This is a genomic window from Tabrizicola sp. (assembly GCF_030694085.1).
Taxonomy (GTDB): Bacteria; Pseudomonadota; Alphaproteobacteria; order Rhodobacterales; family Rhodobacteraceae; genus Tabrizicola.
The window spans coordinates 1-45,587 of record NZ_JAUXZE010000022.1; the positions used below are offsets into that span (position 1 = coordinate 1).

Below are 45,587 nucleotides of genomic sequence, written 5' to 3' on the forward strand. Positions count from 1 at the left end.
CTGCGTCGCACCCCTGACGGCACCGCAAGAAGCAGCGACGGAGCACACAACCCCTCGCCGATCATGAAACGCAAGAATGTGCGCAAGACTGTTATCGTCATGCGGACTGACGATCGGGAGCGGTCCTCGCCTTGATCCAGACCGATCGAGCGGACGGCCGTAGCGGTGATCCCCTGCGGTTCCGATCCAAGCTTCATCAACCAGCGGCCCAACTCTTGCTGATAGCGCCTGATCGTCTCGGACGTGGCGCCGCGGTCCCGGCGCAGCCAAGTGGCAAAATCGGCGACGCGTGGATCGGCCGGTAGTTCCGTGGACACGGCCACTGGGATTACCCCCTCCTCTCTGAGGAAAGACACGAAGGCGCGGGCACCACGGCGGCGATCCTTATTGCCGGTGCCCTCGACCCGCTTGCCGCGTTTGGTCTTGATCCCGCACTGGCAGTCGTGATGGGCAAACTGCTCGATCACGTCGATATCGATATGGCTGGCCGGAATACGTCGCTGCAGAGCCCATTCCGCAAAATGCCGCGCCTGACTCATGCGGGAGTTGTAGATGACCTTGCCGTAGCCTTGGCCAGCAAGCCACGCGGAAAAGCCGACCAAATGCGGGCCAAGCCGGGCAACCTCGTCTGGAATGGCCACATGGCCGGTATCCTCCAGATAACGAAGAAACCTCCGGACCTCGGTGATGTAAGCGGGGTCCCGCAACTGCGCGGCGCTATAGCGGCCACACCGGCAGCGGTGTCGCGCAAAACGACTGATGACCGCAGTATCAAGATCCCTGATCGCGATATGCTGGTCGGCGACCCACTTCAGGAAATGCCGGGCGGCGCTGAGCGCGCCAGCAGACAAGTTGGGATTATCCGCAAGATAACCGGAAACAAGTGCTTGGCCGCTGACAGCCCCGGCGGCTGCCGCGCTGCCGGGGTGAGAGTTGGAGGGGGAGGTCATGTCGGGGTGTCCTTCTGCGGTTGAGAGCAGAGGCATCATGATTATGCCGAGTGGAGATCCCAAAATGAAACATCATATCAACGACATGAAGCGCCGCGCTCTGCATAACGCGGACGCGGCATATTATGTCTTATCCGGAACTCCGGATAACGCGTATTCCCGCGGGGTGATGTCGACGCGGATGTCGTTCCACTCCTCGGTCGGGATCTCCGACAGGCGGCGTTCCATCAGCGCTTCGCCGGTCGAGACAATCTGGATGACGGACGCATGGCCTGCGGCCAGATCGGCCTCGATGCTGGCGATCAGCGTCGGGGTCTTCATCGAGGTCAGAAGGTGGCCAAAGAAACGCTGTTTGGCGGACTCGAAGGCGGATCGGGCAGCGGATTTGGCTTGCCGGTTCAGCGTGCCGCCGCTCTCGCCGGTGATGTTGGCGGCCTCCATCGCGGCGGCGAGGTTGTTGTGGATGATGGCGAAAGCCCCGGCATAAGCATCATAGATGCCGCGCTGCTCAGGGGTCAGCGCGTGTTCCAGCATCTCGTATTCGACGCCATCGTAAGAAAGCGACCGGGCAGTGTAGAGGCAGAGCGACCGCAGGTCGCGGGCCAGAACCTCCATCGCGGCGACGCCGCCTGCCTCAATGGCCTCGACGAATTCAGCGCGGGTGGCGAACGGGAAATCCTCGCCACCCCAAAGTCCGAGCCGCTGCGCATAGGCCAGGTTGTGCACCGTGGTGGCCCCCGTGGCCGAGACATAGACCACGCGGGCATTGGGCAGTTTATGCTGGAGCCGCAGGCCCGCCCTGCCCTGCTGCGAGGCCTCGGTATCACCACGCTCGCCCTTCGATCCGGCGGCATTCGCCATGGCATGGCTTTCGTCAAACAGGATCACCCCGTCGAAATCCGCCCCCAGCCAGTCGACGATTTGATCGACACGGGACTTTTTCGCGCCCCGCTCCTCGGAGCGCAGCGTGGCATAGGTGGTGAACAGAATGCCCTCGGAGAGCGGGATATCCTTGCCCTGTGCGAACCGCGACAGCGGCGTCACCAGCAGACGCTCCTGACCCAGAGCCGCCCAGTCGCGCTGCGCATCCTCGAGGAGCTTGTCGCTCTTCGAGATCCAGAGCGCCTTGCGGCGACCCCGGCACCAGTTGTCGAGCAGGATCCCGGCCGATTGGCGGCCCTTGCCCGCGCCGGTGCCGTCGCCAAGGAAGAAGCCACGACGGAAGCGGACGGCGTCAGCGGCATCCTCAGGTGCGGCAGAAACCAAATCGCCGGTCTCATCGACGATCCACGAGCCGGCGAGATGCGCGCCATGCGCCTCACCGGCGTAGATCACCGTCTCGAGTTGGGCGTCCGACAGCAGGCCGTCGCGCAGGACGGCGGCGAGGAGTTTCGGGCGATAGGTCGGTTTCGGAGGCGCAACAGAGGCCATGGCTGCCGATTGCACCAGCTTGGTTGGATGCGGCGCGGCGCCGGGGATGTCGATCGCCTGCAGACGGAAGGTCTCGTAGATCGCGTCCGACAGGCGCGCAGCGCCGAGATCGTCCGCCGCCTCGCGGAGGGTGTAGGCGAGGTCCTCGACATCCGGCGTGGTGACATGCACATCCATCTTGGCCGCTGCCGTCGACCGCGAGGGTCGAGCGGCAGGGCCGGACGCATGAGGAAGACTTCCCCGGGAAGGGGAAGCGGAGCGGAATTGGGCGACGGTGCCCGCATCCATCTCGAGGCGCGGTGGGACATCGGCCGTGATCCGGGCAAGGAGGTGGGCCACATCAGGAGACATGGGCTGCTGCAGATCAGCCGTGATGCCACCCAGTTCGCCACCCCGGCATTTGTCGAAGACCGAGATCCGCGTCTCGAAGCTGGTCCCATGCTTGACGAAGGCCGCACCCGACACAGCACCTGTAAAGACCAGATGGGCGGACTCGGTCAAACGGTCGAAAGTCTCGGCCCAGGCCAATGCATCTGGCGCGAAACCGGCGCCGGTGATGGCAACAAGCCGTCCACCGGGGGCAAGGCGCGCGAGCGCCGAGCGCAGATGGCGCGCTGTCGCCTCGGTCGTCCGGCCATCGACATTGGCCACGGCCGAGAAGGGCGGGTTCATCAGGATGACGCTCGGGCGAACGCCGGCGTCCAGATGATCGTCGATTTGCGCAGCATCGAAGGTGGTGACGGGACGGCCTGGAAAAAGAAGACGCAGAAGATCGGCGCGGATGTCGGTCAATTCGTTCAAAGCGAGACTTCCGCCCGCGATCTCGGCGAGGATCGCCAAAAGCCCGGTCCCGGCGGAAGGCTCGAGGACTAGGTCACGGGGCGTGATCTGCGCTGCAGCCAGCGCCACAAGCCCCATGGGCAGCGGCGTCGAGAATTGCTGGAACCGCTCCATCTCCTCTGACCGTCGCGTATGGGTCGGCAAGAGGGCCGAAACCTTGGCGAGGATCGGCAACAGCGCCGCAGGCGAGCCAGCCCGGGTGAGCAGCGCGCGGCCGAACTTCCGCAGGAAGAGGACGAGCGCCACCTCGCCCGCCTCATAGGCAAGCTTCCAGTCCCAGGCGCCATCGGCGTCAGAGCCGCCGAAGGCACGCTCCATCTCAAGCCGCAGACGCAACGCGTCGATCTGGAAGCCTTGGGAGAGATCGGGCTGCAGCGCTTCGGCGACAGCGAGGATCGCGGGAGTGGGATCACGAGACGGGACAGAAACGGGAGGCGCAACGGGTGCGAGATAGGTCATCGGAGAACTCCAAAATGAGGGACATGGACAGGCCCGGGCACCCTCTCTCGGGCACCCTCAGGCCTGATCTTCCCCGACCCCGCTCTTCCTCTCGAACCGGTGCGTTGCGGACGCTTGGCTTGATTTTGTTCCTGTTATGTTCTATATTGGAGGCCAAGCCAGCAAGGGAGTTTCCCGATGGACAGCACCACACACGCCCTGCCCGCGACACCCAAGCAGATCGCCTATGCGCGCTCGCTTGCCCTACGCAATCAGACCCTCCTGCCTTGGGAAGTTCAGCAGGACCGCAGGTCGCTCAGCGCCTGGATCGAGGCGCAGGCGCAGATGAAGCCGGTATCCGACATGGACCGGCTGCCAACCTCGAAGCAGGTGGCCTTCGCGGAGAAGCTCGCCCGCATCAAGCGCCGGGCCGTCCCGGATGAATGCTTCCGCGACAAGGGGCTGATGTCGAAGTGGATCGACGGGAACAGGTGATCGAGCATCTCAGACGAGCGGCAACTGTGCTCTGTTAGATGTACGTGATGTCGAGATGTGATGCCAGCAGTGGGATGCCCTTGCGTTTGGCCCGGGAGACAGGTCCTTGCAAGGAACGCCGCGCAAACCCGGAAACCACCTTTCCAAAAGTAGCACCCCTGTTGACCCGCGATTGCCTTGGCTAAAAGCAGGACATCTTCATCGAGAGAAAGGGTTGTGTGCGTGGTGCACCTATGCAGATTCAGCGTCAAATGGGGTGTTGGTCGGGTTCATCAAAGGCTGATTTTCGGCACATGCGATTGGAAGTCTACACCAACATGGCCCTTACCGGGCCTGTCGGCTTGGACCGCGTCGGCAGGTAAATCGCGGCTGATCAGATCATCCCCCTGACGCTGGACCTGTGGAAAAATCGGCCAACTTCATCTTTGCCGATGCCGACCCTGACATTGCCGCGACCGGGGCGGTGAAGAATTTCACTCTGAATGCAGGGCAGGTCTGTTAGGCGGGCACGCGGCATTTTATGCGGCGCGCAGAGTATCCGACGTTCGTGACGGCGGTAAAGCGCGTGGCCGAGGCACTTGTGCCCGGCGAAACACTTGGGGCCGACCATCACACCACAGCAGTTTGGCCGGGTGCGGGCGTTCTTCGACGTGGCGAAATTGGACGGGGCCAAGTTGATTACTGGTGGCGCAGCTGCCACGATCACAGGGCAGGACGGCGGCTTCGACATCGCCCCGGCAGTCTATGCTGATGTGATCAACGATATGCGCGTGGCCCGCGAAGAGGCATTCGGCCCAGTGGGCGTGCTCATCCCCTTTGACACCGACCATAATGCGAGCCGTATCGCCAATGGCAGCGACCATGGCCTGATTGGCGCGCTGTGAACCCGCACTATCAGTCGTGGCCTGCGCGTGGCCGTCCGGGTAAAGGCAGGGCAGTGTCTCATCAAGGTCTAGAATACGGTGTCGTTGCAAACGCCCTTTGGCGTCCACAAAAACAATGAATATGGCCGCAAAAAGGGCATCGAGGCGATCCACCACTATTCACACTTCGGGATGACAACGGTCAGAATGCAGCGCGTTGCATTGCTGCTTCACATTGATATTGTTGCTGAATATTCGCTGGTCATTATTCAATCACAGAAAAGCGCACAGTGCCTGTTCATTGCATTCGCTGATCAGGTCATACTCGTTGTGCCAAACTGCGCTAAAGGACCGGCGGAGACATCCGATTACGACCCACGGAAATCCGCCGTTATTTGATATATGAAAGGGTATCTGATGTTGTCACGTCGCTCCTTCGCCCTGATGGGCGCCGCCTTTGGCACAAGTGCCGCACTCCCCGCTTTTGCCCGCGCGCCGCTTGGTGTGACCCTGCCCAGCTTTCACCGTGTCAAAGTCGGCACTACTGAGGTGACAGCGCTTTTAGACGGCGTTCTGGCGCTGAGCCCTGATTACTTCTCGGGCGTCGATCCCGCCAATATGGCCGCTATCCTGGAGTCGGTCGGACAAGATTCCACGCTGGAAACGCCGATCAACACCTTTGTCGTGAACACCGAAAGCGGGACCTATCTGGTCGATGCAGGTCTTGGAGGCGCACAGCTTTTCGGCCCCGGCCTTGGCAATACGCTGGCCAACCTGACCGCCGTTGGCATCACGCCCGACCAGATCGACGGCGTGATCCTGACCCACGCTCACCCCGATCACGCCGAGGGGCTGGTGGACGCGGAAGGCAAAGCGGTCTTCCCGAATGCCGAGATCGTCATCCATGAAGCCGAGATGAAGTTCTGGGGCGATGACGCGATCCTGGCTCAAGCCCCCGACAGTGCCAAGGGCCTGTTCGAATCCGCCCGTCGCACGCTTGGCGCCTATGCCGACCGCACGCGGCAAGTGGCCGAAAGTGAGGTGTTCCCCGGCCTGACGCTGAAGCACGCGCCTGGCCATACGATGGGTCATTCGGTGCTGCACATTGCCAGCGGTGACCAGCAGATGATGATCATGGGCGACACGCTGCACAACATCGCCATCCACACGGCGGTGCCTGAGGCCGGTTTCGGGTTTGATACCGATGCCACCCTTGCGGCGCAGTCGCGCCGCAAACTGTTGGAAATGGCAGCCGCCGATGGCATCCTGACGGCGTTCACCCATGTCAACTTCCCCGGCTTTGGCAAATTCAAGGCCAAGGACAGCGGCTATGTCTATCTGCCGGCTGATTGGGTCTGATCCCAAACAAGACGGATGGATGGGGATATCCCATCCATCCGCCCAATCTTCCCGCGTCATGCCCCGAAAGTTCCCGACATCATGACCCAGCTTACCGTTGATGCCCGCGTTGTCGCCCGCTTGACCGGCACCTTGCCCGAAGGCGGTTTTGAAGAGGGCACGCCGATCTGGGCCTGTGACGCGCCGGGCCTGCTGGACCCAGCCCACGCACCCGAAACACGGCTTGAAGCCGTGCCATTGGGCGAAAAGCTGGCCTTTTTGATGGAAGACGTGATCACCCGCGCCGAAGCGGCGCGGTTTATCGACCTGGCCGAAAGTCTGGGCTACCGCGATGCTGCCCCCGGCATTCAGACCCCGCCGGGCATGCGCCGCAACAAGACCGTGCACTGGATTGCGCCCGAGGCGGCCATGGCAGAACTGCACCGCCGCTTGAAACCCTTGCTTCCCGCCACGCTTGAAGGGCGCGCACTGTCACCGCGTCTTAGCCAGCGGATCAACATGTACCGTTACGATATCGGGGATGAATTTAACCTGCATACCGATGGCGACTGGCCGGGATTCGGGCTTTCGACAGACGGAACGGGCATGGCGCAATGGCGCGGCACCCATTCGATGCTGACGATGCTATTGTACCTGAACGGTTCCGAGGATGGCATCATCGGCGGCGAAACGGTGCTTTACGACAAGGGCGAAGCCGGGGCCACCATCACCCCCCACACCGGGCGGGCTCTGTTCTTTCGCCACGGGCAGAACCGGGCGTCAGTGTTGCATGCAGGCGCACGGCTGGGCGCGGGTACCAGCAAATATGTGGCGCGCATCAACGTCATGTATGATCTGCAATAAGTTGCAGCCGGTCAGTTCGAAGCACCAAGGTGCTTGTAGACCGTGGTGCGCGACATGCCCAGTTCCTGCGCCGCACGGGTTACGTTGCCGTCGTGGCGGCGCACGGCCGCTCGCACGGCAAGGCACTGATCGGCCTTCCACTGCGCGCCTTTACAACTGGCACAGGCATGTTGAATAGCAGGGGTTGACCTATTGACCAGCAGGCCTGCGAAATCCGCCATCTGCACAGGCCCGCTCTGGCGCCGCCCCGCGGCTTGGGCCATCGCCGCCCGCAATTCGCGCAGGTTGCCCGGCCAATCATGTGCCGCCAGAAGGTCTGCGACCCCTCGCCCAAGCGTGGCATCAGCGCGTGCTGCCCGCGCAAAGCGCAATGCGAGCGCGGGCAGATCACTGCGGTCGTTCAACAATGGCAGGGTAATTACCGTCCCCATCGCTGCATAGCGCAGTTGTGGGACAAGGTCAGCCGCAGCCGGGGCAGTGGTCGCGCCGAGCAAGAACAGGACATCGGGCCGCACAAGCGCGCCGGTCATCGGATGGCGATATTCGCCCTGTTCCAGCAGCCGAGCGATGACCAACTGCAAGGGTCCGGCAAGGGCCGTCATGTCCCCAAGATACAGGCTGCCCCCTACCGCCTCGGCCAAAAGGCCCGTGCTTTCCGTCTGTCCCAGCAGTGTTGTGACTGCCTGCGTGGCATTCAAAGTGGCTGCATCCACCGCCACGAACGGCTTGCCCTTCCGCGCGATGGCATGGGCAATGCGGGCATAGGTTTCTTTGCCCGTACCACTTTGCCCGATCAGGCAGATTGGCTGGCCGTTGCGCGCCGCATCCGGCAGGCCGGACAGCGCGCGGCGCAGGGCGGGGTCATCCAGCACGATCTCGCGGAACGGGTCGGCTTCGCGGTCTGCGACAGCAACAGGTTTGGCGGGCATCGACACCACCGGGCTTTGCCGCCCCGCCAGCGCGAAGCTTGCGCGGTTTGCCACGCAGCGCATCGACACACCCGACCCCATTCTGTCACGCAGGCGCAGGGTTTCGCCCTGCAGCAGGCGCTGCGCAATATCCTCGAACTGCCGGTCGAACAGCCGGTCAAACCGTTCGGATAGCAGGTTTTTGAACCCGGTCAGAAACATCTCGCCCCGCCGGTTCACGGCATGGATCCGAAACTCTTCATCCAGCACCAGCATGCCCACCGACAGCGTACCCAGATATTCCGGTCTTGGGTGGAACTGCAAAACGATCATCCGGTCATGTGTGGCGCGAATTAGGCTGTTTTCTATGTTGCTCGCCGACATCTGCACCAGCGCCGCCGTATGTTGCTGCCGGATCGTGGACCCTGATGACGCATCCAGCACCCCCGCCAGACCACCTCGCCCGTCAAAGATCGGGGCCGAAATGCAACTAACATCGCCATGCGCGCGCAGGAAATGTTCGCCACCGTAAATCTGCGTCGGAGCGCGGTTGATGATGCACAGACCCAAGGCGTTCGTACCCCGTGTCGCTTCTGTCCAGACCGACCCCGCAATGACGGCTCGCCCTGCATCAGTATCGGCGAACTGACCGTCGGTCAGCGTGTCCAGCACCACCCCATCGGGCGATCCAAGCGCGATCATAAAATTTGACCCGGCGATCTGGTCGAACAGCAGTTCCAGCTCTGGCCGGGCGAAATGGATCAGGTCGGCGTGGTCCGCGCGGCTGGCGCGAAAGGCTGTGTCGGTAAGAACCAGGCCCTCGCTGCGCGCCAGCGGATCAAGGCCGAACCCAAGACTGCGCAGCCAGCTATCAGAGATATCACCCGGCAATGCGCCGCCCGGAAACCGCCCTTGCGATTCAAGCATCATGCGAGCGCGCGACAGCGCCGCGCTTTGATGTGACATTGTCGGTCCTCCTCCCCAGGCTGACCCCCCTTTTGGCTAAGTGGCCAGAGCCGTTTTGTCAACGCGCCAACCGATTCGCAGGCGACTGTCCAGATTTTGCACAGTGGCCGGATGACGGGGCCGCATGCTGGGGCCGCATGCTGTCCACATGGCTCTGAATCGCTTGGACTCTGTTCAGAAAACCCACGCTCTGGGGCTGTTTCGTCCACAGTTTGAACGCTTCCGCAGGGGGGAAGCCTTTGATTTGCCGGGCCGACGGAAGGCTGCTTTGTCGGTCATGCAACCACAATGCCCGACCGGGCGGAAAACAGGAAAGGTCACCCAATGAAGGCGCAGGTTCTTCACAAATACGACATGGCTTTGACCGCGCCAAACTGGGTGACCTTGCAAGACGTGCCGGATCCCAAGATTGCAAAATCGACAGATGTAATTGTTCGCATCGGCGGGGCCGGTGTGTGCCGCACCGATCTTCATATCGTTGAAGGCGTGTGGATGCCGATCACCGACCCCACCGGCGATAAGCTGCTGCCGCTCATTATGGGGCATGAGAACGCAGGCTGGGTCGAAGAAATCGGCCCTGAGGTTGAAGGCTTCAAGATTGGCGATCCGGTCATCGTGCACCCGAAGGTCACGGGTGGCACTTGTCTTGCCTGCCGCCGTGGCCATGACATGCACGGTGACGGCAAGTTTCCGGGGCTGGACAGCAACGGCGGCTATGCCGAGGCGCTGCTGACATCGTCGCGCAATCTTGTAGCCTTGCCCAAGACGCTGGCCCCCAAGGACGTGGCCCCTTATGCCGACGCCGGACTGACGGCCTACCGCGCAGCCAAGAAAGCCGCGCAAGTGTTGCTGCCCGACCAGACGGCGGTTGTCATCGGCGCGGGCGGTCTGGGCCACATCGGTGTGCAGGTTCTGCGCGCCATGTGTGCAGCGCGGATCATCGTCGTTGATATTTCCGATGTGTCGCTGAAGCTGGCAGGTGAAGGCGGGGCCGATCATCTGGTCAAGGCTGACGGTGACGAGGTTGACGCCGTGCTGGCGCTGACTGGCGGCAAGGGAGCCGAGGCAGTGATCGACTTCGTGGGCGAAAAAGGCACCACGAAGAAGGGGCTCGACATGACCCGAGCCAACGGCAGCTATTACATCGTGGGATACGGCGAAAACATCAATATTCCCACCGTTGACCTGATCTCTACCGAGCGAAACATTATCGGCAATCTTGTCGGCACCTGGGCCGAACTGACCGAATTGATGGCGCTGGCTGACCGCGGTTTGGTGGAACTGGCGACCAAGCACTACAAACTCAGCGAAGCAAATCAGGCACTGCAAGACCTGCACCACGGCAAGATCAAGGGACGTGCGGTTCTGGTCCCCTGACCGTCCGCTTCCCTTGCAATAAACATGATCTTTCGGGAGGAAACCATGACCAAGACAACGCTGCGCGGCGCGTTTGCCGCAACGACGGCCCTGAGCCTGATTGCCAGCACGGCAATGGCTGAGGATTACACCAAATACGGCATCAAGGCCGATGTGCCGGGCACCTGTTCCTTCGAAGCGATTGATGCCAAGGACTACACCGGGCGCACGCTGAACATCATCACCCATGCCATCCCGGTGATCGGCGAGCCGACAGCGCTGCACGCTCAGCAGTTTCAGGAACTGACCGGGGCCACCGTCAACGTGGTGCACGTGCCGTTCGGCGATCTGTTCCAGCGGATCATGATTCCGTTCCAGACACAGCAGGCGGCGTATGACGTGCTGTTCCATGCCTCGCTGTGGCTGGGGGATTTCAGTCCGTTTTTTGCCGAAGTGCCTGCGGCATATCAGGAAACATCGGGGATGAAATCTGTGACCGACACCTACCGTGGCGTGTCGCTTGTGGATGGCAAGCTGTTGCAATACCCGATGGACGGCGACCGCCATTATCTGAAGTACCGCAGCGATGTGTTCGCAAACCCGGATATGCAGGCGAAGTTCAAAGAGGCCACTGGCCGCGATCTGACCGTGCCTGCAACATGGGAGGAATATAACGAGGTCGCCGCCGTCTTCAACGATTTCGACTTTGACGGCGACGGTGCGCCGAACTTCGGCACTGCCGAAGTGACCAAGCGCGACGACCTGATGTTTTCCGCCTTCATCAGCCGTGTTGCGGCCTATGCCAAGCACCCCGACGTGAAGGGTGGTTTCTTCTTTGATCTGGAAACCATGACGCCCCTGATCAACACCCCCGGCTGGGTACGCGGGCTGGAACTGTTCGTGGCGGCACAGGCGTCGATGCCGCCCGGTGGCACGTCTTTCGGTCTGGGGGATGAGATCTTTTCGTTCGGTGGCGGGCAGACATTGATGTCCTATTCATGGGACGATGCTTTCATTCAGGCCATGCAGGCTGACAGCCCGATCCGCAACAAGGTGGCCGCAGCACCCTTGCCGGGCGCGAAAGAGGTCTGGAACCGCACCACCGGCGCGTGGGATACGTTCGAGACGCCAAATCAGGTATCCTATGTCACCTGGGGCTGGTCGTCTGCAGTGGCCGCGGCAAGCCCCAATCAGGATATGGCATTCGACTATCTGTGCTTCTTTTCCAACGAGGCGAACACCATGGCTGACCTGCAAATCGGCCGCTTTGGCGTGAACCCGTACCGGGCCGAACATTTCGACCCGGCGTTCTATCAGAACGACCTTGGCTGGGATGCTGCCGTTGCCACCACCTATGCCGACACGCTGAAGGCGGTGGACAGCGCCCCCAATCAGGTGTTCGACCTGCGCGTGCCGGGGGTGGGCGAGTTCATGTCGTCGCTGGCTGCAGGTGTGGCACGGGCGCAATCGGGCGAGGCCACGGCGCAAGAGGCGCTGGATGGTGTGGCCGCCGAATGGACCGCAATCGTGGACCGGATTGGCAAGGACAAGGTGAAAGCCGCCTATGCAAACGTGGTGGCACTGGAAGACAAGTGATCAAAGGGGGGCTGTTGCAGCCCCCCCCACCCCCATCGCCTCCCCATGGGGGAGGCCCCTGCACTGACGTGGCACGTCTTGCCGGATGCGTCGCAAGACAGCTTTGCAGATCCCGCTTCTCCCTCCCGCCTTTGGGGCGGAGGGTTGGGTGGGGCGGCTTTAGTGACGGCAACCAAGCCGATCCGAAACCAAAAAGGACCGCACGCCGATGTACCGCCAGAAATACCTGTTCCTTCTGCCCGGCCTTCTGGTGCTGGTGGCGATCATCCTTTTCCCGCTTCTGTTCACCATCCGCGTCAGCTTTTCCTCCTGGGATGTGTATAACCCCGGCTTGAACTGGATCGGCGGCGAGAACTATGGCCGCCTGTGGGAGGACGCCCGCTATTGGCAGGCTCTCGGGCGATTGACGCTGCTCTCGGTCACCACGGTGCTGATCCAGTATGTCCTTGGCTTTGCGCTGGCACTGATGGTCTGGCGCGACCTAGCCGCGCGGCGGCTGTTCCGGGTGTTGTTCCTGATCCCGATGATGACCACGCCCGTCGTCATGTCGGTGCTGTGGCGCACGATCTTTCATGAAAGCCTCGGGCCGCTGAACCCCATTCTGGAAAGTCTCGGCATCGGCGCCGCACCTTGGCTCTCCAGCGCAGGCTGGGCCTTTGCGGCGGTGGTGATTGTCGAGGTCTGGCAATGGACGCCGTTCATGTTTCTGCTGCTGCTGGCGGGGCTTTTGTCCTTGCCGAACGAGCCATATCTCGCTGCAAAGATTGATGGTGCGGGGCCTGTGCGGACGTTCTTTTCAGTAACCTTTCCGATGCTGGGCGCGATTTCGGTGGGGGCCATCCTGATCCGCCTGATCGAGGCGTCAAAGATCATGGAAACGGTCTATGTGCTGACATCTGGCGGGCCGGGCACCAGTACCGAAACATCCAGCTATTACATCTACATTCGGGGGATGCGGGATTTCCAGATCGGTTATTCGGCGGCGCTGTCGCTGACCTACCTGATCATCATGATCGTGGCGCTGACGGTGATTGCCAAGCTTCTGGTGCGCGCATTGGTAAAGGACGCGGCATGAAAACCCTGTATCTGGCGCTGAAATATCTGGCGATCGCGCTGTGGTCGGCCTTTGTCGTGTTCCCGTTCCTCTGGGCGCTGACCACCAGTTTCAAATCCGCCAATGGCGTGACCGGCGGGGCGACATGGATCCCGTGGGTGCAGTATGAACCATCCTTGCAGGGCTGGCAGTCGCTTTTCGGCGGGGTGGGCGGTATCAATGTGGTGAAGCCGTTCTACAATTCCCTCGTCGTTACCCTTTCGGCCAGCGTGATCAGCATCACGCTTGGCACACTGGCCGCCTATGCGCTGTCGCGGTTCACCTTCCGGTTTCTGTGGATGCGCAACAGCGACATTACCTTCTTCTTCATCAGCCAGCGAATCATGCCACCTATCGTGCTGGCCATTCCCTTTTTCCTGATGCTGCGCTCGCTTGGCCTGCTGGATAGTCTGCCGGGGTTGATCCTCGTTTATGTGGCGCTGCTGATGCCGATTGCCGTGTGGGTCATGGTCGATTTCTTCAACGGCGTGCCGCGTGGGCTGGATGAGATGGCGTGGATGGATGGCTGCAATCCGATCACCACCTTCTGGCGGGTGATCCTGCCCAATGCTCTGCCGGGGTTGGTGGTGGCCGGGATGTTCTGCATCATCTTTGGCTGGAATGACTTTTTCTTTGCCTTCACGCTGACCTTTACCGAGACGCAGCTTTTGCCAGTGGCCATCGTGTCGCTGAATTCATCGGTGACGCCGTGGTGGTCGCTGTCGGCGGCGGCGCTGGTATCCATCGCGCCGCTGGTTGTGCTGGCGTTTGTGGTAGAGCGGTTCCTGTCAAAGGGCGGCTTGGCCGGGGCGGTGCGCTGATGCTGAAGATCACAGATCTTGAGCTGCTGGTGGGGGGCGTGGCGCATCTAGCCGCCATTAACGCCAGCTTTCAGCCCGGCACGCTGACCACCATTCTGGGCCGCACTGGGGCGGGCAAGACCACGCTGATGCGCGCGATTGCGGGGCTGATTGCGCCGGACAGGGGCCAGATCTTGCTGGACGGCACGGGTTGGACGCGCCTGCCGCCCTGGAAGCGCCCGGTGGCGATGGTGACGCAGCAATTCATCAACTATCCACATCTGAACGTGCGCGACAATGTGGCCTTCCCCCTGGTGCGCGCGGGTGTGGCCAAGGCCGACGCCGCCGCCCGCGCCGAGGCGGCCCTAGCGCGCGTGGGTCTTGCCGCGATGGTGGACCGCCGCCCCTCGGCGCTGTCAGGTGGCCAGCAACAGCGTGTGGCGATCGCCCGCGCGCTGGTGAAAAAGGCCCCGGTCCTTCTGTTGGACGAGCCGTTTGTGAACCTTGATTACAATCTGCGCGAGGCGTTTCGCAAAGATCTGGTTGACCTCTTGGCAGTAGAGACGGGCACAGTGGTGCTTTACGCCTCGACCGATCCGCGTGAGGCCTTGCAGATGGGCGACCAGATCGTGCTGCTGGCGGACGGTCGCATCGTGCAATCGGGCAGCCCGCGTGATGTCTTTGCCAACCCGGCCAGCCTGACCGCCGCCAGGGTCGTGAACGACCCGCCGATCAACCCGATCCCATTTCACCAGAACGGCGTTGCCGATTTCGGCGCGCTTGGCCAGCAGGCAATTACTCTGCCGTCGGGTGCCTACACGCTGGGCCTGCGCGCAAGCGATATCCGCGCGGGCGGGCCGCATCAGGCGCGGGTCACGCTTACCGAAGTCACCGGGTCTGAAACGCTGACCCACCTGTCGTTGAACGGCCTTGACCTGGTGATGCAGGAAAAAAGCGTCGTGCTGCGAAGCCCCGGTGATGTGGTGGGCGTGCATCTTGATCTGCACAAAGGATTAGTCTTTGGCGCAGACGGGCAAAGGGCAGGGGTCTGACATGGCAGAAATTCGGCTGGCCAAACTGGCCCACTCCTACGGCAACGGAACAAATGCGCTGAAACCGCTGGACATGACCTGGCGCGATGGCGGCACCTATGCGCTGCTCGGGCCATCTGGTTGTGGCAAATCCACCATGCTCAATATCATCTCGGGCCTATTGAAGCCGTCCGAGGGCCGGGTCCTGTTTGACGGGCAGGATGTGACTGATAAAGACACCGGCGCGCGGAATATCGCGCAGGTGTTTCAGGTGCCGGTGATCTACCGGTCGATGACGGTGGGCGAAAATCTGGCCTTCCCGTTGGTGTGCCGCCGCGTGCCCACCCCCCGCATCAAGGCGCGGGTCGAGGCAATTGCCGAGCGGCTGGGCCTGTCGCGGCATCTGAACAGCCGCGCCGTGGCGCTTACGGCAGATCAGAAACAACTGATCTCGCTGGGCCGCGGGCTGGTGCGCGAAGATGTTTCAGCAGTGCTGCTGGACGAACCGCTGACGGTGATCGACCCGCAGATGAAGTTCGAGCTGCGCAAGATCCTGAAGGACATCAACCGCGAGTTTCGCCTGACTATGGTGCTGGTCACGCATGACCAGAACGAGGCGCTGACCTTTGCCGATACAGTTGTCGTGATGAACCACGGTGAGGTGATACAGGCGGGCACTCCGCAAGAGCTGTTTGAACGCCCTGCCACCACCCATGTTGGGACCTTTATCGGCAGCCCAGCGATGAACTTTTTGCCCGCCGTGCACGAGGGTGACCGGGTGCTTGTCCCCGGCGCCGGCCTGTCCCGCACAGCCCCCGCGGACCTGCCTACCACAGATCTGACACTGGCCTTTCGCCCGGAGCATGCGGTTGCGGGTGGGCCCCTGGCAGGCACCGTGACGCGCATTTGGTTTGAAGGTGCCGATCAGGTGCTGGCCTTGTCGGTCGGCGACGCGTCGTTGCGCATCCGTGCCGTAGCAGGGGCCGAAACGGTCGGGGCAATCGTGCGTTTTGACGTGCCGCAAGACTGCTTGCGGCTATACCACCAAGGCCGCCTTGTGGCCTGAGAAATTTGCAACCTGAGGAGATGGCAACAATGAGTGATTACTATTCACAGGAAAACCACGGTCCGTTTCATCTGCACAGCCTTGGCGATTTCACCCTGACCTCGGGGCAGGTGCTGAAGGACGCGCAAATTGCCTACGCCACCCAAGGCACGCTGAACGCGGCCAAGGACAACGCAGTGCTGGTCACCACCTGGTACACGGGCACCACCAAGATCATGGAGCAGATTTACATAGGCGCGGGCCATGCGCTGGACCCATCGAAGTATTTCATCATTCTGGCAAATCAGTTGGGATCAGGCCTGTCCACATCGCCCTCTAACTCTGCGGCGCAAGGGGGGGCGGCCTTTCCCGCAGTGTCAATGGGAGATGACGTCAACGCACAGCACCGGCTGGTGACAGAGGCGTTTGGCCTCGATCATCTGGCGCTGGTGTTCGGCGGGTCGATGGGGGCGGGGCAGGCGCTGGAATGGGCCTGCCGTTACCCCGGTTTTGCACAGCGTGTTGCGGCCTTGGCGGGGGTTGGCACCACGCGCCCCCATGCCGTGGTCATAGGCAAGATCGTGCAGGACATCCTGACCTCTGCTCCAGGCTTCAACGGCGGAGCCTATGCCGCTGCCGACATGGCAGTGCCACTGCGCCAGCACGCGCTTTACTGGACAAACCTTGCTTGGTGCCCTGATTTTCTAGACCGCAAGGGGTGGGAACCCTTGGGCCATGCGTCTCTGGATGCCTTTCTGACCGATTTCATGACCGGCTATTTCGCGCCGATGGATGCCAACAACCTGCTGGCACAGGTCAGCAAATGGCAACGCGCCGATGTGGGTGGCATTGCGGGCGGCGATGCAAAGGCCGCCTACGCGAAGGTGAAGTCGAAGGTGCTGCTGATGCCGATATCGTCAGACCAGATTTTCCCTGTGACCACCTGCATCGCAGAGGCAGCATTGATCCCCGGTGCCCGCCTGACCGTGATCGAAGGCAAGGCAGGCCATCTTGGTCTTTTCGCCATCGAGCCTGATTACATGCCGCAGATCAACGCGGCTCTCTCCGGGCTGCTAGGTGAACAGGTCTAGGCTATCTTCTTGCGGGCGATCTGATCAGTCATCTGGTGGACTTGATTGCGTCTGGAGTCTCGTCCTAAGCTCAGCTGATCCGCGCGGATTGCCGCTTTACCCATCGGATAGGTATTGAAGACTCAATCGAAGCGACTCCGCCGATCTTCGTTAGACGTCCGGTCAAAAAGTGCTCGAAGTCGTTCAGGTCGGCAACCGAAAGGCGAAGCAGATAGTCGAAGCTGCCGGTCATCAGCCAACACTCTACGACTTCGGGGCAGAGTTTGACCTCACGCTCGAACTCGACAAGTTTGCGGTCCACCTGCTGATCCAGCTTGACGGAGACGAAGACACTGAAGCCAAAGCCCATGCGTACCTCGTCCACCACGGCGCTGTAGCCGGTGATGAAGCCTTCGGCCTCTAGCCGGCGGATGCGCCGCGCGCAGGGTGAGGGCGACAGGCCGACGCGCTCGCTCAGGTCCTGATGCGAGATGCGCGCATCTGCCTGCAGTTCTTTCAGAATTCGGTGGTCGATCTGATCCAGTTTCACGTGATATACGCCGAAAACCAGCGCCTCTTGTCAACTTAACGCCGAATCTAAGTAATCGGAGTGCAAAAGGACAGGTAAAATGCCGGAATCTCGCCCAAGGACTGCGATATTCTTGCCCAAAGGAGTTGCCGATGCCTGATTTTCCCCATCTGAAAACCCTAGAACAGCGGCTGTTGTGGTTGTCGCACTGGATGATCCACCACGCAAACCACATCCGGCCCAAGGTGGACGGGATCAAGGTCGGCGGGCATCAGGCGTCCTCGGCCTCGATGGTGTCGATCCTGACCGCGCTCTATTTCCACGCACTGCGGCCGCAGGACCGAGTGGCGGTCAAACCCCATGCTTCGCCGGTCTTTCACGCCATCCAATATTTGATGGGCAACCAGACCCGCGAGAAGATGGAGAATTTCCGCGGTTTCGGTGGGGTGCAAAGCTACCCCAGCCGGACCAAGGACGTGGATGATGTCGATTTCTCCACCGGGTCGGTCGGCCTTGGCGTCGCGATCACGTCGTTTGCGTCCATCGTGCAGGACTATATCGCCGCCAAGGCTTGGGGTGGCAATCTGTCCCTGGGCCGCATGGTGGCGTTGGTCGGTGATGCCGAGTTGGACGAAGGCAACGTCTATGAGACGCTGCAAGAGGGCTGGAAGAACGATCTGCGGAACTGCTGGTGGATCATCGACTACAACCGCCAGTCGCTGGACGGGATCGTGCGTGAGGGGCTGTTTGCGCGGATCGAGCAGATCTTCGACGCCTTCGGCTGGGATGTGGTGCGGATCAAATATGGCGCCCTGCAACGCGCGGCCTTTGCCGAGCCGGGGGGTGCCGCTTTGCGCGACTGGATCGACCGCTGCCCGAACCAGCAATACGCCGCGCTGACCTTTATGGGCGGGGCCGTCTGGCGCAAGCGGCTGATGGAGGATCTGGGCGATCAGGGCGATGCGTCGGCGCTGATCGACCGGCGCGACGACGCAGGGTTGGCAGCGCTGATGGAAAACCTTGGCGGCAACTGCGTGCAGACCATGGCCGAGGCCTTCGATGCCGTCACCCACGACCGGCCGACCTGTTTCCTCGCTTACACGATCAAGGGCTGGGGCACCCCGATTGCCGGCCATAAGGACAACCACGGCGGGCTGATGAACCCGACCCAGTTTGCGGCGTGGCAAAGGCACATGGGCGTGCCGCCGGGGCAGGAATGGGACCCGATGGCCACCGTCCAAGACCCTGCCGCCCTGCGCAGTTTCCTGTCGCGCGTGCCGTTCTTTGCCAAGGGCAGCCGCCGCTATCACGACGACCGCATTGCTGTGCCAAAGATCACCGTCGATACTGGCCGCGAGATCTCGACTCAGGCCGCCTTCGGCAAGATCCTCGATGACCTTTCCAAGGGCTCCTCTGCGCTGGCCGCGCGGATCGTGACCACGTCGCCTGACGTGACAGGAACCACCAGCCTTGGCGCTTGGGTCAACCGGCGCAAGTTGTTTGCGCGCCAGCCGCAGGCCGATGCCTTCATTGAGCACCGCATCCCCTCGACCGCGAAGTGGGAGTTTGCGCCCGAAGGCCAGCATATCGAATTGGGCATCGCCGAGATGAACCTGTTCTTGCTGCTGGGGGCGGCGGGCCTGTCACACAGCCTATTCGGCAAGCGGCTGTTCCCCATCGGCACAGTCTATGACCCCTTTGTGCATCGGGGCCTCGATGCCCTGAATTATGCCTGCTATCAGGATGCCCGCTTCATCATCATCGGCACCCCGTCGGGCGTTACACTGGCGCCCGAAGGCGGCGCGCATCAGTCCATCGGCACGCCCCTGACCGGCATGTCGCAGGATGGGTTGGCGGCGTTTGAACCGGCCTTTGCCGATGAACTGGCTGTGATCATGGAATGGGCCTTCGACTATCTTCAACGCGACGGCAATGGCGACCCGGACGAACGCACCTGGCTGCGCGACAAAACAGGCGGGTCGGTTTATCTGCGGTTGACGACAAACCCGCTGGAACAGCCGGGCAAGCGCCACGACAACGCCTTCCTGCAAGGGGCCATCGACGGAGCTTACTGGCTGCGAAAGCCCGGACCAAATTGCCAGTCAGTGATCGCCTATCAGGGGGCTGTAGCGCCTGAGGCTATTGCGGCAGCGGGCATCATCGGCGAACACCACCGCGATGTGGGGGTGCTGGCCGTTACCTCGGCCGACCGGCTGAACGCGGGCTGGACGGCAGCACAGCGCGCCCGCGCAGGTGGTAACCGGGCGGCACGCAGCCACATTGAGACATTGTTGGCGGACCTGCCGCGAGATTGTCTGCTGATCACGGCCATTGACGGACACCCGGCCACTTTGGCTTGGCTAGGGTCGGTCGGCGGGCACAAGACAGTGTCACACGGGGTCGAGCATTTCGGCCAGACTGGCACGATCGGCGACCTCTATCACCACTTCGGGCTGGACCGTGACTCCCTTGCGCAGTCCATAGCGGGTTTGACAACGGGACGAAGTTCTTAGGTTCAGATGGGTATTCGGCTTGCGCCCCGTTCCCGACGACAGCGTTCGTGGAGGTGCGCGCTTCGAGCTGATGATGGAACGTGGTCTGTGTGAAGCAGCCACAAGCGTCAGGGAGGAAGCGCAGCATGAAGCACTATGCCGGATTGGATGTTTCGGTGAAATGACCGACATCTGCATCGTCGATGAGAACGGACGAATTTGCAGTGAAGCAAAGGTTTTCAGCCATCCCGAGGATCTGTCGAGGGCCTTGACGGAGACAGGGTTCTGTATTGAACAGATCGGGCTCGAAGCTGGCCCACTGTCGCAGTGGTTGTTCGAGGGTATGGCGCAGGCTGGATTGCCGGTGATCTGTGTCGAGACGCGCCACACCAAGGCATTCCTGAGAGCTGAAATCAACAAAAGCGACCGGAATGACGCGCGTGGAATTGCGCAGATGATGCGCGTCAACCTGTATCGCCAGGTGCATGTAAAGACGCTGGCGAGCCAAAAGCGTCGGGCTCTACTGCGGGCCCGCAAGCTCTTGCAGGACAAGGCAATCGCTATTGAGAACGATACCGTGGCTTGGCAAACCGAGCGTAGTTGCCAACCTATAGGTTGGCAGATTGGCCCTTCGGGACATCAGCCTCGATCAAGCTCCTGTCCGAAGGACCAAGTCCTGGTCCCGACGGCACACCGGGAGGTGCCGACCTCGGCCTTCGGCAACCACCGCAAGTCGCAGCCATCGCTCAACCCCGCATTTTCAGATCTCACGTCACTTGGGGCCAGTCCCTCAGTTCTTTGGAAATCGTGATGTTGGAGCGCCCATAACGCTGGAAAAGCATGCTCATCAAAGAAACCGGTAGATGTCTCCTTGAAAATCTGTCACTTTAGGCATCATGGACGCCGCAAGATCACAGAATCTGAAGAAACTGCTCGATGCCGTGCCCGCCGGGTATCTGGTCGATGCCGCATGGCTCATCTCCCAAGGTATCGCCTACGAGAGCTTCCGTGACTATGTGAAGCGCGGCTGGCTGGAGCGTATCGCACGCGGTGTCTTCCGCCGCCCACTCCCCAGCACCGCAGCCACCCCGACGTCGAACAGCATCGACTGGAAGACCTGCATCCTGTCCACGCAGCACATCATGGGTCATGACCTGCATGTCGGCGGCACCAAGGCGCTCGGCGAACAAGGACATGCCCACTATCTGCGCCTCGGCGAAAGCGCTCCAGTTTGGGTCTATGGGGACAGTATCCCCAATTGGCTGGCGAAACTGCCGATGGACGCCCCGATAAGAACCCGCCCCCGATCCTTGTTTGCCGACCCGAAACTGGGCTTGATCGAGGGCATGACGACCGGCCAGCCATGGGACTGGGGTCTCACGATGTCGACGCCGGAGCGCGCGATCCTGGAGGCCATGGACGAGTTGCCCGACTATGAAAGCTTCCACACGCTCGACATGGTTTTTGAGAGCCTGACAACGCTGCGCCCAAAACTGCTTGCCGACCTCCTGCAGGCCTGCCGCAAGATCAAGGTCAAGCGCCTGTTCTTTGTCTTTGCCGACCGCCACGATCATCCTTGGCGCAAACGGATCGACGCGCAGGCCTTCGACCTCGGCAGCGGCGACCGAGCCTTGGTCCGAGGCGGCAAGATCCACCCGCGCTATCGGATCATGGTGCCGGAAGATTTAGTGAAACCGGAGGCCGACAGTGGCACGTGAGACCTATGAGGCCCGGGTGAAGCGGGGCTTTATTGCTTTGTTGACGCCCATCGACTACATTACGTGAGGAGTTACCTCACAGAGATGATGCAATGGCCTCGGTCGCAGCGAAAGTGATGTCGACAGTCAGCGCGCCCTACGGCGTGCTGGTGACGGCTACCCAGCTGGCCGAAAAGATCGCCAACAGCAAGAGCGTCGATGCCTTCGATTGCAGCGTGTTCACCTTCCTGTCCGAAGTGTCGCCCAAACTGCAGCAGTCGTTTATCGACGAGATGGGTGTCAGCAAGGACGCAGTCATTGTGGTCGCAAAAAAATTCTCCGAGCTCGCCGGATACAAGCTCCCGCTCGCGATCTGAATGAACGTCCCGCAGCCAAGCCGCTGGCCCGAGCTTTTTGACGCGGCTGTAGCGATCGTTGACCAAGCCAACGGTCAGGGTATCGGCATGACGAACTGGAGCTTTGGGGGCGGAACGGCTCTCATGCTCCAAATCAAGCATCGCGAAAGCCACGACATCGACCTCTTCATCGACGATGCCCAGTACCTCCCGTATTTGAACCCAGAGACGCAAGGATACAATCTCGCACTCGCACCGAGCGACTATGAGACCGATGGCACGCGCGCCTTGAAGATCGTGTTCAATGGCGTCGGCGAGATCGACTTCATCTGCTGCGACCCAGTCACCCAAGAACCGTATGTCATTTCCGAAATCCGCGGACGACGCGTCAAACTCGAGACGCCAGCCGAAATCCTGGCCAAGAAGGTAGTCTTCCGCGGTTCACACCTCCAGCCCCGGGATATGTTCGACATCGCCGCCGTCGCCCAGGCGATGGGCACCGACTACGTCGTTGAAGCCTGCTCCAGATTTCCTGATGCTTGCCGGGAAGCGCTCGCGGTAACCGAGAAAATGAATCCTGCGCTGGTTGATGCCATCACAGGCAAGTTGTTGGTGTCAGAGGGATTTCAGATTCTTCAGGGCAATGCACAGGGAGCAACGAAGGCAGTCCTGGTCGAAGCGATCGCGCGAGCAGGCTGACCGGTCGCAGACGGCCGGCCAAGCCGATCGGCTGCGACGCCAAGAGCATCCAGCCGGTCTTTGCCGTTGAGGCGCAGGAATGCCTCAGCCATGGAGCATCTCTCCAACCAATCGTGCCAGCCAAGTCGGGAACTGCGGCGCGGCGGACATCAGTTCAATCTTTGCCGTCTCCGTGAGCTTGGATCGCAGGATTTGCAGGGCCTTGGGAGCCTCATCCGGCCCGAGCCATGCCAGCGCACGGACGGCCTGGCCCGAGGTCTTGTTTCCAAGGGTCAACTGCCAGCGCGGCGCATGACGCAGTTCGACTGCCTGCTGGCCAAGGTTCCCCGCCCGAGTTAATCGCATTTTCCACCAGACCCACGACGGTAAACCGGTCGCGGCCAAGGCGGATCCGGTCGCCGATCACCAGCCCGGTCTTGCGGTCGGCGATCAATTCGAAATGGCTGCTACCAAATCCGCGCCCTTCGGCAATGCGCTGCGGTCCACCGGGACGGCCGGGTTCAAAGCCGATGACGTAAAGCCGCAAGGTCCGGCTCCCAAGGGCGGCCTCGATGGTCTGAAAGGTGATGGCACCCGCCTCGGCCACGCCGGGCATGCGGGCGACGGCGTCCCGCGTGTCCGCAGGGATGCTTGAGGCCTCGGCAAACGGGCCTTGCGTGCCCGCCTCGACCACCCAGACATCGGCTGCGGGGGCCTTCACCACGGCCAACGCGTCGGCCACCAGCCCGTTGTAGATGCCGATCATCGCCAGCACGACCGTCATCAGTAGCCCAAGACCAAAGCAGGTCAGGACAAAGCGGAATAGACCGTGCCGGATGTCGCGGATTGCAAGGTTCATGGCGTATCCCCGATCCGGGCCAGCCGTCCCTCGTCCGCGCCCTGCGGCGGGTTCGCCACGATCTGCGCGCCTTCGGGCAGGCCGCCCGTCACCTCGATCCGGCCACGGTCATCGCGTGCGCCGAACGTCAACTGTGCGCGCACCAGCCGCCCGTCCTGCACCGTCCAGACTTGGCCCTGAAAACCATCAAAACCGGAAATCGCCACTTCGGGCACCATCAAGGCGCTGGCCCGTGTGCCAGTCAGAATGCGCACCTCGGCCTGTTCACCCAGAAACATTTCGGCCGGGCAATCGGCGCAGGTCAGCCAGACCCGGCGTTCTTCGTTCACCCGGTCGCTTTCAAGACCGATGCGGGCAATGGTGCCGTGAAATTCGCCAGCGGGCTGCGACCGCAGGCGAATGGTGCCGGGCTGGCCCAGGGCCAGCTGACCTGCGCGCTCTTCGTCGATGTAGGCCTGTATCCAGATGGTGGCGGGATCGATGAGGGTAAAGATCGGATCGCCCGCCCGGACCACGGCCCCCGTTTCAGCGTGGCGGGCAACGATCACCGCGTCAAAGGGCGCAAACAGCCGGTGATGCGCCAGCAGTGTCTCTTCAAGTTGAAGGGCGGCGGCTGCGTCCGCTGCCTGTGCGCGGATCACGTCGCGCTCGGCCTCGGCCACGGCCACGTCGGCCCGGGCCACATCCTCGTCTCGCTGGGCCTCTTCGGCGCGCTGAAGACTTGCGGCTTCCTGACGGCTCAGTTCCAGCAGACGCAGATTTGCTGTCTCACGCTGCGCCAGAATGGCCCTTGCGCGGACAACGGAAGCCTCTGCCTTGGCCTGGTTGGCATGGCTGGCCGCAACAGCGGCGTGGGCGCGGGCAACGCGCGCTTCCTGTTCGCCCTGGTGCAATGCGCCGAGGATTTGCCCCCTGGCAACGCGGTCGCCCGCGTCGGCCGAGAGGGAGAGAAGCGTGGCGCTAACTTCAAAGCCAACCCGCGTCAGCACCCGCGCCTCAACGGTGCCAAGGCCGTAGATGCGCAGGGCCACGTCAGGTTCAGGTTCCACGACCGTCACGGTCAGCGGCCGCTCTGTCATGAACAGAACGCCTGCCCCGATGGCCAACACTGCCACAGCCCCGATGAACCATGCCTTTTGCATCACTCAGCCCCCTCTCACTCCTAGCAGCCGAAGTTGGACGGCCAGAAGCCGCAGTCCTTCGTCGCGCAGGACGAAATCCCGCGCGCCCAGCGACCAACGGATCGCCAATCCCTGAATGAGGGACGTCAGAAGTACGGCCACATCCCCGGCAGCAACATCCCTGAGCAGAGCGTTGTCCCGCTGGCCTGCGATGACTTCTTGCATCAACAGCCCGTGCAGCGCAGCCAGACGATCCCGGAACGCTGCACGCAAGGCGGCGTTTTCGACGTTCAGTTCGCGCGAGAACAAGAGCATGGGCAACGCGGGGTGCGCCTTGATCTGGTCCAGTTGCGCACCAACCAACGCCTTCAGGCGTTCGACCGGCGGGTTGGCTTCTTTCAGTGCTTCGGCCCAGGCCGCCGTGAGCAGGCCCGCTACATGATCGGCAACAGCCACCCACATCTCGGCCTTGGTCGGAAAATGCCGGAAGATGGCAGCCTGCGTTACCCCGACTTCCGCCGCGATGGCGCCGGTCGTCACCCGGTCCGGGCCGATCCTGTCGGCAAGATCAAGGATCACCGCGACAATCTGGGCTTTGCGAAGGTCTGCCGATTTGCGCATGGGGTTGCCTGATGTTGTAAGTAAGTAAATACTAACTTAAGGAGGCGTAGGAGTCAATCCGACTGTGGCAAAGCATGCAGAGATCAGCGGACCAAACTCAGGGAGAAGCGCGAGGGGTTGACCGCACGGGAAAGCGCGACGTCGTCAGGATCGCGCCAGTCGCATCGAGGGTGAACCTGCAAGCCCGGTCAGCATGACGAAATGTCAGCCGCCAGCGTCCCGCATCTTCGCCCTCTCCGGCTTCGCAAAGTGAGGTGAGTGTGCCGTCGCGCATGGCAAGGCGCACATCGTCCTCGGTCATCTTGAAGGCTTCGGCCAGAAGGGCGGCCGGAATGACGAAGCCCTCGCCGTCGCGTTCGATCCGGTTCATGGCTGCACCAAATTGCCAAGGGGACTTTGCGGTGCCAGCGCGATATCGGCCAGGGTCGACCGGTTCAGATCGTCCAGAAACGCCGCTTCCGCCGACCTCAACCGGGCCTTGAGGCGGCATCGCCCGTCGATCGAACACACCCCGGCATCGGCCCCGAAGCATTCGACCAACGGCTGGCCTTCCTCAAGTTGGCGCACGATGTCGCCCAGCCGGATTTCCGCCGCCGGGCGCGCGAGCACCGCACCACCACCGCCACCACGCCGGGTGTCGATGAAGCCCGCGCGCGACAGGTGCTGCATGATCTTTGCCAGATGATTGCGTGACAGCCCCAGATCCTCCGCCAGCTCGGACGTGGAAAACGCCCGCGCGGGATCGCCCGCCATGCGCATCAGCATGCGAAGGCCGAAATCGGTGAACGAGGTCAGGCGCATGCCGGCTGCTTCCCTTGAATTGGTATTTACAATACCTATTAGTAGGTCTAAGCCAAAGTGCAAGACGGAGACTCAGATGGAAACGGTCGCGCCACCACGGAACCCTACCTCTGCACGTCCAGCCGTGACGGCTGCCATGATGGCGGAAACCGGGCTGGACGAAGGTGTTCTGCATCAGCTGGTGCACCGCTTTTACGGCAAGGTGCGCGACGACAGGTTGCTGGGCCCGATCTTCGCGGCAAGGATCACCGATTGGCCCCCGCATCTGGAACGCATGGTGACCTTCTGGTCGTCGGTCGCCCTGATGACGGGTCAGTATCATGGCCGCCCGGTGCCTGCGCACACTCCGCTGCCGATCGAGGCGGCGCATTTCGACCGCTGGCTGGCGCTATTCCGTGCCACGGCAGAGGAAACCTGCACTCCGGCAGGCGCGGCCCATGTGATCGAACGCGCCGAACGCATCGCCCAATCCCTGCATATCGCGGTTGCATCCGCCCAAAGTTGCCCGGCCGCGCCACCCAAGCTGTTCTGACGACAGGAGCATCCCGATGACAAACGTCCCGATCCACGACGCCGCAGCGCTGACCCATCATATCGAGACCCGCTATCACGCGCGCCACCGCGAGCAGTTGCCGATGCTGGCTGCCATGGCCGAGCGGGTCGAGGATGTGCATTTCGGCGATGACGGTGTGCCAGATGGCCTCTCGGTACTTCTGCAGCAGATGATTGGCGAGATGGAAATCCACATGAAGAAAGAGGAGCTGATCCTCTTTCCCGCCATCCGCCGCGGCGGGATGCCGGGAATCGAGGCGCCGATTGCGGTGATGCGGGCGGATCACGCCGGGCATGACCGCGAAGTGGCCGAGATCCGGCGCCGGACTGGCAACCTGACCCTGCCTGACGGGGCCTGCGGCACCTGGACGCGGCTCTATGAAGGTCTGGCCGACTTCATCGACGACCTGACCGAACATATGCGGCTGGAAAACGAGGTGCTGTTTCCGCAGTTCGAACCCGCCGGGCGTGCCGATGCCTGATCCGGACCGCTATGCCTCGCCACCCTGTCTGGCTGCCGAGATCGCGCCCGATTACTTTGACCCGCTGACAACCGACCCCGAACAGGCCCGCGACGTGGCGCGCTGGCGACGGGCCGAACGAATCCGCCTGCGGGCTGAACGGGACGCGCTTTCGGTGGTTGACCGGCAGGCCGCAGGTGCCGCATTGGCGCAGCAGCTTCGGCAGGTCCTGTCGGACAGGTTCGACGGCGCGGCGGGGATGGTCCTGTCTGCCTACTGGCCGATCAAGGGTGAACCCGATCTGCGCGGACTGATGGCCGAACTGCTCGAGGCAGGCGTCATCATCGCGCTGCCGGTGGTGGAAGTGCGGGCCAGCCCGCTGGTCTTTCGTCGCTGGCATCCCGGGTTGCACATGATCCGGGGGCACTGGAACATACCCGTGCCCCCACCCGAGGCTGACCGACTTGCACCCGATGTGGCGCTGGCACCCGTCGTCGGCTGGGACAGCGCCGGGTTCCGGCTGGGCTATGGCGGCGGGTATTTCGACCGCACTCTGGCCACGCTGGCGCCACGACCATTTACCATCGGGATCGGATTGCAGGCGGCGCAGATGTCCACCATCTTTCCCCAGCCTCACGACATTCCGCTGGATGTCATCCTGACCGAGGCTGGCGTCCAGTTTCAGCGCGAGGATCCATGACAAGTTCCGCCGAACAGATGCGCGCCTGGCGTGGGCCGGCCCTCCTGACCTACGGGTTTCGCCCCTTCTTCTTCGGCGCTGGCGTCTGGGCCGCCCTGGCGATGACCCTGTGGGTGCCGATGCTGTCGGGGCGTCTGACCCTGCCGACCGCATTTGACCCGGTGTCCTGGCATGCGCACGAATTTCTGTTCGGTTATGTGGCTGCCGTCATCGCGGGGTTCTTGCTGACAGCGGTTCCGAACTGGACCGGCAGGTTGCCGATAGTCGGCTGGCCGCTCGGTGCCCTGTTCGCGCTGTGGCTGATCGGGCGGTTGGCGGTTGCGGCATCGCTTTACCTGCCGCCCATTGCCGTGGCGCTGGCCGACCTTGCGATGCCGGTCGCGCTTGCCGCCGTGATCGGGCGCGAGATCGTGGCGGGCAGGAACTGGCGCAACCTGATCGTGCTGGCAATGTTGGGCGTGCTGACCCTTGGCAACGGCATCTTCCATCTCGAGGCCGCGCGTGGAGACTATGCCGCGCAAGGCTACGGTCTGAAGATCGGGCTTGGCGCGATGGTCATGATGATTGCGGTGATCGGGGGGCGGATCGTTCCGTCCTTCACGCGCAACTGGCTGGTCAAGCGCGGGCCGGGGCGGTTGCCCGTGCCGCCGATGCAAAGGTTCGACAAGGCAGCACTTCTGACCCTGCTGACCGCTCTTCTGGCCTGGGTCGTCTTGCCAGATCACCTGGTGACCGGCGCGCTGCTGCTGACGGCGGGGACGCTGCACGCCGTCCGGTTGGCGCGCTGGGCTGGGGACCGGACGCTGGCCGAACCCTTGGTCGCGGTCTTGCACCTTGGCTATGCTTTCCTGCCGCTCGGCGCCCTGGCATTGGGTGCAGAGATCCTTGCCCCCGGCCTGATCGGCATGGCGGCAGCGCAGCACCTTTGGATGGGCGGTGCGGCTGGACTGATGACGCTGGCCGTGATGACCCGGGCCACGCTTGGCCACACCGGACAGACCCTGACCGCCGGGCCCGGTACAGTCCTTGTCTATGCGGCGCTGGTCGTGGCGGTGCTGGCCCGGTTCGCCGCAGGGATCTGGCCTGACCAGGCGCCGGTCCTGCACATGGTTGCCGGGGCGGCGTGGATCCTGTCCTTCGCGGGATTTGCCGTGCTCTATGGCCGTCTGCTGCTGCGCCTGCCGGCTGCAAAGCGCATCTGAGGAACGCCATGGATTGGCTGGAATTCACGGCTGCCTTTGCGGCGTTCTTCCTGACCCACTCGATACCGCTGCGACCGGCCGTGCGCCCGCACCTGCAGCGGGCCCTCGGCCGGCGCGGTTTCACGCTGGTCTATTCGGCACTTTCCATTGCCATGCTGGGCTGGCTGATCGCCGCCGCTGGTCGGGCGCCTTTTGTGCCGCTGTGGACCTGGGCCCCCTGGCAGCCTCTTGTCCCGCTGGTCGTCATGCTGCTGGTCTGCCTGATCCTGTCACTGGCCATAGCGCGGCCCAATCCGTTTTCCTTCGGCGGCACGCGGAATGAGACGTTCGACCCGGCCCGTCCGGGGATCGTGCGGTTGTTCCGCCATCCGCTGCTTCTTGCCCTGGCGCTGTGGGCAGGAGCTCATCTCGTGCCGAACGGAGACCTTGCGCATGTCATCCTGTTCGGCACCTTCGCCGGTTTCGCTCTCCTTGGACAACGCTTGATCGACCGCCGCAAGCGGCGCGAGATTGGCAAGGATTGGGACGCTTTGGCCGCAAAGGTCAAAGGCGCGGCGCCCCTGCCGTTGCCGCTGCCGCGGCTTGCGGCGGGTTTGGCCCTTTACCTGCTGCTGATCGCCGCGCACCCGTTGCTCTTCGGGGTCAGCCCCTTACCGTGACCCTCAGGTCGAATGGTCGTCGATCCAGGGGTTGGGTCTTGCGAACCTCTCCAGATCGGCCTGATCGCCAATCACGATGCGTGTGCCCTCGACCGTAACGCCGTACGGTTGCAGGCCCTTGAAGGCGCGGCTCAGATTCTCGGGCGTCATGCCCAAGACAGAGGCGAGGCGGCGCTTTTCGAAATCAAGCTCGACCACGGGGCCTCCACCGGCTCGTTTCTGCTGGCGCAAAAGATAGTTCGCCAGCCGTTCCAGCGAGGTTCGAAGCTTCAGGTCCTTCTGTGCCTTGATGACCGAGCGGTAACACTGCGCCAGCTCCGTCACGATCGCCCGGGCGAAACTGCCGTCCGTATCAAAGATCGCACGCACGTCCTGGCTGGGGATCAGGACGATTCGGCTTTTCTCCAGCGTTCTGGCCGACATCAGATAGGGTGCGTTCTTGATCGTTGCCGCCAGGATGAAGGTCGAAACGGGCCTCACGGTCGCAAGGCTGGTTTCACGGCCGTTCCACGTCGAGAACAGATCGACCGAGCCGGACAGGACAACGTGCAGAAAATCGCTGGGCTCGCCTTCGCCGATCAATTCGATCTGCGGTGGGAAATTCTGCACATAGGCACCGCGCATCAGCGACAGGAAATTCGCCTCCGCCATTTCGGCAAACAGGTTGAGTGCTCGAATCTCTGGATAATGAGCCTCGGGCATGTCGTGCGCTCCGCATCAGTTAAAAGCCAGATCACCGGATCACTTGATTTTTGTCAATGCTGTAATTGATCAGCGCTGGACATGACTTGATGCGCCAGTGCTTACGGGGAAACAAAATTCTTTAACCTATTTATTTGATTTAGAAATTGTCCTCGCATGATCTAGATCAAGTCTTTTGACCCTCTCGGGCAGGCACGTCTGCTTGCGATCCCCTTTCCGGGGACCAAGCAATTCTTGCCGGAGACCCCTGCCATGCAGCCGCACGCCACAGTCTCACGCGCCGACCAGACGCGCGCCCTGAGCCTGAGCACGATCGCCTTCACCGCCTGTTTCGCGGTCTGGACGATTTTTTCCATCATCGGTGTCGCCATCAAGGGCGAGCTGGGTCTAAACGACACCCAGTTCGGCCTGTTGGTAGCAACCCCGATCCTGACTGGGTCGCTGACCCGGATCTTTCTGGGCGTCTGGACCGAGAAGTATGGCGGACGGCTGGTCTTTTCCGGCCAGATGATCCTGGCCGCGCTGGCAACATGGGCGCTGACCTTTGCCGATACCTACATCATGTATCTGGTTGCGGCTCTGGGCGTGGGCCTTGCGGGCGGGTCCTTCATCATCGGCGTGGCCTATGTCAGCCGCTGGTATGATGCGGGCCATCAAGGCACGGCCCTGGGGATCTTTGGCGCAGGCAACATCGGTGCGGCGGTAACCAAGTTCGTCGCCCCCTTCGTGATGGTGGCCTATGGCTGGCAAGGCGTGGCGAATGTCTGGGCGGCGGCGCTTGCCCTGATGGGCGTGATCTTCTTCGTCTTTGCCAAGGACGACCCGGCGCTGGTGGAGCGTCGCAGGACGGGGGCCAAGGCACCCGGCTTTGCACAGCAGTTCGCGCCCCTTAAGAACCTGCAGGTCTGGCGCTTCTCGCTCTACTACTTCTTCGTCTTCGGTGCCTTCGTGGCACTGGCGCTGTGGCTGCCGCACTACCTGATCGACGTCTACAAGGTTGACGTCCGCACGGCGGGCATGGCGGCGGCGTCCTTCAGCCTTTCCGCCTCGCTGTTCCGCGCCTATGGCGGGCACCTTTCGGACAAGTTCGGCGCGCGGTCGGTCATGTACTGGACCTTCGGCTTTTCGATGTTGTTCCTCTTCATGCTGTCCTATCCGCCCACGGATTACGTCATTCAGGGCAAGGACGGCACCATCGCCTTTTCGACCAGCATGGGGTTGTGGCCCTTCATCGCAACGCTGTTTGCCCTTGGCTTCTTCATGAGCCTTGGCAAGGCGGCGGTGTTCAAGCACATCCCGGTCTACTACCCTAACCATGTGGGCGCGGTCGGGGGCCTTGTGGGCATGATCGGCGGCCTCGGCGGCTTTGTCCTGCCGATCGCCTTCGGCGCGCTGCTTGACCTCACCGGCATCTACACCTCGTGCTTTGCGCTGCTCTTCGTGCTGGTCGCCATCGCGCTCACCTGGATGCACCTGTCAATCCGCGCGATGGAGCGTGCCGCCCATGGCGAGGCGCTGGACCGTCTGCCGCAACTCCCGGAGATGCAGGCCATCCACCACCCGGAACGCACCACCATGCCGCGCGTGCTGGAGGACTGGCATCCAGAGGACCCAACCTTCTGGGCCGAAAAGGGCAGGGCGGTCGCACGCCGCAACCTGTGGCTCTCGATCCCGGCGCTGCTTCTGGCCTTCTCGGTCTGGATGGTGTGGTCGATGGTGGTGGCCAAGCTTCCGCTGATCGGCTTTGCCTTCACCCCCGAACAGCTGTTCTGGCTGGCTGCCTTGCCCGCGCTGTCGGGCGCCACGCTGCGGATCTTCTACGGCTTCATGGTGCCAATCTTTGGCGGCAGGCTTTGGACAACGCTGTCCACCGCGTCGCTGATGCTGCCCGCCATCGGCATCGGCTATGCCGTGCAGAACCCGGAAACCCCTTACTTCATCTTCCTGGTGCTGGCGCTGCTCTGCGGCCTTGGCGGAGCCAACTTCGCTTCTTCCATGGCCAACATCGGATACTTCTTCCCGAAGGCCGAGAAAGGCAACGCGCTGGCACTGAACGCAGGGCTTGGCAACCTTGGCGTCAGCGTCATGCAGTTCCTGGTGCCACTGGTCATTACCGTGGGCGTCTTCGGCGCCATGGGCGGGGCACCGCAGACGATGGCTGAAGGGGGCGAGCTGTGGCTGCAGAACGCAGGCTTCATCTGGGTGCCGTTCATCCTGATCTCCACCGTGGCCGCATGGCTGGGAATGAACGACATCGCTGATGCCAAGGCCAGCTTTGCCCAGCAGTCGGTGATCTTCGGGCGCACCCACAACTGGCTGATGTGTGTCCTCTACATCGGCACTTTCGGCAGCTTCATCGGCTATTCGGCAGGCTTCCCCTTGCTGTCGAAGATCGCCTTCCCGGATGTGAACGCGCTGCAATACGTCTTCCTGGGCCCACTGGTTGGCGCACTGTCGCGTGCCGGCACGGGTTGGGTATCGGACAAGTTTGGCGGCGGTCGGGTCACGTTCTGGGTGTTCCTGGGCATGATCGCATCCGTGCTGGCTGTGATCCTGTCCTTGCAGGCGGGCAGCTTTGCCGGGTTCTTCGCCGGGTTCATGGCGCTCTTCTTATTCACCGGGGTCGGCAACGCGTCGACCTTCCAGATGATCCCGGTCATCATGGGCAAGGAAGTACCCCGCCTGATGCCGCAACTGACCGGCATGGACCGTGCCCGTCAGATCGCGATGGAATCCAGCGGCATCGTCGCCTTCACCAGCGCCATCGGGGCCTACGGCGGGTTCTTCATCCCCAAGGCCTATGGCTCGTCCATCGCCATGACCGGCAGCCCGATCGGCGCGCTGTGGCTGTTCCTCGCCTTCTACGTGATCTGCCTTGCCATCACCTGGGTCGCCTACACGCGCCCCGGCGGGCTTCTCCATGACATCGAGCGCGGCCGTGCCATCACCGCCGCCCACCCCGCAGAATAACGAAAGGAAGCCCAAATGAGCCACCTGCTCGACAGACTGAACTTCTTCCAAAGCAAAGAGCTTGAGCAATTCTCGGACGGCTGGGGCCAGACCACGCGCGAGAACCGGGACTGGGAAGACACGTACAGAAACCGCTGGCGGCACGACAAGATCGTGCGCTCGACCCACGGGGTGAACTGCACCGGGTCCTGTTCGTGGAAGATCTACGTCAAGTCCGGCATCGTGACCTGGGAAACCCAGCAGACCGACTATCCGCGCACCCGGGCGGGCCTGCCCAACCATGAACCGCGCGGCTGCGCGCGGGGTGCCTCCTACAGCTGGTATCTCTATTCTGCCAACCGGGTGAAAAACCCGCTGATCCGCGGCGCCCTGATGCGCGCCTGGCGCAAGATGCGTCCCTCGATGACGCCGGTCGCCGCCTGGGCCGCGATCCAGAACGATCCCGCCCTGCGCGCAAGCTACACCAAGACGCGCGGCAAGGGCGGCTTCGTGCGCGCCACCTGGGACGAAGCGACCGAGATCATCGCCGCCGCCAACGCCTATACCGCCAAGACCCATGGCCCTGACCGCGTCTTCGGCTTCTCGCCGATCCCCGCCATGTCGATGGTCAGCTACGCCGCCGGCTCGCGCTACCTGTCGCTGCTGGGCGGCACCTGCATGTCGTTCTACGACTGGTATTGCGACCTGCCGCCTGCCTCCCCCCAGACCTGGGGCGAACAGACCGACGTGCCGGAATCGGCCGACTGGTATAACGCGGGCTTCCTGATGCTATGGGGCTCGAACGTGCCCCAGACCCGCACCCCCGACGCGCATTTCTATACCGAGGTGCGTTATCGCGGGACCAAATCCGCCGTGGTCAGCCCCGACTATTCCGAGGCCGCCAAGTTCGGCGACATCTGGCTGAACCCGCAGGCCGGCACCGATGCTGCGCTGGCGATGGCAATGGGCCATGTGATCCTGCGCGAATACCACCTTGACCGGCAGGCCGAGTATTTCGAGGACTACGCCCGCAAATACACCGACATGCCGATGCTGGTCCGGCTGGAAGACCGCGATGGCCACCTTGTCCCCGGACGCATGCTGCGCGCCGAGGATTTTGCCGGAGGTCTGGGCGAAACCAACAACCCCGACTGGAAGACCGTCGCCTATGACGAGGCTTCGGGCCAGATCGTTGCCCCCAACGGCTCCATCGGTTTCCGCTGGGGCGAAGAGGGTAAATGGAACCTTGAGCAGCGCGCCAAGGGGGCCGAAGCAAACCTGCGGCTAAGCCAGATACTTGACGAACATCACGACGAGGTTGTGGGCGTCGACTTCCCTTATTTCGGTGGTGTCGCCACGGGCGACTTCGTCAAATGCGATCACCCCGAAGTGCTGACCCGCAACATTCCGGCGCGGCGTGTAACCCTTGCTGACGGGTCACAGGCACTGGTCGCCACGGTGTTCGACCTCTTCTGCGCCAACTACGGGCTGGACCGGGGTCTTGGCGGCAAGTGGGTGTCGAAGGACTTCAACGACGACAGCCCCTATACCCCAGCCTGGGCCGAGAAGATCACCGGCGTCGCACGGGAAAAGATCATCGCTGTGGCGCGGGAATTCGCGGGCAATGCCGAAAAGACCCATGGCAAGAGCATGGTCATCCTTGGGGCCGGTCTGAACCACTGGTACCACATGGACATGAACTACCGCGGCATCATCAACATGCTGGTGATGTGCGGTTGCATCGGTCAGGAAGGCGGCGGCTGGTCGCATTATGTGGGGCAGGAGAAACTCCGCCCGCAGACCGGCTGGGCGCCTCTGGCCTTCGCGCTGGACTGGAACCGCCCGCCCCGGCACATGAACTCCACCTCGTGCTGGTATGCCCATACCGACCAGTGGCGTTATGAGACGCTGCGCGCGGGCGAGATCCTGTCGCCGACCGCGCCAAAGGGCGATTGGGACATTTCCCTCATCGACTACAACATCCGGGCGGAACGGATGGGCTGGCTGCCGTCTGCCCCGCAGCTGAAAACCAACCCGCTGGAGGTGTCGAAAGCCGCCAAGGCCGCAGGCAAGGCCATTCCGGCCTATGTGGCCGAACAGCTGAAGTCCGGCGCCTTGCAGATGTCCTGCGAAGATCCGGACGCCCCGGAAAACTGGCCGCGCAACCTCTTTGTATGGCGCTCGAACCTTCTGGGATCATCCGGCAAGGGCCACGAATACTTCCTCAAGCACCTTCTGGGCACCGATCACGGCGTGATGGGCAAGGACCTTGGCGAAGAAGGCGGCGTGATGCCGAAGGAGGCCGTCTGGCACAAGGACGCGCCCAAAGGGAAACTTGACCTTCTGGTGACCATCGACTTCCGGATGTCCACCACCTGCGTCTACTCTGACATCGTGCTGCCCACCGCCAGCTGGTACGAAAAGGACGACCTGAACACCTCGGACATGCACCCCTTCATCCACCCGCTGCAGGCGGCGGTGGACCCCGCGTATGAGTCGAAGTCGGATTGGGAAATCTTCAAGTCGATCGCGAAGAAGTTCAGCGAAGTCGCCCCAGAGGTGCTTGGGGTCGAGACCGACATCGTTCAGCTTCCCCTGCTGCACGACACCCCCGGCGAGTTGGCACAGGCCCATGTGAAGGACTGGAAGAAGGGCGAATGTGACCTGATCCCCGGCAAGACCGCCCCGAACTATATCGCGGTCGAACGGGACTATCCCAATCTTTACAAGAAGTTCACCTCGGTCGGTCCCTTGCTTGAAAAGCTCGGCAACGGCGGCAAGGGGATCAACTGGGATACCAAGGTCGAGGTCGGCCATCTGCGCGACCTGAACGGGGTCGTGCAGGACGAAGGCGTGTCGCAGGGCCTGGCCAAGCTGGAAACCGCGATCAACGCGGCGGAAATGATCCTGATGCTCGCCCCCGAAACCAACGGCGAAGTGGCCGTCAAGGCGTGGGAGGAACTGGAGAAACCCACCGGTCGCCACCACGCCCACCTGGCCGAAGGTGCGCACCACACCAAGATCCGCTTCCGCGATATCGCGGCGCAACCGCGCAAGATCATTTCCAGTCCCACCTGGTCGGGGATCGAATCCGAGACGGTCTGCTACAACGCCGGCTACACTAACGTGCATGAGCTGATCCCGTGGCGGACGCTGACCGGCCGCCAGCAGCTTTATCAGGATCACCTCTGGATGCGGGCCTTTGGCGAAGGTTTCGTCAGCTACCGCCCGCCGGTGGACCTGAAGACCATCACCAAGGCCGTCAACAACGACGCAGCCGAGGGCAACCCGCATGTCGTGCTGAACTTCATCACACCGCACCAGAAATGGGGCATCCACAGCACCTACACTGACAACCTGTTGATGCTGACCCTGAACCGGGGTGGCCCAGTTGTCTGGATGTCCGAGGTGGACGCCAAGACGGCCGGTCTGGTCGATAACGACTGGGTCGAGGCCTACAACATCAACGGTGCCTTGACCGCGCGGGTGGTGGTCAGCCAGCGGATCAAGCAGGGCACGCTCTTCATGTATCACGCGCAGGAAAAGATCGTGAATACGCCCGGTTCGGAAAAGACCGGCAACCGGGGCGGCATCCACAACTCGGTCACCCGCGCCACGCTGAAGCCCACGCACATGATCGGCGGCTATGCGCAACTGTCCTATGGTTTCAACTACTACGGCACCGTCGGCAGCAACCGCGACGAATTCGTGATCGTTCGCAAGATGAAGAAAGTTGACTGGCTGGATACGCCCGCAACCAAGCATGTGGAGGCCGCAGAATGAAAGTTCGCGCGCAAATCGGCAAGGTCCTGAACCTCGACAAATGCATCGGGTGCCACACCTGCTCGGTCACCTGCAAGAACGTCTGGACCAGCCGCGAAGGCGTTGAATACGCCTGGTTCAACAACGTCGAGACGAAGCCCGGCACCGGTTATCCGACCGACTGGGAAAACCAGAAGCGCTGGAATGGCGGCTGGTCGCGGTCGAAGTCGGGCAAGCTGCACCCCAAGCAGGGGTCAAAGTGGCGGATCATGGCGAACATCTTTGCCAATCCGTCCATGCCGGAAATCGACGATTATTATGAGCCGTTCGATTTCGACTATGACCACCTGAAATCCGCGCCCGACATGAACGCCTTCCCCACCGCGCGCCCCCGGTCCAAGATCACCGGCGAGCGGATGGAGAAGATCGAAAAGGGCCCGAACTGGGAGGAAATCCTGGGGGGGGAATTCTCGAAGCGGTCGGCCGACTACAACTTCGAGAACATCCAAAAGCAGATCTACGGTGAATACGAAAACACCTTCATGATGTATCTGCCGCGCCTGTGCGAGCATTGCCTGAACCCGACCTGCTCTGCCTCTTGCCCCTCAGGCGCGATCTACAAGCGTGAGGAAGACGGCATCGTCCTGATCGACCAGGAGAAATGCCGGGGCTGGCGGATGTGCATCACCGGCTGCCCCTACAAGAAGGTGTATTACAACTGGGACACCGGAAAATCCGAGAAATGCACCTTCTGCTATCCCCGGATTGAATCCGGCCAGCCCACCGTCTGTTCCGAAACCTGCGTCGGCCGCATCCGCTATCTGGGCGTGGTCCTGTATGACGCCGACAAGATCGCGGCGGCGGCAAGTGTGGAACGCGAAACCGACCTCTACGGTGCGCAGCTGGACGTGTTCCTTGACCCGAACGACCCCGAGGTGATCGCCGCCGCCCGCCGCGATGGCATCCCCGAGGACTGGATCGAATCCGCCAAGATCAGCCCGATCTGGAAAATGGCGATGGAGTGGAAGGTCGCCTTCCCGCTGCATCCCGAATACCGCACCCTGCCGATGGTCTGGTACATCCCGCCGCTGTCGCCGATCCAGAACGCAGCACAAGCGGGTCAGATCGCGATGAGCGACCAGATGCCCGACGTGCGCAGCTTGCGCATCCCGGTGCAATATCTGGCCAACATGCTGACGGCGGGGGATGAGGAACCCATCGTCCACGCGCTGGAACGGATGTCGGCCATGCGTCTCTACATGCGGGCCCTGACCGTTGACGGCGTGCGGGACGAAGGCATCGCGGCCCGCGTCGGCATGTCGGGCCGGATGATCGAGGACATGTACAAGATCATGGCCATCGCCGACTACGAGGACCGCTTCGCCATCCCCACCGCGCACCGCGAACAGAACGAAGCCGGCGCCGACATTCGTGGCGGCTGCGGCTTTACCGACGGTAACGGCTGTTCCTCGGGCGACACCGGCAAGACCAGCCTGTTCGGCGGCAAGAAGAAGTCCTTCGCCCTTCCGCTGGAGTCATTCTGATGGACCGCACACTCAAGGCACTGTCACTGATCCTCAGCTATCCGACGGCGGAACTGCAGGAGGCTATGCCGGAAATCGGGGCCATCCTCGCCGCCGATCCCCGGCTGACACCTGCAACCCGCGCCGCGCTGCAACGGCTGACCAGCAACCTCGGACAGGGTGACCTGTTCGACGTGCAGGAAAGCTATGTCATGCTGTTCGACCGCTCACGCACGCTGTCATTGAACCTCTTCGAACATGTCCACGGCGAAAGCCGGGACCGGGGCGGTGCGATGGTCAGCCTGATCGAAACCTACCGGGCGGCGGGTTTTGAGCCTGCCACCACGGAACTGCCCGACCACCTGCCGGTGCTGCTGGAATTCCTGTCGACGCGTCCCTTCGCCGAAGCGCAGGAAACCTTGGCGGACGCGGCGCATATCCTTGACGCTCTCGCAACCCGGCTGGTCCGGCGCGAAAGCGGATATGACGCCGCGTTCGCCGCTCTTTCCCAGCTTGCAGGCGGACAGGCCGATGTCGAAGCCGTGGCGGGAATGCTGGCGCAGGCCGACGACGATCCGACCGATCTCACCGCGCTGGATGCGGTGTGGGAGGAAACCGAAGTGACCTTCGGGCCCGACCCAAACGCTGGCTGCCCGCAGGTCCGCGACATGCTGGCCACCATGGACAAGCCAGCCCCCACCCCCCTGAACAGGAGCGCATGACATGTTCGGCGATTTCGACATCAACTTCGTCATCTTCGGGGTCATGCCCTATGTCGCGCTGACCGTGTTCCTTGTCGGCTCCATCGCGCGCTATGAACGCGACCCCTTCACCTGGAAAAGCTCCTCCAGCCAGCTTTTGCGCAAGAAGCAACTGATCTGGGGCTCGATCCTGTTCCATGTCGGCATCCTGACGGTGTTCTTTGGCCACCTTGTCGGTCTTTTCACCCCGGTCTGGGTGCTGGATGCGCTTGGCGTGCCCTACGGGCTGAAGCAATGGCTGGCCGTGCTGATCGGCGGGCCGGCGGGCCTTGCCGCGCTGATCGGCGGCACGATGCTGATCCACCGCCGCCTGACCGACCCGCGCATCCGCGCCACCTCGACCACGTTGGACATCCTGATCCTGCTGCTGATCTGGCTGCAGCTGGCCATTGGCCTTCTGACCATCACCCAGTCGCTGCAACACATGGACGGCGCCGAGATGATCCGCTTCATGGAATGGTCGCAAAGCGTGGTCACCTGGAACGTGAACGCCTGGGTCACCATGGTCGACGTGCACTGGCTGTTCAAGCTGCACATCTTCCTTGGCCTGATCATCACCATGCTGTTTCCCTTCACCCGGCTGGTTCATATCTGGTCCGGTTTCGCCGCGCCCTTCCGCTATCTTCTGACGCGGCCCGGCTATCAGATCGTGCGGTCGCGCCGCCGTCGCCCGCTGGAAGAACGCCGCCGCGCCTATGACGCCCGGCAAGGCAAATCCGGCCCCAAAGCCACCACACCGGCGGAGTGATCGCGATGAACATGGCCCTTTTCCCTGAAGTCGTCGTGAACGGCGAAACCATCCCCTCGGCGGCGATTGCTGCCGAGGCCCAGAACCACAGCGCGCCCAAGGACAAGCCCGGAATCGCTTGGCGCAAGGCGGCGCAGGCCCTCGCGATCCGTGCCCTGTTGCTGCAGGAAGCCCGCGCACGTGGGCTGACCGGCGACCCCGAAGAACTCTCCCCGGGCCGGGTTGAAACCGAGGATGAGGCGCTGATCCGTGCCCTCCTGGACGAGGCGCTGACGATTGCACCCGTTACGGATGCCGAGGTGCAGGCCGAATGGGCCAAGGACCCGGACAGGTTCCGGTCCGCCCCCCTTTGGGATGTGTCGCACATCCTCTGCGCCTGCGATCCGCGGGACGCAGAGGAAACCGCAATGGCCGAAGCCCGCGCCAAAGACGTGCTGGCGCGGCTGGGCGGTGATGCCAAGGGCTTCGCCCTGGCCGCGCGCGAAAGCGATTGCGGATCCAAGGCGCAAGGTGGCCATCTGGGCCAGCTTGGCCCCGGCGATACCGTGCCCGAGTTCGAGGCTGCCCTGCGCGGTTTGTCTGATGGCCAGACGACACTTGCGCCTATCCTGTCGCGCCACGGCTGGCACATCATCCGGCTGAACGCGATCGCTCCGGGGCAGGTTCTTCCCTATGAGGCCGTTCGCCCGAAGATCGCGCAGGCACTGGAGAAAGCGGCCTGGGCCCGCGCCTCGCGCGTCTTCATCGAAGGGCTGGCCAAAGACGCGCAGATCACGGGCGCAAGTCTGGCGCCGATCTAAGCGGCGCGAAAGGAGTGGTCATGAAGGTCCTGCAGTCTCATCAGATACGTCGCGGCGACGGTCTAACACCGACAGATGCCACGTTGCTTTCAACGCCTCTCGAATTTCTCTGTCAGGATCACCTGCGCGAACGTCAGGTTTGCAGCCTCCTCGACAGCCTGGCCTCCTCCTTGTCCTTTGATCCGCCTTCTGCCCGGAACGTGCTGCGGTTCGTTAATGAAGAGCTGAGCGTCCACATGCAGGACGACGCCGAAGACCTGTTTCCGCTGCTGTCGCGCCGCTGCACGGCTGAAGATGGAATTGGACGTGCGATTGCCCGCATCTCTACAGACCTCGAAGAAGCAGCCCGGCTTTTGCCAGAGCTTCGGGCTGCCCTTGCCCGCTGCCTCGACACCGGGTCCGAGCTGTCGACTGAGGACCGCCGGGTGTTTACACTGTTTGCAGGCCATGTGCGGCGTCACCTTGCAGCCGAAAACGCAATCCTGCTGCCAATTGCCCGCGCCCGTCTGACGCGGCGAGACTTGAAAGAGCTATCTTCGCACATGCGGTCGCGCCGAGGACTGGAACCTCTTACGGAGGCGTCTGATGCTGGCTGATCTATTGGAGCGGAACCGGGATTGGTCGGCAAGCAGGCAGGCCCAGGAACCTGATTACTTCACCCGTCTGGCAGCCCTGCAGGCGCCCGAGTATTTCTGGATCGGCTGTTCGGACAGCCGTGTGCCCGCAAATGTGGTGGCGGGCCTCGATCCGGGTGAGGTCTTTGTCCATCGCAACGTCGCGAACATCGTCCATTCGTCCGACATGAACCTGCTGTCGGCTCTGGAATTCGCGGTCGACGCGTTGAAGGTACGCGAAATCATCGTCTGCGGGCATTACGGCTGCGGCGGGGTCAAGGCCGCCACCGAGGACCTGCCACATGGCCTTGTCGATCACTGGCTGGAACCCATTCGCCGGCTGGCACGTGCCTACGCCGTCGATCTGGGCCGAGAAACCGACATTGAGGGGCGGCGTGACCGGTTGGCGGAGTTCAACGTGATCGAAGGTGTGCGCCGCGTCTGCGAAACGCCGATCCTGCAACGGGCCTGGGCCCGCGGGGCAAAGGTGCGTGTCCACGGATTGATCTACGGGCTGAAGGACGGGCGCCTGCGCGATCTCGATTGCACCATCGGACCGGGCCATTTCAAAGAGGAGGAGGCTGAATGACGATCCTGCAACCCATTACACCAGAAGGCTGCGGTTGCGACCGACGCGATACGCTGAAAACGCTGCTCAGCGTCGATGATGCACTGGCCCTTATCCATGCAGGGACCACGGCTATCACCGGTTCCGAGATGCTCGCGACTGGGCTTGCACTAGGCCGCATCCTTGCCGACCCTGTTGCTGCCCTTCAGATGACCCCCCCATTCGACAATGCCGCGATGGATGGCTATGCGGTCGCGACATCGTCGCTGTCGGGGCCAGGACCGTGGCATCTGCCGGTCACCGGGCGTGTTCCGGCAGGGCAGGCGGCAACACCACTGTCAGGTTCGCAGGCCAGCCGCATTTTTACCGGTGCCCCGATCCCGGCTGGCGCGGATGCCGTGGTGATGCAGGAAGATGTCCACCGGACCGGGTCAACGATCCGGATCGACCACCGGCCGAAGCCCGGCCTGAACATCCGCCGCGCAGGAAGCGAGTTGGCCGCAGGTGCCCTTGTCCTGCAAAAGGGGAGGCGCCTCGGCACCCGCGAAATCGCGGTTTGCGCCGCGGCCGGGGCATCGCAGGTACGCGTCCGCAGACGCCTGCGCGTAGCACTTCTGGTGACCGGCGATGAAATCCAGCAGGCGGGCGGCGACCGGTCAGCGGCGCAGATATGGGATGTAAACACTCCGATGCTGCGCGCGGCCCTGACGCGACCGGACATTGAGCTGGTCGCCGTCGAAACGGGTCTCGACAGCCGGGATGGGTTGTTCCTGCAGATCGCCGAACTGACCGAGATGGCTGACCTGTTGATCACGACTGGCGGAATTTCGGTTGGAGAAGAAGACCATGTGAAACCAGCCCTTACCGCTATGGGGGCTGAGATCATCTTCAGTGGTGTCGCAATCAAGCCGGGCAAGCCGATCTCGTTCGGGCAGGTCCGGGGGGCCAAGTGGCTTGGCCTTCCCGGCAACCCGCTCTCTGCCTTCATCACCTGGCACCTCTTCGGCGAGGCTCTGGTCAAGCGCATGACAGGCGAGATTGGCCACGGCGTTGCACGCAGGCATGTAGTGATCTCACAGGATATCCTCCGCAAGCCAGGGCGTTGCGAGTTTCGCCCGGCCTATTTCACCGGTTTTGATCCGCACGGACGTGAAGTCGTAGGCATTGAGCCTGAGACGCATTCCTCTCGCGTGGCGGGCCTCTCCATGGCGTCTGGCCTTATCTACCTACCCGCTGATGCTGAAATTCTTCCCGCTGGGGCATTGGTCGAATTCCAGCCCTTCTGCCCGAACTGAGGACTACCAGGATGAAACTTGCCTATACGATGGCGCCCGGCCGGGGTGATACCGACCTCATTCTCCACAAGCTTGCCAGCGATCTCGCAGAACGTGGCCTCAGATGTCGAGGAACCGTCCAGATCAATTCCGAGCGGGCAGACTCGGGCCCCTGCGACATGGACGTGAAAGTGCTGCCCGATGGACCGGCGCTGCGGATCAGTCAGGATCTTGGCCCTTCTGCACGCGGTTGCAGGCTTGACCCCGCTGCACTGGAGACGGCTGTCGGGCTGGTCGCAGCCAGCATCACCGATGGTGCGGACGTGCTTATCGTGAACAAATTCGGCAAACATGAAGCCGAAGGACGCGGTTTTCGCGCGGTGATCGCCGAGGCATTGGCACTGGGCATGCCTGTGATCGTCGGCGTGAATGGCTTGAACCTGGCCGGCTTCGAAGAGTTTACCAGCGGGCTGGCCACCCGTCTGCCACCAGACTGCGAAGCGCTGGCGGCCTGGGTGTCGCAGGCAATCGCTCCAGCAATCGAAGCTGCGTGATGATCGCTGCCTTCAGCTTGTGACGAGCCGTATCGCCGTGCCGATGATCTAGGCATAGTGTCGATCACCATTCTAAAACTGGTCGTTGTCGCGTAGCCCTTAATTATGAGACGACGAATTCAATAAAATCAATGGGACACCGTGGGACCGTTCAACTTCCTGGGGTCATGCGGCACGCTGAAAAAGCGGTAAAGGCACGAATGGGGAGATGGTGGTCTGCCTCGATTGAATAGGCGGCCGGTAGGCGAGACGTTCCGCAAGATCGCCATTGGCAAGGGCAACACGAACCTGCAGGAGCAGGTTTGCCCCGCGTTCTGACCAACGCATCTGCTGTTTCTTGACCATCCGCCTTGCCACGAGATTGTTGACACTCGCTTCAGCGGCCGTAGAGGCGATGCGCTTCCCTTCGCGATATCTTGCGCCGTAGTTGGCGATCGAACCTCGGTTCTGCGCAATGTAGGTACGCAAGCTCAACAGGCCGCCGCGTAGCGAGACGATCGCGGCACTGCCCTGTTCATCTCCCTTCAGGTCGTGAAACAGTCGACCGATCAGGTCAATTGCCCTGTCTGTTTGACCGTTCCAAAGACGCCATCTGACCGCTGCTATGTCCTCCTGAAACTCCTCCTGCTCATCCGGTGGCAGTCGTCGCGCCCACCAAGCGGCAGTCTGCTCGACGGGGCGCAGTTTCATGGCAATGTGAAACCAGTCGAGGATGTGCTTGGCCGGCTGCGGAAGTGCGAATTTCAAGCGCTTCAAACAGTCCTCACCGTCAGAAATCACGGTGATATCGCCCTTGCCCTCGTAGCCGAGGCGCTTGAGAGCAAGCAGCCCTTCCGCCCTTATTCTCCGTCGCGATGTGCCAGAAAAGGCGAACAGAACTCCTCGGTCGGATCCGACCCCGCCACGGCTTGCGTGGCAGATGACTGCTTCGAAACTTCGCGTTTCACGGCCGCGTATCTGAGGGATGTGAGCAGTATCGATGCTAAGGACAAATTCCCGTTCTGGGTCTCCAGGCAGCGGCAGCTCGCGTTGACGACGCTCCTGCGTATCAACTTGTTCAAAGAACATGCGCTGTTCTTCTTTTTCTTCCAGTCGCTTGCCGACTGCGAGCGTGCGATGTCGCAGGGTCGTGTGCCGAGTTGGTGTCTGCCCAGGCAGGAAATCGGCCAGAATTTCCGCCGCTGACCGGTAGGGCATAACTGCACCGAGCTTGGCTGTCAGCGTCATTAGTTCAGCGGTCGCACGGTCGGGACAGAGCTCGGAGACCGGGGTGATTGTGAAATCAAGGCCGGGCGTGCAGCGGCGACAGGGGTATAGCCTCGGGCTTTCCATGGTGACAGCTCCGTAAACTGTCTGGACCGTTCTGGTCGAATAGTCCTGGGAGTGGACAGAACATGGGGGTCGTCGTCGTCGTTGTGGCCCGTGCTAAGGTGAGTTCTTTGCGAGGGGGGCTGCCATGGACGTTCGGATTACAATCGAAACGACCTTCGATAATGGGGAGAAGCGCATTCATCAGCTTG

The 45,587-nt window shown here is 62.2% G+C and carries 39 protein-coding genes and 4 pseudogenes; 32 read left to right on the forward strand and 11 right to left on the reverse strand.

The window, feature by feature from the left end; all coding sequences use genetic code 11:
- Together Q8M85_RS03205 and Q8M85_RS03210 are read right to left on the reverse strand one after the other, a co-directional pair.
- Window positions 1-950 (reverse strand): annotated as a pseudogene (locus Q8M85_RS03205) (integrase); the annotation flags it as partial.
- A 147-nt stretch (window positions 951-1,097) separates the two neighbouring features.
- Window positions 1,098-3,680: pseudogene (locus tag Q8M85_RS03210) on the reverse strand (strawberry notch-like NTP hydrolase domain-containing protein); the annotation flags it as partial.
- Window positions 3,681-3,857: 177 nt separating this feature from the next.
- Between Q8M85_RS03210 and Q8M85_RS03215 the strand changes: the two are divergent.
- From Q8M85_RS03215 to Q8M85_RS03235, 5 genes are all read left to right on the forward strand, one after another.
- Window positions 3,858-4,154, forward strand: a complete 297-nt coding sequence (locus Q8M85_RS03215) for a hypothetical protein (protein WP_305540179.1) — start codon at window positions 3,858-3,860, stop codon at window positions 4,152-4,154.
- Between the two features lie 596 nt (window positions 4,155-4,750).
- The gene (locus Q8M85_RS03220; protein ID WP_305540181.1) at window positions 4,751-5,038 is read left to right on the forward strand and encodes an aldehyde dehydrogenase family protein; all 288 of its coding nucleotides are present in this window, start codon (window positions 4,751-4,753) and stop codon (window positions 5,036-5,038) included.
- 84 nt (window positions 5,039-5,122) lie between these two features.
- Window positions 5,123-5,416 carry a hypothetical protein gene (locus tag Q8M85_RS03225; protein WP_305540184.1) on the forward strand — a complete coding sequence of 98 codons (294 nt, stop codon included), beginning with the start codon at window positions 5,123-5,125 and terminating at the stop codon, window positions 5,414-5,416.
- Between the two features lie 18 nt (window positions 5,417-5,434).
- On the forward strand, window positions 5,435-6,376 hold the full coding sequence (locus Q8M85_RS03230; RefSeq protein ID WP_305540186.1) for an MBL fold metallo-hydrolase: 942 nt from the start codon (window positions 5,435-5,437) through the stop codon (window positions 6,374-6,376).
- An 81-nt stretch (window positions 6,377-6,457) separates the two neighbouring features.
- Window positions 6,458-7,219, forward strand: a complete 762-nt coding sequence (locus Q8M85_RS03235) for a 2OG-Fe(II) oxygenase (protein ID WP_305540189.1) — start codon at window positions 6,458-6,460, stop codon at window positions 7,217-7,219.
- Window positions 7,220-7,230: 11 nt separating this feature from the next.
- On the opposite strand, the gene Q8M85_RS03240 is transcribed toward Q8M85_RS03235, so the two are convergent.
- Entirely contained in the window at window positions 7,231-9,093 is a 1,863-nt protein-coding gene (locus tag Q8M85_RS03240) for a sigma-54-dependent Fis family transcriptional regulator (protein ID WP_305540192.1), read from the reverse strand.
- Window positions 9,094-9,417: 324 nt separating this feature from the next.
- Between Q8M85_RS03240 and Q8M85_RS03245 the strand changes: the two genes are divergently transcribed.
- From Q8M85_RS03245 to Q8M85_RS03275, 7 genes are all read left to right on the forward strand, one after another.
- The gene (locus Q8M85_RS03245; protein WP_100196007.1) at window positions 9,418-10,470 is read left to right on the forward strand and encodes an NAD(P)-dependent alcohol dehydrogenase; all 1,053 of its coding nucleotides are present in this window, start codon (window positions 9,418-9,420) and stop codon (window positions 10,468-10,470) included.
- A gap of 45 nt (window positions 10,471-10,515) precedes the next feature.
- Window positions 10,516-12,045, forward strand: a complete 1,530-nt coding sequence (locus Q8M85_RS03250) for an extracellular solute-binding protein (protein WP_100196111.1) — start codon at window positions 10,516-10,518, stop codon at window positions 12,043-12,045.
- Window positions 12,046-12,253: 208 nt separating this feature from the next.
- Window positions 12,254-13,120 (forward strand): carbohydrate ABC transporter permease, encoded by an 867-nt coding sequence (locus Q8M85_RS03255; RefSeq protein ID WP_125327866.1) that lies wholly within the window; start codon window positions 12,254-12,256, stop codon window positions 13,118-13,120.
- Window positions 13,117-13,959 (forward strand): carbohydrate ABC transporter permease, encoded by an 843-nt coding sequence (locus Q8M85_RS03260; RefSeq protein WP_125327867.1) that lies wholly within the window; start codon window positions 13,117-13,119, stop codon window positions 13,957-13,959. The genes Q8M85_RS03255 and Q8M85_RS03260 overlap by 4 nt, the downstream gene beginning before the upstream one ends.
- Window positions 13,959-14,990, forward strand: coding sequence for an ABC transporter ATP-binding protein (locus tag Q8M85_RS03265; RefSeq protein WP_305540210.1), 1,032 nt, complete (start codon window positions 13,959-13,961; stop codon window positions 14,988-14,990). Before Q8M85_RS03260 ends, Q8M85_RS03265 begins: the two co-directional genes overlap by 1 nt.
- 1 nt (window position 14,991) lies before the next feature.
- Window positions 14,992-16,035 (forward strand): ABC transporter ATP-binding protein, encoded by a 1,044-nt coding sequence (locus Q8M85_RS03270; protein ID WP_305540213.1) that lies wholly within the window; start codon window positions 14,992-14,994, stop codon window positions 16,033-16,035.
- Between the two features lie 29 nt (window positions 16,036-16,064).
- The gene (locus Q8M85_RS03275; protein WP_125327869.1) at window positions 16,065-17,105 is read left to right on the forward strand and encodes an alpha/beta fold hydrolase; all 1,041 of its coding nucleotides are present in this window, start codon (window positions 16,065-16,067) and stop codon (window positions 17,103-17,105) included.
- Window positions 17,106-17,175: 70 nt separating this feature from the next.
- Here the strand turns inward: Q8M85_RS03275 and Q8M85_RS03280 are convergent, their stop codons facing one another.
- Complete coding sequence (locus Q8M85_RS03280) at window positions 17,176-17,628, reverse strand: Lrp/AsnC family transcriptional regulator (protein ID WP_305540285.1); 453 nt, start codon at window positions 17,626-17,628, stop codon at window positions 17,176-17,178.
- A gap of 137 nt (window positions 17,629-17,765) precedes the next feature.
- Here Q8M85_RS03280 and Q8M85_RS03285 point away from each other — a divergent pair, with 137 nt between their 5' ends.
- The 5 genes and pseudogenes from Q8M85_RS03285 to Q8M85_RS03305 all read left to right on the forward strand — a co-directional run bounded on the left by Q8M85_RS03285 (window position 17,766) and on the right by Q8M85_RS03305 (window position 22,857).
- Entirely contained in the window at window positions 17,766-20,126 is a 2,361-nt protein-coding gene (locus Q8M85_RS03285; protein ID WP_305540218.1) for a 1-deoxy-D-xylulose-5-phosphate synthase N-terminal domain-containing protein, read from the forward strand.
- 125 nt (window positions 20,127-20,251) lie between these two features.
- Window positions 20,252-20,679, forward strand: a pseudogene (locus Q8M85_RS03290) (transposase); the annotation flags it as partial.
- 322 nt (window positions 20,680-21,001) lie between these two features.
- Entirely contained in the window at window positions 21,002-21,823 is an 822-nt protein-coding gene (locus Q8M85_RS03295) for a type IV toxin-antitoxin system AbiEi family antitoxin (protein ID WP_305540221.1), read from the forward strand.
- Window positions 21,824-21,915: 92 nt separating this feature from the next.
- A complete protein-coding gene (locus Q8M85_RS03300; RefSeq protein WP_305540224.1) occupies window positions 21,916-22,179 on the forward strand; it encodes a hypothetical protein in 264 nt (87 codons plus the stop codon).
- Window positions 22,180-22,857 (forward strand): nucleotidyl transferase AbiEii/AbiGii toxin family protein, encoded by a 678-nt coding sequence (locus Q8M85_RS03305; RefSeq protein WP_305540227.1) that lies wholly within the window; start codon window positions 22,180-22,182, stop codon window positions 22,855-22,857.
- Window positions 22,858-23,068: 211 nt separating this feature from the next.
- On the opposite strand, the gene Q8M85_RS03310 is transcribed toward Q8M85_RS03305, so the two are convergent.
- From Q8M85_RS03310 to Q8M85_RS03330, 5 genes are all read right to left on the reverse strand, one after another.
- Window positions 23,069-23,695: an ABC transporter permease gene (locus tag Q8M85_RS03310; protein ID WP_305540230.1), complete on the reverse strand. Its 627-nt coding sequence runs from the start codon at window positions 23,693-23,695 to the stop codon at window positions 23,069-23,071.
- Window positions 23,692-24,837: an efflux RND transporter periplasmic adaptor subunit gene (locus Q8M85_RS03315; protein WP_305540233.1), complete on the reverse strand. Its 1,146-nt coding sequence runs from the start codon at window positions 24,835-24,837 to the stop codon at window positions 23,692-23,694. The genes Q8M85_RS03310 and Q8M85_RS03315 overlap by 4 nt, the downstream gene beginning before the upstream one ends.
- 3 nt (window positions 24,838-24,840) lie before the next feature.
- On the reverse strand, window positions 24,841-25,437 hold the full coding sequence (locus Q8M85_RS03320) for a TetR/AcrR family transcriptional regulator (RefSeq protein ID WP_305540236.1): 597 nt from the start codon (window positions 25,435-25,437) through the stop codon (window positions 24,841-24,843).
- Between the two features lie 97 nt (window positions 25,438-25,534).
- Window positions 25,535-25,807, reverse strand: coding sequence for a DUF6522 family protein (locus Q8M85_RS03325; RefSeq protein WP_305540239.1), 273 nt, complete (start codon window positions 25,805-25,807; stop codon window positions 25,535-25,537).
- Window positions 25,804-26,238 carry an Rrf2 family transcriptional regulator gene (locus Q8M85_RS03330; protein WP_305540242.1) on the reverse strand — a complete coding sequence of 145 codons (435 nt, stop codon included), beginning with the start codon at window positions 26,236-26,238 and terminating at the stop codon, window positions 25,804-25,806. The genes Q8M85_RS03325 and Q8M85_RS03330 overlap by 4 nt, the downstream gene beginning before the upstream one ends.
- 76 nt (window positions 26,239-26,314) lie before the next feature.
- Here Q8M85_RS03330 and Q8M85_RS03335 point away from each other — a divergent pair, with 76 nt between their 5' ends.
- From Q8M85_RS03335 to Q8M85_RS03355, 5 genes are read left to right on the forward strand one after another with little or no spacing between them, the layout of a single operon-like run.
- Entirely contained in the window at window positions 26,315-26,770 is a 456-nt protein-coding gene (locus Q8M85_RS03335; protein WP_305540246.1) for a group III truncated hemoglobin, read from the forward strand.
- 16 nt (window positions 26,771-26,786) lie between these two features.
- Window positions 26,787-27,272, forward strand: coding sequence for a hemerythrin domain-containing protein (locus tag Q8M85_RS03340; RefSeq protein ID WP_305540249.1), 486 nt, complete (start codon window positions 26,787-26,789; stop codon window positions 27,270-27,272).
- Window positions 27,265-27,951: a 5-formyltetrahydrofolate cyclo-ligase gene (locus tag Q8M85_RS03345; RefSeq protein WP_305540251.1), complete on the forward strand. Its 687-nt coding sequence runs from the start codon at window positions 27,265-27,267 to the stop codon at window positions 27,949-27,951. The genes Q8M85_RS03340 and Q8M85_RS03345 overlap by 8 nt, the downstream gene beginning before the upstream one ends.
- On the forward strand, window positions 27,948-29,153 hold the full coding sequence (locus tag Q8M85_RS03350) for an NnrS family protein (RefSeq protein WP_305540253.1): 1,206 nt from the start codon (window positions 27,948-27,950) through the stop codon (window positions 29,151-29,153). Before Q8M85_RS03345 ends, Q8M85_RS03350 begins: the two co-directional genes overlap by 4 nt.
- Before the next feature lie 8 nt (window positions 29,154-29,161).
- The gene (locus Q8M85_RS03355) at window positions 29,162-29,812 is read left to right on the forward strand and encodes an NnrU family protein (protein ID WP_305540255.1); all 651 of its coding nucleotides are present in this window, start codon (window positions 29,162-29,164) and stop codon (window positions 29,810-29,812) included.
- 3 nt (window positions 29,813-29,815) lie between these two features.
- On the opposite strand, the gene Q8M85_RS03360 is transcribed toward Q8M85_RS03355, so the two are convergent.
- Window positions 29,816-30,514, reverse strand: a complete 699-nt coding sequence (locus Q8M85_RS03360) for a cyclic nucleotide-binding domain-containing protein (RefSeq protein WP_305540257.1) — start codon at window positions 30,512-30,514, stop codon at window positions 29,816-29,818.
- Window positions 30,515-30,766: 252 nt separating this feature from the next.
- Between Q8M85_RS03360 and Q8M85_RS03365 the strand changes: the two genes are divergently transcribed.
- From Q8M85_RS03365 to Q8M85_RS03410, 10 genes are read left to right on the forward strand one after another with little or no spacing between them, the layout of a single operon-like run.
- Complete coding sequence (locus Q8M85_RS03365) at window positions 30,767-33,484, forward strand: MFS transporter (protein WP_305540259.1); 2,718 nt, start codon at window positions 30,767-30,769, stop codon at window positions 33,482-33,484.
- A 15-nt stretch (window positions 33,485-33,499) separates the two neighbouring features.
- A complete protein-coding gene (locus tag Q8M85_RS03370; RefSeq protein ID WP_305540261.1) occupies window positions 33,500-37,246 on the forward strand; it encodes a nitrate reductase subunit alpha in 3,747 nt (1,248 codons plus the stop codon).
- Window positions 37,243-38,769 carry a nitrate reductase subunit beta gene (narH, locus tag Q8M85_RS03375; RefSeq protein WP_305540264.1) on the forward strand — a complete coding sequence of 509 codons (1,527 nt, stop codon included), beginning with the start codon at window positions 37,243-37,245 and terminating at the stop codon, window positions 38,767-38,769. Before Q8M85_RS03370 ends, narH begins: the two co-directional genes overlap by 4 nt.
- Entirely contained in the window at window positions 38,769-39,470 is a 702-nt protein-coding gene (gene narJ / locus Q8M85_RS03380; protein ID WP_101754756.1) for a nitrate reductase molybdenum cofactor assembly chaperone, read from the forward strand. The genes narH and narJ overlap by 1 nt, the downstream gene beginning before the upstream one ends.
- 1 nt (window position 39,471) lies before the next feature.
- Window positions 39,472-40,257 carry a respiratory nitrate reductase subunit gamma gene (gene narI / locus Q8M85_RS03385; protein WP_305540268.1) on the forward strand — a complete coding sequence of 262 codons (786 nt, stop codon included), beginning with the start codon at window positions 39,472-39,474 and terminating at the stop codon, window positions 40,255-40,257.
- A gap of 5 nt (window positions 40,258-40,262) precedes the next feature.
- Entirely contained in the window at window positions 40,263-41,057 is a 795-nt protein-coding gene (locus Q8M85_RS03390) for a peptidylprolyl isomerase (protein ID WP_305540271.1), read from the forward strand.
- Window positions 41,058-41,077: 20 nt separating this feature from the next.
- On the forward strand, window positions 41,078-41,653 hold the full coding sequence (locus Q8M85_RS03395; RefSeq protein ID WP_305540274.1) for a hemerythrin domain-containing protein: 576 nt from the start codon (window positions 41,078-41,080) through the stop codon (window positions 41,651-41,653).
- Window positions 41,643-42,260: a carbonic anhydrase gene (locus tag Q8M85_RS03400; protein ID WP_305540277.1), complete on the forward strand. Its 618-nt coding sequence runs from the start codon at window positions 41,643-41,645 to the stop codon at window positions 42,258-42,260. Before Q8M85_RS03395 ends, Q8M85_RS03400 begins: the two co-directional genes overlap by 11 nt.
- Entirely contained in the window at window positions 42,257-43,534 is a 1,278-nt protein-coding gene (glp, locus tag Q8M85_RS03405) for a gephyrin-like molybdotransferase Glp (RefSeq protein ID WP_305540280.1), read from the forward strand. The genes Q8M85_RS03400 and glp overlap by 4 nt, the downstream gene beginning before the upstream one ends.
- Before the next feature lie 11 nt (window positions 43,535-43,545).
- A complete protein-coding gene (locus Q8M85_RS03410) occupies window positions 43,546-44,067 on the forward strand; it encodes a DUF2478 domain-containing protein (protein WP_305540282.1) in 522 nt (173 codons plus the stop codon).
- A 165-nt stretch (window positions 44,068-44,232) separates the two neighbouring features.
- Here Q8M85_RS03410 and Q8M85_RS03415 read toward each other — a convergent pair.
- Window positions 44,233-45,441 (reverse strand): annotated as a pseudogene (locus tag Q8M85_RS03415) (ISKra4 family transposase); the annotation flags it as partial.
- Window positions 45,442-45,587: the final 146 nt, after the last annotated feature.

Coding starts and splice junctions, on each gene's coding strand:
- Q8M85_RS03215 (WP_305540179.1), top strand. CDS start 3,858: ATGGACAGCACCACACACGCCCTGCCCGCGACACCCAAGCAGATCGCC.
- Q8M85_RS03230 (WP_305540186.1), top strand. CDS start 5,435: ATGTTGTCACGTCGCTCCTTCGCCCTGATGGGCGCCGCCTTTGGCACA.
- Q8M85_RS03235 (WP_305540189.1), top strand. CDS start 6,458: ATGACCCAGCTTACCGTTGATGCCCGCGTTGTCGCCCGCTTGACCGGC.
- Q8M85_RS03240 (WP_305540192.1), bottom strand. CDS start 9,093: ATGTCACATCAAAGCGCGGCGCTGTCGCGCGCTCGCATGATGCTTGAA.
- Q8M85_RS03245 (WP_100196007.1), top strand. CDS start 9,418: ATGAAGGCGCAGGTTCTTCACAAATACGACATGGCTTTGACCGCGCCA.
- Q8M85_RS03250 (WP_100196111.1), top strand. CDS start 10,516: ATGACCAAGACAACGCTGCGCGGCGCGTTTGCCGCAACGACGGCCCTG.
- Q8M85_RS03255 (WP_125327866.1), top strand. CDS start 12,254: ATGTACCGCCAGAAATACCTGTTCCTTCTGCCCGGCCTTCTGGTGCTG.
- Q8M85_RS03260 (WP_125327867.1), top strand. CDS start 13,117: ATGAAAACCCTGTATCTGGCGCTGAAATATCTGGCGATCGCGCTGTGG.
- Q8M85_RS03265 (WP_305540210.1), top strand. CDS start 13,959: ATGCTGAAGATCACAGATCTTGAGCTGCTGGTGGGGGGCGTGGCGCAT.
- Q8M85_RS03270 (WP_305540213.1), top strand. CDS start 14,992: ATGGCAGAAATTCGGCTGGCCAAACTGGCCCACTCCTACGGCAACGGA.
- Q8M85_RS03275 (WP_125327869.1), top strand. CDS start 16,065: ATGAGTGATTACTATTCACAGGAAAACCACGGTCCGTTTCATCTGCAC.
- Q8M85_RS03285 (WP_305540218.1), top strand. CDS start 17,766: ATGCCTGATTTTCCCCATCTGAAAACCCTAGAACAGCGGCTGTTGTGG.
- Q8M85_RS03295 (WP_305540221.1), top strand. CDS start 21,002: ATGGACGCCGCAAGATCACAGAATCTGAAGAAACTGCTCGATGCCGTG.
- Q8M85_RS03300 (WP_305540224.1), top strand. CDS start 21,916: ATGGCCTCGGTCGCAGCGAAAGTGATGTCGACAGTCAGCGCGCCCTAC.
- Q8M85_RS03305 (WP_305540227.1), top strand. CDS start 22,180: ATGAACGTCCCGCAGCCAAGCCGCTGGCCCGAGCTTTTTGACGCGGCT.
- Q8M85_RS03310 (WP_305540230.1), bottom strand. CDS start 23,695: ATGAACCTTGCAATCCGCGACATCCGGCACGGTCTATTCCGCTTTGTC.
- Q8M85_RS03315 (WP_305540233.1), bottom strand. CDS start 24,837: ATGCAAAAGGCATGGTTCATCGGGGCTGTGGCAGTGTTGGCCATCGGG.
- Q8M85_RS03320 (WP_305540236.1), bottom strand. CDS start 25,437: ATGCGCAAATCGGCAGACCTTCGCAAAGCCCAGATTGTCGCGGTGATC.
- Q8M85_RS03325 (WP_305540239.1), bottom strand. CDS start 25,807: ATGAACCGGATCGAACGCGACGGCGAGGGCTTCGTCATTCCGGCCGCC.
- Q8M85_RS03330 (WP_305540242.1), bottom strand. CDS start 26,238: ATGCGCCTGACCTCGTTCACCGATTTCGGCCTTCGCATGCTGATGCGC.
- Q8M85_RS03335 (WP_305540246.1), top strand. CDS start 26,315: ATGGAAACGGTCGCGCCACCACGGAACCCTACCTCTGCACGTCCAGCC.
- Q8M85_RS03340 (WP_305540249.1), top strand. CDS start 26,787: ATGACAAACGTCCCGATCCACGACGCCGCAGCGCTGACCCATCATATC.
- Q8M85_RS03345 (WP_305540251.1), top strand. CDS start 27,265: ATGCCTGATCCGGACCGCTATGCCTCGCCACCCTGTCTGGCTGCCGAG.
- Q8M85_RS03350 (WP_305540253.1), top strand. CDS start 27,948: ATGACAAGTTCCGCCGAACAGATGCGCGCCTGGCGTGGGCCGGCCCTC.
- Q8M85_RS03355 (WP_305540255.1), top strand. CDS start 29,162: ATGGATTGGCTGGAATTCACGGCTGCCTTTGCGGCGTTCTTCCTGACC.
- Q8M85_RS03360 (WP_305540257.1), bottom strand. CDS start 30,514: ATGCCCGAGGCTCATTATCCAGAGATTCGAGCACTCAACCTGTTTGCC.
- Q8M85_RS03365 (WP_305540259.1), top strand. CDS start 30,767: ATGCAGCCGCACGCCACAGTCTCACGCGCCGACCAGACGCGCGCCCTG.
- Q8M85_RS03370 (WP_305540261.1), top strand. CDS start 33,500: ATGAGCCACCTGCTCGACAGACTGAACTTCTTCCAAAGCAAAGAGCTT.
- narH (WP_305540264.1), top strand. CDS start 37,243: ATGAAAGTTCGCGCGCAAATCGGCAAGGTCCTGAACCTCGACAAATGC.
- narJ (WP_101754756.1), top strand. CDS start 38,769: ATGGACCGCACACTCAAGGCACTGTCACTGATCCTCAGCTATCCGACG.
- narI (WP_305540268.1), top strand. CDS start 39,472: ATGTTCGGCGATTTCGACATCAACTTCGTCATCTTCGGGGTCATGCCC.
- Q8M85_RS03390 (WP_305540271.1), top strand. CDS start 40,263: ATGAACATGGCCCTTTTCCCTGAAGTCGTCGTGAACGGCGAAACCATC.
- Q8M85_RS03395 (WP_305540274.1), top strand. CDS start 41,078: ATGAAGGTCCTGCAGTCTCATCAGATACGTCGCGGCGACGGTCTAACA.
- Q8M85_RS03400 (WP_305540277.1), top strand. CDS start 41,643: ATGCTGGCTGATCTATTGGAGCGGAACCGGGATTGGTCGGCAAGCAGG.
- glp (WP_305540280.1), top strand. CDS start 42,257: ATGACGATCCTGCAACCCATTACACCAGAAGGCTGCGGTTGCGACCGA.
- Q8M85_RS03410 (WP_305540282.1), top strand. CDS start 43,546: ATGAAACTTGCCTATACGATGGCGCCCGGCCGGGGTGATACCGACCTC.